This is a genomic window from Enterobacter sp. BIDMC 26, assembly GCF_000534435.1.
In the GTDB taxonomy this organism is placed as follows: domain Bacteria; phylum Pseudomonadota; class Gammaproteobacteria; order Enterobacterales; family Enterobacteriaceae; genus Enterobacter; species Enterobacter ludwigii.
Map to the genome: position 1 here is coordinate 4,144,910 of NZ_KI973182.1, position 57,530 is coordinate 4,202,439.

Consider the following 57,530-nt stretch of genomic DNA (forward strand, 5'->3'; position numbering starts at 1 on the left):
CCGTCCAGGAAAGCGTGCAGATAGATTTTTTCTGCGCCGCGCTCAGCCGCCAGTTCAACCATCGCCATGATGTGATCTTCGTGGCTGTGTACGCCACCGGCGGAGAGCAGACCCATGATATGAACTGCTTTACCGGCCGCCACGGCTCTGTCCACCGCGCCGCAAAGTACTGGATTGTTGAAGAAGGTACGTTCTTTGATTTCAACGTCCAGACGCGTCAGGTCCTGATACACGATACGACCTGCACCCAGGTTTACGTGGCCAACTTCGGAGTTGCCCATCTGACGATCTGGCAGACCCACTTCCAGCCCGGACGCATCAATCAGGGTGTGGGGACGTTTTGCCCACAGCGCGTCCATCACCGGCGTTTTGGCGTTGAAAATGGCGTTATCCTGTTGATCTTCACGGTAGCCATAGCCATCCAGAATCACCAGTACCATAGGTTTTTTAGAAACCGACATTGCGACAACCTCATGCTCAAGAGTCAAAATTTGCGTAATTTTACTACAGCTGAATCGATCAAATAGCCGCAGAAGATCAAAGAAAGCGCAGGGGCAAGGTGCTTAGCGGACGCTTTTGAGGCAATTTTTTAGGTGGCAGGCCTCAGAAAATGGATTAGGTTATGGTCGCTGGCTGTATTTGCCACAACGCACAGGTATACTCCTGTCCTGGTTTTTTTAATCACTAAGTCGGAGTAGTTACCCTCCATGCAAGAAATTATGCAATTCGTTAGCCGCCATCCGGTTCTGAGCATCGCGTGGATTGGCCTGCTGGCTGCTGTGCTGTTCACCACATTTAAAGGCCTGACGTCTAAGATTAAGGTTATCACCCGTGGTGAAGCGACGCGTCTGATTAACAAAGAAGATGCCGTCGTGGTCGATCTGCGTCAGCGTGACGATTTCCGTAAAGGTCACATTGCTGGTGCTATCAACCTGTTACCTGCTGAAATCAAAGCGAACAACGTTGGCGAGCTTGAGAAACATAAAGCCCAGCCGATTATCGTTGTTGACGCGACCGGTATGCAGGCGCAGGAATCTGCCAGCGCGCTGCATAAAGCAGGCTTCGAAAACGTAACGGTTCTGAAAGAAGGTATTTCCGGCTGGAGCGGGGAAAATCTTCCTTTGGTTCGCGGTAAATAAGGAGTTCAGTAATGGCCAATATCGAGATCTACACCAAAGCAACGTGCCCGTTCTGCCACCGTGCAAAAGCGCTTCTGAACAGCAAAGGCGTAGCGTTCAAAGAACTGCCGATTGACGGTGACGCGATTAAACGCGAAGAGATGATCCAACGTAGTGATCGTACGACGGTTCCGCAGATTTTTATTGATGCGCAGCACATTGGCGGCTGTGATGACTTGTATGCGCTCGATGCCCGTGGTGGACTCGATCCGCTGCTGAGCTAAGAGACTTTAGGACAATTAAAAAGGGTTTTTCCATGTCAGAACAAAACAACACCGAAATGACTTTCCAGATCCAGCGTATCTACACCAAGGATGTCTCTTTCGAAGCGCCAAATGCGCCACACGTTTTCCAGAAAGATTGGCAGCCAGAGGTTAAACTTGATCTTGATACCGCATCTACCCAACTGGCGGATGACGTGTATGAAGTCGTACTGCGTGTGACTGTTACTGCCTCTCTGGGCGAAGAGACTGCATTCCTGTGTGAAGTTCAGCAGGGCGGCATCTTCTCCATCGGCGGCATCGAAGGCAACCAGATGGCGCACTGCCTGGGTGCATACTGCCCGAACATTCTGTTCCCGTATGCTCGCGAATGCATCACCAGCCTGGTTTCTCGCGGTACATTCCCGCAACTGAACCTTGCGCCAGTTAACTTTGATGCGCTGTTCATGAACTATCTGCAGCAGCAAGCTGGCGAAGGTACTGAACAACATCAGGATGCCTGATGAGCACTCTTAATGCGTCAATGACTGTGATCGGTGCCGGCTCATACGGCACCGCTCTTGCCATCACGCTGGCAAGAAATGGTCACGAAGTGGTTCTCTGGGGCCACGACCCAAAACATATCGCGACGCTGCAACGCGACCGTTGCAACGTGGCGTTCCTCCCGGACGTTCCGTTCCCAGACTCCCTGCACCTTGAAAGTGACCTTGCGACCGCGCTGGCGGCCAGCCGCAACATTCTGATTGTGGTGCCGAGCCATGTGTTTGGCGAAGTGCTGCGTCAGATCAAGCCGCTGATGCGCCCTGATGCGCGCATTGTATGGGCCACCAAAGGGCTGGAAGCCGAAACCGGACGCCTGTTGCAGGATGTCGCCCGCGAAGCGCTGGGTGATGACATCCCGCTGGCGGTTATCTCGGGGCCGACGTTTGCTAAAGAGCTGGCCGCTGGCCTGCCGACGGCGATCTCGCTGGCATCAACCGATCAGGCCTTCTCCGACGATCTTCAGCATCTGCTGCACTGCGGTAAAAGCTTCCGCGTTTACAGCAACCCCGATTTTATCGGTGTACAGCTGGGCGGTGCGGTGAAAAACGTGATTGCGATCGGCGCCGGAATGTCCGACGGGATTGGCTTTGGTGCCAACGCACGTACCGCACTGATTACGCGCGGCTTAACCGAGATGTCCCGCCTTGGCGCAGCACTGGGTGCCGATCCGACCACCTTCATGGGCATGGCGGGCCTGGGCGATCTGGTGCTGACCTGTACCGACAACCAGTCCCGTAACCGCCGCTTTGGCATGATGCTCGGTGAGGGCATGGATGTGAAAGGCGCGCAGGAGAAGATTGGTCAGGTGGTTGAAGGCTATCGCAATACCAAAGAAGTTCGCGAATTGGCGCACCGTTTTGGTGTCGAAATGCCAATAACCGAGGAAATTTATCAGGTATTGTATTGCGGAAAAAATGCGCGCGAGGCAGCATTGACCTTATTAGGTCGTTCGCGCAAGGATGAGCGCAGCAGTAACTAGTCGCAGGGATTCTTGTTAGCACTATGACCCGGCCAGCACAGAACTGGCCGGTCATTAACATGTCGTCTGGAGTAAGCAATGCCGTGTGAAGAACTGGATATCGTCTGGAACAATATTAAAGCTGAAGCCCGGGCTTTGGCTGACTGCGAGCCAATGCTGGCCAGTTTCTATCATGCGACGCTACTCAAGCACGAAAACCTCGGCAGCGCCCTGAGCTATATGCTCGCCAATAAACTGGCTTCTTCGATTATGCCCGCCATCGCCATTCGTGAAGTGGTGGAAGAGGCCTATGCCGCTGACCCTGAAATGATCGCTTCTGCCGCCTGTGATATCCAGGCCGTGCGCACGCGTGACCCGGCGGTGGACAAATACTCTACGCCGTTGCTGTATCTGAAGGGTTTTCATGCCTTGCAGGCGTATCGCATCGGCCACTGGCTGTGGAATGAAGGCCGCCGCGCGCTGGCTATCTTCCTGCAAAACCAGGTTTCCGTGACCTTCCAGGTGGATATTCACCCGGCCGCGAAAATTGGCCGCGGGATCATGCTTGACCACGCCACCGGCATTGTCGTCGGTGAAACCGCGGTGATTGAAGATGACGTTTCGATTCTGCAGTCGGTCACGTTAGGCGGTACCGGTAAAACCAGCGGCGATCGCCATCCGAAAATCCGTGAAGGGGTGATGATTGGCGCGGGCGCCAAGATCCTCGGCAACATCGAAGTGGGTCGTGGTGCGAAGATTGGCGCCGGTTCGGTTGTTCTGCAGCCTGTTCCGCCGCACACGACCGCCGCTGGCGTACCGGCTCGTATTGTCGGTAAACCAGACAGCGACAAACCGTCGATGGATATGGATCAGCACTTCAACGGTATTCACCATACGTTTGAGTATGGTGACGGTATTTAACTTCTGAGAATGGCGCCCGGGTATCCCAGCTGGCGCCATGCTTCATATACCACCACCGACACCGCATTTGACAGGTTCATGCTGCGGCTGTCCGGCATCATCGGAATACGAATCTTCTGCTCAGCGGGCAGGGCATCAAGAATGGTGGCCGGCAGGCCGCGCGTTTCCGGGCCAAACATCAGATAATCACCGTCCTGATAGCGCACGGCGCTATGTGCCGGCGTACCTTTGGTGGTCAGGGCGAACATGCGCTGTGGGTTTTCGCTTTCCAGAAACGCGGCGTAATCATGATGGCGAACCACGGCCGTAAATTCATGATAATCCAGCCCCGCGCGGCGCAGACGTTTGTCGTCCCACGTAAAACCCATCGGCTCGATGATATGCAGACGAAAACCGGTGTTGGCGCACAGGCGGATAATATTGCCGGTATTCGGCGGAATTTCTGGTTCGAATAAAACGATGTTAAGCATGCTGCCCCCTTAATTGCGGGGGCAGAATAGCAGAAACCGGGCCGCTTATGCGACGCCGAGATCCTGCGAGCGGCAACGCAGCATTTTGTAGAAGGTTGCCGCGGCCGCCAGCAGAGCGGGCAGGCTAAGGATCATCAAAATACTGTCTGCCTGCCACTGCATGGAGAGAAGCTGCGCGCTGGTCATGGTGCCTGCCACGCCACCAAAGCGGCCAATGCCCTGCATCCAGGCAATGCCCGTTGCGCGACACTCGGTAGGATAAAAGGTGGCTGCCAGCGTCTGCATTCCCGATTGCGCGCCGTTCATCGCGATCCCCATCAGGAAAATCAAGCCGCCAAACAGGGCGATATGGTTATGTTCAATGCCGAGCGCCAGAATGAGCAGCATGGTCAGGACAAAGCCACCTGCGACCACTTTGTGTGCCTCCCAGCGATCCATCATCCAGCCCGCGAGAAGGATGCCTGCGGTACCGCCGAAGGTGAACAGCGAGGTGAGCCATGCGGATTCCGCGAGGGGATAGCCCATCCCCAGCATCAGTGTCGGCATCCAGCTAAGCAGGACGTAATAAATCACCAGCCCCATAAAATAGGTTACCCATAGCATCAGGGTACCAGGCAGCCAGGGCTGTGAAAACAGCTGTGCTACGCTCCCTTTTTTGGCGGCGACCCGATCCTCTGCGAGGAAGAAACCGGTGACGCCATCGAGGGTCGTGCGGGCGAAACGGCTGGTGATACGGCGGATCTGCATCATGTCTTTCCCGCGCTGCACCAGGTATTTCACCGATTCCGGTAAAAACAGCATCAGCAGCAGCGTTAATATCAGCGGTGCTATCGCGCCGGTCAGCAGTACGCTTCGCCAGCCATGATGCGGGATAAGCCAGGATGATATCGCCCCACCGCCGGCCGCGCCCAGCGGGAAGCCGCAGTACATGGTATTAATCGCCATGGCGCGACAGCGCTGAGGGGCAAACTCTGAGATGAGGGTGATGGCGTTCGGCATGGCGGCACCCAGCCCCAGGCCCGTCAGAAACCGCCATAGCGTCAGGGTGTTAAGGCTTTGTGCCCAGGCCGTCCCCAGGCTTGAAAGGCCGAAGAACAGACAAGAAAAGACCAGTACGCGCTTGCGGCCTATCCGGTCCGATACCGGGCCTGCGACCAGCGCTCCCAGCGACAGCCCGAGCAGTGCTGCGCTCAGTACCGGTCCCAGATCCTGTTTGTGTATGCCCCATTCTGCCGACAGCGTGGGCGCAATGTAGCCCATTGCTGCGGTATCGAAACCATCGATCGCCAGCACCAGAAAGCCCAGCACGATGAGCACCCAGTGAAACCCGGAAAAGGGACTGTCGTCGATCACCTGCTGAATATCCACCTGACCTGAATATCTCATTCGCTCCCCTCTGATGTGATGGTGTTTTTGTGTTCTTGTATTTGCTTGTCTATACAATTGCGTGCGGCACAGGTATGTCAAATTTTCTTATCTAATATGTTACCTGGATGTTATTTTTGACAAAAAAAAGCGCCCGAGGGGAGTTCGGACGCGAGGAGAGGGGAAGGGGAATCAGACGGGTGTCAGGCTGCGTCACCCTGGGCAAGCGGTGCCAGTGCTGCGGGTAATTTACCCAACTCCTGCACCAGGGAATCCTTGCTGATTTCGCGAATCGTTTTTGCGCCGGTCAACGTCATCGCCACTTTCATCTCTTTTTCGATCAGGTTGAGCAGATTCGCCACCCCTGCTTGACCAGCCGTAGCCAGTGCATAAAGATATGCGCGTCCGAGCAATACGCTGTCTGCGCCAAGGGCAATCATACGCACCACGTCAAGCCCGTTGCGGATACCGCTGTCGGCGAGGATAGCGATATCACCTTTCACCGCATCGGCAATCGCCGGCAGTGCGCGTGCGGAAGAGAGTACCCCGTCAAGCTGACGTCCGCCGTGGTTAGAGACCACAATACCGTCAGCGCCAAAGCGCACGGCATCGCGGGCATCTTCCGGGTCGAGGATCCCTTTGATCACCATCGGGCCGTCCCAGAATTCGCGGATCCACTCCAGGTCTTTCCACGAGATGGACGGATCGAAATTATTCGCCAGCCAGCCGATGTAATCTTCCAGCCCGGTGGGTTTACCGAGATAGGCCGAGATATTCCCCAGATCGTGCGGGCGACCATTCACACCGACATCCCAGGCCCATTGCGGGTGCGTTACTGCCTGCCAGTAGCGACGCAGGGCAGCATTTGGGCCGCTCATCCCGGAGTGGGTATCACGGTAACGGGCGCCAGGCGTCGGCATATCAACGGTAAAGACCAGCGTTGAACAGCCCGCGGCTTTGGCACGCTCCAGCGCATTGCGCATAAAGCCGCGATCGCGCAGGACGTACAGCTGGAACCACATCGGACGCTGGAGGGTCGGGGCCACTTCTTCAATCGGGCAGACGGAGACGGTGGAGAGGGTAAACGGAATACCTTTGGCATCCGCCGCCGCTGCCGCCTGGACTTCACCCCGGCGGGCGTACATGCCGCACAAACCGACTGGTGCAAGGGCCACCGGCATGGAAAGCGTTTCGTTAAACAGCGTTGTCTCAAGGCTCAGCTCAGACATATCTTTCAGCACGCGCTGGCGCAGCGCCACTTCCGACAGATCTTCCACGTTGCGGCGCAGGGTGTATTCGGCATATGCCCCACCGTCGATATAGTGGAACAGGAACGGCGGCAAAATGCGCTGCGCCGCGGCGCGATAGTCACTGGCTGCTGAAATAATCATGCTTTGTTCTCCCTGGAAATATCACTGTCGCCAGGCAGACGGGTAATACGCGCCTGTCGGGCCTGATCTTCATCGAATCGTTTAATGGTGGTGTGCACGAACCCCAGATGCGCCATCATCGCTTTGCGCGCGGCTTCAGCATCCCCGGCCAGAATGGCGTTGAGTACCGCCTCGTGCTGTTCGGTCAGTTGGGCAAATACCGGCGGGACCAGATACATACGCTGGCGGCTCTGCTTCACGGAGGATTGCAACAGGTCGAAGAAACCGCGCATGGTCTGGAGCAGAACGACGTTGTGCGATGCTTCGGCAATCGCCAGATGAAACCGCACGTCCGCCTGCGAGGCGATGTCCGGGTCGCTGCTTTGGGTGGCGTCAAAGCAGGCTTTGAGCTTCTCTTTGTCGGCTTCAGTGGCCCGCATGGCCGCATGCCAGGCGGTACTGGTTTCGATGGCGTGCCGCGCTTCAATGATGTCGAAGCTGTAGTCCGGGTCGTTTTCCATCAGCGTTTTAAGCGGCTGCACGATGTTTTGCTCGGACCAGTCATCGTGCTGCCAGCGGACAAAGGTGCCGCCGCCCCGACGGCTTACCAGTACCCCTTCGCTGACCAGCGTCGCCAGCGCCTCACGCAGGGAGTTACGAGATACACCCAGTTGGGCGGCGAGCTGGCGCTCGGCGGGCAATTTCATGCCCGCTTCCAGCTGTTGTTCTTCAATCAGCGCCCGTACGCGAGAGGCAATCTCGTCGGATAGGCGTCTGGGCATGACTATCATGGGATCATCCAGGTTAAGACATAGGCCTGCAGGGTCGTGATCACCCCGACCATACAGGTGAATATCAGGCTGTGTTTCACGGTAAAGCGGAACAGGTCCGACTCTTTACCGACCAGTCCCACCGCCGCACAGGCAATGGCGATGGATTGCGGTGAGATCATCTTGCCGGTCACGCCGCCGGTAGTATTGGCGGCCACCAGAAGGATGTCCGACACGCCAATCTGCTGGGCTGCCGTCGCCTGCAGGGCCGCAAACAGGGCGTTAGATGAGGTATCTGAACCGGTCAGGAACACCCCCAGCCAGCCGAGGAACGGCGAGAAGAACGTGAAGGCGTGGCCGGTATGCGCCAGCGCAAGCGCCAGTGTCGATGACAGGCCGGAATAGTTCGAGATAAACGCGAACGCCAGCACCATGCCGATGGAGTAGATCGGCAGCATCAGCTCCTTAATGGTAGCCGCAAAAGTCTGAACTGCAGCCGCTGGCTTCATGCGTAACCACACCACAGACAGGATAGCGGCAAACAGGATTGCGGTGCCGGTTGCCGAGAACCAGTCAAATTTATACACCGCGGCATACGGCGTGGCGGTGTGCACCACGGGCGGCATACGGGCGACCATCTTGTCGAGGAACGGCACGGAGATGTTAATGACCATCTCATACAGTGCGCCACCCGGTGCGAACAGGGCCTTAAACGGTGGAATACTCCAGAGCGTAACCGTGGCGGTCAGGAACAGGAACGGAGACCATGCGCGAATGATTTGTCCCGCGGTATAACCGGTACGTGCCAGGGTTTGATCGACGTGTGAGGCACCCATATCGGCGAAACGGAATATGCGTACCGGCTGCCAGCGTTTCAGGAACAGCGTCAGGCAGACCAGCGACACCAGTGAAGAGATAATGTCCGGCAATTCGGGGCCGAGGAAATTCGAGCTGAGATACTGGGCAATGGCAAACGAGCCGCCAGCGACGACCACCGCAGGCCATGTCTCTTTCACGCCGCGCCAGCCATCCATAATCGCCATGATCCAGAACAGCACGATGATGGTCAGGAACGGCAGCTGACGGCCAACCATCTGGCCAATTTCAAAGCTGTCCAGACCGGTGACCTGCCCGGCGACCAGAATCGGGATCCCCATCGCACCAAACGCCACCGGCGCGGTGTTAACGATCAGACAAAGACCTGCGGCGTAAAGCGGGTTGAACCCCAGCCCGACTAACAGCGCCGCGGTGATGGCAACCGGTGCGCCAAACCCGGCCGCCCCTTCCAGAAAAGCCCCGAAGGAGAAACCGACAATCAGCATCTGCAGACGCTGGTCCGGGGTAATGGAAAGTATCGATGAGCGGATAATGTCGAACTGCCCGGTTTTCACCGAGATTTTGTAGACAAAGACCGCCGCGATGATGATCCACGCAATCGGCCACAGGCCGTAGAAGAAACCATAAACGACGGAGGCCAGCGCGCGATCGACCGGCATTTTATAGAAGAACAGTGCCACCATCAGCGCAATGGCAACGGTGTACGTCGCGGCCAGGTATCCCTTCAGCTTGAGCTTAATCAGCGCAAAGAAGAAGAACAGGATCGGAAGCGATGCGATCAGGCTCGACAGCCAGATATTGCCAGCCGGATCGTAGTTTTGTTGCCAGAGGCTCATGCAGGTCTCCTGAGGACCAGACAGTCTGCGTAGCGGGTGAGTCTCCGCTCATCTCTGCGTCACAAACTGTGTAAAAGTGGTCCTGCCAATATTGTGTTGTAGGGTGAATGACAATAAATGGTTAACCAGTTGTTATGAGTCGGCAATGATTTTGTGAGGGGAATTAGTGGAATTGTGAACCAGGAAAGTGATTATCGGGAGATTGGTTGGGCCAATTTTAAGCGGTGAGGGGGGCGACGCGGTGTGGTTTTCGCCCTCTCGCCTGGGAGAGAGGGCGGGGGACGATCAAAACGCGGTCTTACAAAAACCCGTCATCTCTTTCAGACCCATTTCGCGACCAAGCTCGGTCATGGGATGAACCACCACCAGGCCACGGACGCTTTTCTTCAGCTTGCCCATGTCGGCCTGCTCTTTTTTAGTGATGGCACGACGGTGCGGCATGCTCAACAGCTTACGGGCTTCGTTGCTCAGCTTCTGGCCTTTGACTTCGCGCAGACGCTCGATTTCCGCTTCAAGCTTCTCACTCTCTTTCTCCAGCTCGGCATACTTCTCGGCGGATTCAACCAGCGAGAGACCAGCCATCTGGTGGCGGATCAGATCCAGGCGGTCGCTCAGGCGTTTAATTTCGTTCTTTTCGACTTCTTTCATGACAAATAACTCTGAAAACGGGGAATTTACAGGGAAGGATACACCAATGTGAGCAGGCTTACTTCTGAAACGCTTTTTTTAAGCTGATTCGGGAAATCAGCTCAGTCAGGGAAAGGACCATTGTGGAACGGACAACCTGTTGATAACGCAGCTTTTGCATCGCGTACAGCTCAGGGTCACTGTTATCAAAATGGGGAGCAGGGGGAAGCGCGGTGACGCAGTGTAGCTCGCCGAAGGGGCCAAGGATCTCATCATCGGTAAAGGTGTACTCATTACCGTCATGATTTAACTCTTCGCGCAGTGCCATCAGCAGCTCGGCATCTTCATACTCTTGTCGGTTCAACACGCCAAGACCATAAATCAGCTTCAGACGTACCGATAAATCGCCCAGCGGTCCGTCTCCGTCCAGTAACGGTTCTACAGCATATTTTACCGCGTAGTCGTCTTTGCGAAACACCTGAAGTACCAGAATATTCACCGCCTCGGTTAGCAACTCGACGGCGGCAATCAGGAAACTTCGTACGGTTTTGCCAGCATTCAGACGCTCAAGCACACGATTTTCAAAGGCCTGGGTTTGTTCCATTATTGCCTGCATATCTGACAATCTGTTATTTGGGCGCAGGCTATCCTGCGCCGCACTCTGCATCATTTGATTGCGTTGTAAGCGTTCACCGCCTCCACAACCACGTCGCTGTTGGCATCCAGACCCGAGATCTGCGCCAGCGCACCCTGCGGGCCTTTATCGTTAATCAGCTGAGCCAGCTCCTGCGCCTGTGGATCCTGTTCGCTGCGGTAATGCATCGCGGCGGCAATCCCTTTCACCAGGTTGGCGTGCGCAAGACCATACTCCAGCGTGCCCAGCAGCGGTTTAATCAGGCGATCGCCCGCGCTCAGTTTACGCAGTGGCTGACGGCCTACGCGCTCAACGTCATCTTTCAGATACGGGTTTTCAAAACGACCGAGGATTTTCTGGATGTATGCTGCATGTTTCTCAGCATCAAAACCGTAGCGTTTGATCAGCACCGCGCCGCTCTCTTCCATTGCCCCTTTAACCACTGCACGGATGCTCTCATCAAGGATCGCGTCACGAATGGTCTGATGACCGGCCAATTTTCCGAGGTACGCGGTTATAGCATGCCCGGTGTTCAGCGTGAAGAGTTTACGTTCGACAAAGGCCATCAGGTTATCGGTTAATTCCATCCCCGGAATGGTTGGCAGCGCGCCTTTAAACTGGGTTTTGTCGACGATCCACTCGCTGAAGGTTTCCACGGTCACTTCCAGCGGATCGTGGGTGGCGGATTCTGATGGCGGAACGATACGGTCAACGGCGGAATCCACAAAGCCGATGTGCGCTTCCACCCAGGCTTTATCTTCGTCCGCGACGGCGGCGAGCACATGGCCTTTCAGCTGCGTGGTGCCGCGCACCATGTTTTCACAGGCGATGATGTTCAGCGGTGTGTCGATGCCCTGCGCTTTACGTTTTGCCAGGCCTTTCGCCACCGCAGGGGCAATGCGCTCAAGCACCACCGGGCCAACGGCCGTGGTCACCAGATCGACACTGGCGATGAGGTCGATAACGTCTTCGCCAATGCTGCTTACCGCATTAACGCCAGACACCGTCTCAACCTGCTCGTTTTCGCCTACCACGTGTACCTGATAGCTATGACGGGCATTCAGGGCATCCAGGACTACCTGATTCACATCGGCGAATGTCAGCGTAATGCCTGCGTCTGCCAGCAGTTTACCGATAAAGCCACGACCGATATTACCTGCGCCAAAATGTAATGCTTTCATAGTATTAACCTTAATCAATGTTTTTACCCGAGAGGGCTGGGGTGAGGCTTTGCCCTCACCCTAACCCTCTCCCCACAGGGGGAGAGGGAAGAGGTTCCGTTACTTGTTCAACAGCGCCAGCACTTCTTCCACGCTGGTGGTGTTGGCCAGACGTTCAATGACAGAGTCGTCATCCAGCGCGTTGGTCAGGCTGGTAATCACCTGGATGTGCTCGTTATTGCGAGCGGCGATACCAATCACCAGGCGGGCGATGTCGTCTTCTTCTTCACCGAAGCGTACACCATCCGGATACTGGCAGAACACCACGCCGGTTTTCAGTACGCGGTCTTTCGCTTCAACCGTACCGTGTGGAACCGCAATGGATTCACCCAGATAGGTTGGGGTCAGCTTTTCACGCTCCAGCATCGCGTCAACGTATTCAGGCTGCACGTAGCCGCCTTTCACCAGCTGTTCACCGGCAAAGCGAATCGCCTCTTCCTTGTGGGACGCCGTGCGGCCCAGGAAGATGTTTTCTGCGCCCAGGCGGAACAGGTGGCTGTCGTTCGCGTCAAAGCTGTCTTTCAGGCTGTCGCGGACTTTGACTTCGTTATCTTCATGACGCTGTGCCGCCACCAGACGTTCGGTCAGGTTGGTGTACAGGCCGCTGTCCAGGAAGTTGGTCAGCGAAATGTGCTGTGCCTGAGGAACCTGACGCATCGCACGTTCGGTCAGATCGCGGTGCGTAATCACCAGGTCAACATCTGCAGGCAGGCTGTTGATGGCGCTGTTGGTGACGGAGATGTTGGTCAGACCCGCATCCTGCACTTTCTTACGCAGCACGCCGGCACCCATGGCGCTGGAACCCATACCCGCGTCACAGGCCACGATGATTTTACGTACGTGGCTCAGGTCGTTAGAGACATCGCCCGCCGCCAGCGGCGTGGCGCCTTTTGATTCGGCTTTCATGTCATGCATACGACGGGTTGCCGCTTCGATATCGTCATCTTCTTTCACTTTGCTGGTTTTCAGCAAGATAGAAGAGACCACGAAGGAGACGGCCATTGCCGCACAGATGGCTGCGATGTTAGCGAAATAGGCACCTTTCGGGGTCATCGCCAGGACCGCCAGGATGGAGCCTGGAGAGGCCGGAGAAACCAGACCACCGCCCAGCACGCTCAGGGTGAACACGCCCGTCATACCGCCGAGGATAACGGCCAGGATCAGACGTGGGTTCATCAGCACGTAAGGGAAGTAAATTTCGTGGATACCGCCCAGGAAGTGGATGATAGCCGCGCCGCCCGCAGACTGTTTCGCACTGCCGCGACCAAAGAACATGTACGCCAGCAGAACACCCATGCCCGGGCCCGGGTTGGCTTCAATCAGGAAGAAGATGGACTTGCCGAGGTCATGAGACTGCTGAATACCCAGCGGTGAGAAGATACCGTGGTTAATGGCGTTGTTGAGGAACAGGATTTTCGCCGGTTCAACAAAGATAGACGCCAGCGGCAGCATGTCGTGCGCAACCATGAAGTTAACGCCTGCCGCCAGAACTTTGGACAGCACTTCAACCGCAGGGCCAATACCGAGGAACGCCAGAATCGCGAGGATCATACCGATGATGCCCGCAGAGAAGTTGTTCACCAGCATTTCGAAGCCGGATTTGATCTTGCCATCAACCCAGACGTCGAATTTCTTAATTGCCCAGCCGCCCAGAGGGCCCGCAATCATTGCACCGAGGAACATCGGCATATCCGCACCGACGATAACCCCCATCGTCGTGATGGCACCCACAACGCCACCACGGTCTCCACCCACCAGACGCCCCCCGGTAAACCCGATAAGTAGCGGCAGCAGGTAGGTAATCATTGGGCCAACAAGTTTCGCCAGCGTTTCGTTAGGCAACCACCCTGTCGGAATGAACAACGCAGTGATGATACCCCACGCGATAAACGCGCCGATATTTGGCATCACCATATTGCTGAGGAAACGACCAAAGCTTTGAACTTTGATCTTGAAATCGGATGACATAAAACACCCCTTCTTCTGTTTACGCTTAGGCTTGCGGCCCGAGGTTTATTGTTAATGAGGCGGCAGAGGTAGCCGGGCCCTGTTCTGATGCTGTGAAATCTGGCACTGAATCGTTCAACTGTCCAGATGACGGAAATTTGTGTGATATGAATCACGTAAATGTAGGGGGTGCAGACATGAATGAAGTGATCTTCATCACAAAAATGGTGGATAAAAAAAATACGATGGCGATAAATAAAGCAAAAACCACCCACTTCTGTGATGTGAGTCACACTTGCTTGTCGTGAGTTTGTTTCTGGATTGTGACTAATTTCACAAAAAATTTTTATGCAGAATTCTCCGGATGTGATCGGCGACAAATTCTGCCTGGCGATTCAACGCCAGGATGGTATGAAGTCACACATAAAGCTAAAAAATGACTTTTCATGTGTGGTATGGCGAAAAGCAATAAGGTACGTTACGCTCATATTGTAAGGTTAAGTCTATTATTATTCAGGATATATTTTGACACGCTTATAAACTTGCATGGAGATATTATAAAAAACGATACTCCCCGGCTCTGAAATATAAGTACACCTCGTATTTATAAAAAATTAATTAGGTTGCGTACCGTTTTATTAATTTAATGAGTTGACGTTGTTTAAGTGAGGAGAATATGTTTCTCAACTATTTTGCGCTGGGCGTATTGATTTTTGTATTTCTGGTTCTTTTTTACGGAATCATCGCCATCCATGATATTCCTTATAATATGGCCAAAAAACGGAATCATCCCCATGCGGATGCCATTCATACGGCGGGATGGATTAGCCTGTTTACGCTCCATGCGATTTGGCCGTTCCTGTGGATTTGGGCCACGTTGTACCGTGAAGATCGCGGCTGGGGGATGCAGAACCACATCTCAAAACCTGATGAGGTCCCGGGTATGGATGCTCTGACTAAACGTGTGGCCGAATTAGAACAAAAACTGGCAGCGGTACCTCCCACGGCTGACAAGAACACGCTGGAGCACTAATCATGGATCTGCTGATTATTTTGACCTATGTGGCCTTTGCCTGGGCCATTTTTAAAATATTCCGTATTCCGGTAAACCAGTGGACCCTCGCGACCGCAACATTAGGCGGGGTGTTTATTGTCGCCGGGCTTATCCTGTTGATGAACTATAACCATCCCTATACCTTTACGGCGCAAAAAGCGGTTATTTCCATTCCGATTACGCCGCAGGTTACTGGGGTAGTGAGTGAAGTTACCGATAAAAATAACCAGCTAATTAAAAAAGGCGAAGTGTTATTTAAACTTGATCCGGGCCGCTATCAGGCGCGCGTTGACAGACTGCAGGCCGACCTGGTCACCGCCACGCACAATATCGACAATCTCAAAGCGCAGCTTGCGGAAGCGGTCGCCAATACCACGCGTGTGTCCGCTGAACGTGATCGCCTGTATAAAGATTACCAGCGCTACCTGAAAGGCAGCCGCGCAAAGGTTAACCCGTTCTCTGAAAGCGATATCGACAACGCACGGCAAAACTATCTGGCGCAGGATGCGCTGGTAAAAGGCTCGGTGGCTGAACAGACGCAAATACAAAGTCAGTTAGACAGTATGGTCAACGGTGAGCAATCCCAGGTTGCTTCCCTGCGTGCTCAGCTTGCTGAAGCGAAATACAACCTGGATCAGACCGTGGTGCGTGCGCCGAGCAATGGCTATATCACGCAGGTGCTGATTCGTCCGGGGACCTATGCTGCCGCGCTGCCGCTGCGCCCGGTCATGGTCTTTATTCCTGAACAGAAACGCCAGATTGTGGCCCAGTTCCGTCAGAACTCGCTGCTGCGTCTGAAGCCGGGCGACGAAGCGGAAGTGGTCTTCAACGCGCTGCCGGGCCAGGTCTTCTCCGGCAAGCTCACCAGTATTCTGCCGGTGGTGCCGGGGGGGTCATACCAGGCGCAGGGTGCGCTGCAGTCGCTGACCGTGATCCCTGGCACCGATGGCGTTTTAGGCACTATCGAGCTGGAGCCGAATGCTGATGTCGATGCGCTGCCCGACGGCATTTATGCTCAGGTGGCGGTCTATTCGGATCACTTTGCTCACGTCTCGGTAATGCGTAAGGTGCTGCTGCGTATGACCAGCTGGATGCACTACCTCTATCTCGATCACTAACCTCTTCAGGGCAGGAATGCGACACGCATACCTGCCCTTTTTTCATCGCTTGATCCATACTGACTTTTTTCGGCATCAAGGATCAGGCAATGAAACTTATCGGCAGCTACACCAGTCCCTTCGTGCGAAAAATCTCGATTCTCCTGCTGGAGAAAGGGATTGAATTCGAGTTCGTCAATGAACAGCCTTATCACGCTGAAAACGGTGTGGCGCAGTACAACCCGCTGGGAAAAGTGCCGGCGCTGGTAACAGACGAAGGCCAGTACTGGTTTGATTCCCCCATTATTGCGGAGTACATCGAGCTGCTCGGCGTGGCCCCGGCGATGTTACCGGCCGATCCAAACGCGGCGCTGGCAATGAAGCAAATTGAAGCGCTGGCCGACGGTATTATGGATGCGGCGTTAACGTCCGTACGCGAGCAGGCAAGACCCGCCGCCCAGCAGTCTGAAACGGAACTGTTACGCCAGCGTGAAAAAATCAGCCGCAGCCTGGACTGGTGCGAACAGCTTATCCGGGAGGGAAAAATTCAACCCGATAGCCTGAACCTGGCGACGATAGCCATTGCCTGCGCCATCGGTTATCTCAATTTCCGCCGCGTTTCCCCCGGCTGGTGCGTCGACCGTCCATTGCTGGTGAAGCTTGCAGAAACGCTCTTTCAGCGCGAGAGCTTTGCCCGTACCGAACCGCCAAAGGCTTGATGCGGGTTATAACACTTCGCAGCAGGAGGCGGTACAATCCCTTCTTATGTTGACTCCCTCTCCCGTCGGGAGGGGGGATGATATTTACTCGCCAGGCGCTTTCATGACAACTCATCACTCCCTGTACAGCCAGATCCCTGCAACCGACCGTCTTCTTCGCGAGCCGCGCGTGCATGCTGCCGTTGCGCGGTTCGGCCATACCGCGACGGTTGAAATATTACGTCTGCTTCAGGACGAAGCCCGCAGCCATATTCAGACAGAAAATGCATTGCCGGACTGGTGTGCGGCGTGGGGGCAGGAAGTGGAGCTGAGGCTCGAGGAGAAAGCACAAAGCGCGTTACGCCCGGTCATCAACCTGACGGGAACCGTGCTGCACACCAACCTTGGTCGCGCTCAACAGGCAGAAGAGGCCGTCGCTGCGGTCGTGCAGGCCATGCGTTCCCCCGTGACGCTTGAGTACGATCTGGACGGCGCAGGGCGCGGACATCGCGATCGGGCGCTGGCAGACCTGCTCTGCGAGCTGACCGGCGCGGAAGATGCCTGCATCGTGAATAACAACGCGGCGGCGGTACTGTTAATGCTGGCAGCGACCGCCAGCGGTAAAGAGGTGGTGGTTTCCCGTGGCGAGCTGGTCGAGATTGGCGGTGCGTTTCGCATTCCGGATGTTATGCGCCAGGCGGGCTGTACCCTGCATGAAGTGGGCACCACCAACCGCACGCATGCAAAAGATTATCGCGCGGCAGTGAATGAAAATACCGGGCTGCTGATGAAGGTCCACACCAGTAATTACCAGATAGCCGGATTCACCAAAACCGTTGAAGAGGCGGAGCTGGCGGAGTTGGGCCGTGAGCTGGGTGTGCCGGTGGTGGCCGACCTCGGTAGCGGTTCGCTGGTCGATCTGAGCCAGTACGGTCTGCCAAAAGAGCCCATGCCGCAGGAGATGATTGCGGCGGGCGTCAGTCTCGTGAGTTTCTCCGGCGACAAACTGCTTGGCGGCCCGCAGGCGGGGATTATCGTGGGTAAACGTGCGCTTATTGCGAAGCTGCAGCAGCACCCGCTCAAACGTGCACTGCGAGCCGATAAAATGACGCTTGCCGCGCTGGAAGCGACGCTGCGCCTTTATCTCCACCCGGAAAAACTGGCTGAACGTCTGCCCACGCTGCGCCTGCTGGCCCGTGATGCCGCCTCAATTCGCGCCCAGGGTGAGCTGCTCTTGCCACACATTGCGCCGCACTACCCCGATTTTGACGTGCGCCTTGAAGCTTGTCAGTCGCAGATCGGCAGCGGTTCACTGCCGGTGGACAGGCTGCCCAGCGCGGCGCTCACGTTTACACCCCGTGACGGGCGCGGCAGCCAGCTTGACGCTTTGTCGGCGCGCTGGCGTGCCTTGCCAGCACCGGTTATCGGGCGCATTTACGATGGCCGAATGTGGCTGGATCTACGCTGTCTTGAAGATGAAGCGCGATTTCTGGAGATGCTGTTGAAATGATTATTGCCACCGCCGGTCACGTCGACCACGGAAAAACCACCTTATTACAGGCCCTGACCGGGGTGAATGCCGATCGTCTGCCGGAAGAGAAAAAACGCGGCATGACCATCGATCTGGGCTATGCCTACTGGCCTCAGCCTGATGGCCGGGTGCTGGGTTTTATTGATGTACCGGGACACGAGAAGTTTCTTTCTAACATGCTGGCGGGCGTCGGTGGTATCGATCATGCCCTGCTGGTGGTGGCCTGTGATGACGGCGTGATGGCGCAAACGCGTGAACATCTGGCAATTTTACAGCTGACGGGCAACCCGCAGCTGACCGTTGCGCTGACCAAAGCTGACCGCGTCGATGAGGCGCGACTCAACGCGGTGCGTGAAACCGTGCAGGCGACCTTGCGGGAGTATGGATTTGCCGATGCGCCATTGTTCGTCACCGTGGCGACAGAAGGGCGCGGTATTGACGAACTTCGCCACCATTTGCAGCAGCTTCCCTCACGCGAGCATGCCAGCCATCATCGTTTCCGTCTGGCGATCGACCGGGCCTTTACCGTTAAAGGCGCGGGGCTGGTGGTCACCGGTACCGCGCTGAGCGGTGAAGTGAACGTGGGCGATACCTTATGGCTCACGGGCGCCAACGCCCCGATGCGTGTGCGCGGTTTGCATGCGCAGAACCAGCCCGTAGAGCATGCCCATGCCGGGCAGCGGATCGCGCTCAATATTGCGGGCGATGCGGAAAAAGAGAAGCTTAACCGTGGCGACTGGCTGCTGGCCGGTGCACCGCCAGAGCCTTCTGAGCGGGCGATCGTCGCCCTGCAGACGCATGTGCCGCTGACCCAATGGCAGCCGCTGCATATCCACCACGCGGCCAGCCATATCACCGGGCGCGTGTCACTGCTGGAAAACGACCTTGCCGAACTGGTTTTCGATTCGCCACTGTGGCTCGCGGATAATGACCGTCTGGTACTGCGTGACATTTCGGCCCGGGAGACGCTGGCCGGGGCGCGGGTAGTAGCGCTCAACCCGCCGCGTCGCGGCAAGCGCAAGCCGGAGTATCTGCAATGGCTGGGAGCGCTGGCGCAGGCCGCGGATGATAAAGCCGCGTTGCTTGTTCATCTTGAGCGCGGTGCCGTCAATCTGAGCGATTTCGCATGGGCTCGTCAGCTCAGCGCGGAAGGATTACGCCTGCTGACCCAGGAGCCCGGCTTTATTCAGGCGGGTAACAATTTACTGAATGCCCCGGTCGCAGCATGCTGGCAGCGCAAGGTACTGACCACGCTCGCCACTTACCATGAACAGCATCAGGATGAACCCGGCCCGGGACGTGAACGCCTGCGACGCATGGCGTTGCCGATGGAAAACGATGCGCTGGTGCTGCTGCTGATTGAAAACATGCGCGAAAGTGGGCTGATAAAAAGCCACCACGGCTGGCTGCATCTGCCGGATCACAAAGCCGGGTTCAACGCCGGGCAAGAGGCGATATGGCAGAAAGTGGCCCCGCTGTTTGGCGACGAGCCGTGGTGGGTTCGCGATCTCGCACGTGAAACGAATACCGACGAACAGGTGATGCGCCAGGTGTTGCGCCATGCGGCGCAGCAGGGATTAATCGTCGCGATCGTGAAAGATCGTTATTACCGTAACGATCGCATTGTGGCGTTTGCTAACCTGATCCGCGAGCTGGATCAGGCGCGAGGCACGACCTGCGCAGCAGATTTCCGCGATCGGCTGAACGTCGGGCGCAAGCTGGCGATCCAGATCCTGGAATATTTCAACCGCATCGGCTTTACCCGTCGTCGTGGCAACGATCATTTATTGCGGGATTCGTTATTATTTCCTGAAACTCCGTGACCCCCGTCGTAAACACCGTTACCGGCTGGCGAGAAAATCGCCAGCCGGAACTACCCTTGTTGTACACCAACAGCAAGGAGACGGTCATGACAAACAATCCTCCCTCATCGCGTATCCAGCCTGGCGAGTATGGTTTTCCCCTCAAGCTGAAGCCCCGTTATGAAAACTTTATCGGCGGCGACTGGGTTGCACCCGTCGGCGGCGAATACTATTCCAATCTGACGCCCGTTACCGGCCAGCCGCTGTGTGAGATAGCCAGCTCCGGCAGGGGGGATATCGACCTGGCGCTGGACGCCGCGCACAAAGCCAAAGACAAATGGGGGCATACCTCTGTTCAGGACAGAGCGGCGATATTGTTCAAAATCGCTGACCGGATGGAACAGAATCTGGAGCTGCTGGCAACGGCGGAAACCTGGGATAACGGTAAGCCAATCCGTGAAACGATGGCGGCAGACGTGCCGCTGGCCATTGACCACTTCCGCTATTTTGCCTCCTGTATTCGCGCTCAGGAGGGCGGAATTAGCGAGGTAGACAGCGACACCGTGGCGTACCACTTCCACGAACCGCTGGGCGTGGTGGGGCAGATCATTCCGTGGAACTTCCCGTTGCTGATGGCGAGCTGGAAAATGGCGCCCGCGCTGGCGGCGGGTAACTGCATTGTGCTCAAACCGGCCCGTCTGACCCCGCTGTCAGTCCTGCTGCTGATGGAAGTCATTGGCGACCTTCTCCCGCCAGGCGTGATTAACGTGGTGAACGGTGCGGGGGGTGAGATAGGGGAATATCTGGCGACCTCAAAACGGATCGCCAAAGTCGCGTTTACCGGGTCGACGGAAGTGGGTCAGCAGATCATGCAGTACGCGACCCAGAACATCATTCCAGTGACCCTGGAGCTGGGCGGTAAATCGCCGAACATTTTCTTCGCCGACGTCATGGAGGAAGAGGATGCCTTCTTCGATAAAGCCCTGGAAGGCTTTGCGCTGTTTGCCTTTAACCAGGGTGAAGTCTGTACCTGCCCAAGCCGCGCGCTGGTGCAGGAGTCTATCTATGAGCGCTTTATGGAGCGAGCCATTCGCCGCGTCGAGTCTATCCGCAGCGGTAACCCGCTTGATAACGTGACCCAGATGGGCGCGCAGGTCTCTCACGGGCAGATGGACACTATCCTCAACTACATTGATATTGGCAAGAAAGAAGGGGCGGATGTCCTGACCGGCGGTCGGCGTAAAATGCTGGGCGGCGATCTGCAGGACGGGTATTACCTGGAGCCGACGATCCTGTTCGGCAAAAACAACATGCGCGTCTTCCAGGAGGAAATTTTCGGACCGGTGCTGGCCGTCACCACCTTCAAAACGATGGAGGAGGCGCTGGAGATTGCTAACGATACGCCGTATGGCCTCGGGGCTGGCGTCTGGAGCCGCAACGGTAATCTGGCTTACAAAATGGGGCGGGGCATTCAGGCCGGGCGCGTGTGGACCAACTGCTACCACGCTTATCCGGCGCACGCGGCTTTTGGGGGCTATAAGCAGTCGGGCATCGGGCGTGAAACCCACAAGATGATGCTGGAGCATTACCAGCAGACGAAATGCCTGCTGGTGAGTTATTCCGATAAACCACTGGGGCTGTTCTAACCCTCCAGCTCAGGTTGCCCCTGGGCAGCCTGAGCAATTTGCTGACGCAGGCAGTTTAGTACGCCGTCCAGAATGTACTGCACGCGCCAGGGCTGATATTCACGTTTGCGGAATATCGCCGTCAGGTCGAGCCACCACTCTTCCTGATGGGGGAAGCAGGGAACCAGAGAACCACTCTTAAGTTCTTTTTTCAGGCTTTCTTTCGGCGCAAAAACAATACCGAGATTATTTCGGGCCAGTTCCAGCGCCGTCTGCGTATTGTCGCAAATATAATTTCCGGTCACTCTGTAATCATATACGGTCTCACTGCCGTGGACGCGAAAACGCCAGATGTTCGCCTCATCCACCAGCATCGAGTCTATTAAAATACAGGAGTGATTAATTAAATCTTCAGGTCCAGTTAAGGGGTGGTTTTTCAAATATTCTTCAGTGGCAAATGCCGTGACGGAATATTTCGTTAATACACTGGCGACCAGACTTTCATCTTTCGGCTGAGCATAGGTAATGAGAATATCGCAATCATCGGGGAACGAGACCCCTTCGGAATATTCATTACGATCCAGGTTGTACGTTTTTAACGAGATACGGATATCACCGATGTCCTCAATCTGATGGATCACGTGTCGCGCCAGATACATCACGATACCCGTTGGGGCGTAAATGGTCACTTTTCCGCGCTTCTCATGCTTATAATCAGCAATGAAATTAATGAGCTGGCTATTTTTATCCAGCGTGGCGTCAATGTAGGGGAGTAACGCTTCGCCAAACTGGGTTAGCGCCAGTTGACGGGTCGTGCGCTCAAATACCTTAAGACCGACACGCGTTTCAAAATCAGAAAGGTATTTACTGACGTTAGCCTGTGCCATGCCCAGCAGGGCTGCGGCATCGCCAATACTGTGGGTGGCTGCGATGACGGAAATAATTTTTAACTCGCGTGGTTTTAGCTGGAACTTATTCATCATGCGCACCCATCTATATGTTTTTATATATAATATTATATAAACTGCAGCGTTGCATTGGCAAATTTGTAACCATTATTATTCGCCTCGCTTGTTTGGCGTCTAAATGGATTACATGTAATGACTATTAAATACAATTTACTCATCGCAGCCACGTTATTTGCAACATCATCTGCAATGGCTGGTGACTTTTCACTTGGGGCGGGGGCTGTATTTAATGAGTCGCCTTATAAAGGATATAACGAAAATACCACGGCGGTACCGTTAATTAGCTATGAAGGCGACCGGTTTTATATTCGCCAGACCACCGGCGGATGGATCCTGTGGAAAGACGAAAAAAATGAATTCAGCATGACCGCATCGTGGATGCCACTGCGATTTGATCCTGAAGATAACGACGACGCTCAGATGAAACACCTCGATGAGCGTAAAGCATCAGCGTTTCTCGGCGGGGCGTACTACCGCCATGAACACTGGGGCTCGCTGAAAGTGGCGGTCTCGGGTGATGCGATGGATGAGAGCGGCGGCGTGATCGGTGAAATCTCATACTTCCGTCCGGTTCGGATGGAACGTCTGACGCTGACGCCATCGGTAGGTATTTTCTACAGCGACGAAAGCTATAACGATTACTACTACGGCGTATCCGGCAATGAGTCTCGCCGCTCAGGCCTCAATGAATACACCGCAGGTGATAGCTGGACGCCGTATGTGGGTCTCGCGGCTAAATATCAGTTAACCCAGAATCTGTTTATCAACGCCAGCGCGGTCTATACCGTGTTACCTGACGACGTGAAGAACAGTCCGATGATCGACCGCGAAGACAGTTTCGCGCTGATGACCGGCATGTCCTGGCGTTTCTGATCTAAAGCCGGGTGGCGATTGCCTTACCCGGCCTCGGTTTTTATCTCCCGCGCCTGTGGGAGAGGGTTGGGGTGAGGCTGACAGGACAGATGCCTTCAGGCCTCATCCACCCAAATCCGCATTTCCCCTTCTCCCCGGTTTGCCCAGCTGAACCACGGAATAAAGGTCAACGTCCGGGGCTGGCGCTGCACCGGGGCGCGATCGTACTGCCACAGTGCCTGCGTGCCTTCCTCATCAGCGTGACGCGCGATGCCCTCCGCCTGAATCAGTATCTTGTGCGCAAAGATCCCTTTTCCTTCAAAGACCCGAAATTCGCTCTGCTCAGGCAGGGAGAGGTTATGCAGGTTCGCGCCATTGTCGGCCTCTTCCAGGCAGTAGACCAGCGGGCCACGCTGCAGCGCGACTTTGCCGGCCTGCTGGCGTACCAGCGGGTTACCGTACACGCGGCGGACCGGCATGGGTAAGGTCAGCGAAAGGGTATCTCCCTCCTGCCAGCGGCGGGTGAGGTACAGATACCCCCGGGAGACATCACCCGTGACCCTTTCGCCGTTCAGTGACACGGCCGGGCTTGTGCACCAGTCCGGTAAACGTAGTGCCAGCGTGTGGAGGTGAGGTGACCTCGATGTTGACCTCTTCCTGCCACGGATAATTACCGCTAATCCGTAGCTGTAAGGTGCCCTCATCTACCGGTATGGCGACGTCGTTCCCCACATAGAGGTTGATAAAGAGCGCGTTCTGACGAACGGTATAGAGATAGTGGCCCAGCGAAGTGAGCACGCGGGCGATATTGGGCGGGCAACAGGCGCAGCCGAACCAGCGCTGGCGAACCGGCTTAACGTGGTCGTAGACATGATTAAATGCCAGCGTTTTAGGGTGTACCTCCAGCGGGTTCACATAGAAGAAATGTTTACCGTCCAGCGCCATGCCGCCCAGTACCGTGTTGTATAAGGCACGCTCCATCACGTCGGCGTACTGGCTGTCCGCTTCCATCTCCAGCATCCGGCGAGCAAACATCATCAGGCCAATAGAGGCGCAGCTTTCGGCATATACCGTATCGTTAGGCAAATCGTAATCGCTGCTGAAGGCTTCGCCACTGCTTTGCGAGCCGATCCCGCCGGTAATATAGAGCTGTCGCTGGGCCATGTTATTCCACAGCCGCAGGCAGTCCTGGCGTTTACCCTCGTCATGACTCAGGCGAGCAAGATGCGCCATGCCCGCCATCAGATAGACAAATCGAACCGCGTGGCCGATGGCGGTGTGTTGTTCGGCAAGCGGTTGATGCGCCTGGCTATAGGCTTTGTCCTTGACCATCCACGCCGGGCCGTACGTGTTCCAGTACGATGTCCGGCCCCGTTTCTCATATTCGATATCGTAGAAATGAGGCTGTGTGCCGCGCGTGTCGATAAAATATTTCACAAGGGCCAGGTAACGCGGTTCCTGAGTGACGTCGTAAAGCCGCATCAGCGCCAGCTCAATTTCCGGATGGCCCGGATAACCGTGAAGCTGTTCCTCGCCGGGGCCAAAGACCCGGTCGATATGGTCCGCCAGTTTGCATACCACCTCCAGCAGACGGCGTTTTCCGGTCCCCTGAAAATAGGCCACGCCGGCTTCAATCATATGTCCGGCGCAGTACAGTTCGTGGCATTCGGCAAGGTTCGTCCAGCGCTCACCGGGTGCTTTCACCGTGAAGTAGGTGTTGAGATAGCCATCGTCGCACTGCGCCGCCGCAATCAGCTCAATCACCTCATCGGCGATTTTTTCACGTTCCGGGTCGGGCTTCTGGCACAACGACCACGCGACGGCTTCCAGCCATTTCGCCACGTCGCTGTCCTGAAACACCATCCCATAGAACTCCCCCTGTTCCAGCCCTGCCGCAATGCGGAAGTTGGTGATGGCGTGACTCGGTTCGGCTTCGGTAACGCGATCGTTTAGTGCATCCCACTGGTAGGGGATCACCACATCACGCACCAGCCGCTGATACTGGCCGAGAAACGGGTCGTTGATGTTCAGTGTGTGCAGGTCGGCTTCCATTATGGACATGTCATTCTCCTCAGGACGATACGTGACGCTGGCGCAGATCGGTGGCAATGCGCGACATCATGGGATTGTTGAGTCTGCACCAGCGGATTGAGACCGCCAGCAGCAGGTGGAAGAGGGCGGGGAGCAGTGTCTCCATCGCAGTAATTCCCTGCAACGAGGCTGGCGTCTGGTTGCCCGCGCCCGGCTGGTAGGCGACGGCGATAAACACCAGGCTGATGATCCCGGCGCTGGACGCCCAGGCGAGCTTGATGAAAAACAGATTAAAAGCGAAGTTCATGCCAGATGAACGTACCCCGTTTTTCCACTCACCATAGTCATCTGCAAATGCCATCAGCGAGAAGTGCAGGGGCAGGGTAAAACCGAGAATGACGCCGTTACTCAGAATAACGATCAGCCAGAGCGTCTGATGAGCCGGACCGCCTGGCAGAAACCACATTCCCGCCGCGAGCGCGGCCAGCACGAGGTTGGTGTAGTAATAGAGTTTGACGGTATCATTCCGGCGAGAAAGGGGATTCACGATCACCGCGCCGAGAATGGCCGCAAAGGTCACCATCGTGAAGAACAGCGAGGTATAAGCGGTACTGCCCTGGAGCACGTAGGTGATGAAGTACATGTAGCCGCCGCCACGAATGTTGAAGACGTTGATCAGCAGGAATGACATCACCAGCATCAGCAGGAGCTGATCGTTGTTGCGCAGGCCGGCCAGGTGCTCGCGTAAGGTGAATTTGCCCATCAGCGCCAGTGGGACGCGCTCACGCACCCAGAAGAAGCAGCAGAGGAACATCACCACGGCGATGGCGCACAACACCCCAACGCCGAGTTGATAGCCTCGGGCAGCGTTGCCCTCGCCCAGCGCTGCGACCAGCCACGGCAGGCCAACAGAGACCAAAAAGCCCGCCACACCGCACAGCACAAAGCGCCATGACTGGCAGGAGATGACCTCGCTGTGGCGGGTGGTCATGGTGTTGATCAGCGCGCAGTAGGGCACGTTGATGGCGGTATAGCCCACTGACAACAGCAGATAGGTACCAAACGCCCAGGCGATTTTCACCCCCATGCTGGCGTCAGGCACGGTGAAGGTCAGTACACCGATAACCCCGACAGGAAGCGCCACCCACAGCTGCCACGGGCGAAAACGCCCCCAACGGCTTTGTGTTCGGTCGGCAATCACCCCCATCACCGGATCGGAAATGGCATCAAACACGCGCAGGGCAATAAACAGCGTGCCAACGAGCGCAGGCGTCAGACCAAAAACGTCGGTGTAGAAGAAGGTAAGAAAATTCATGATCAGGCAGGTAATGACCGTGCCACCCGCGTCACCCAGGCCGTAGCCTATTTTTTCGCGGACTGACAGGCGGTCATCCATAGCCCCTTGTACGACCTGTGATTCTGTAATCGGTGTGGAAGTCATGAGGTAACTCCTCGGTAATCGATTTTTATCGTATTTATGCAAGGTACCCCATTCATTCTGCACCGAACGCTCAGGCCAACAAGGGAAGGGAAAAGTATAAAAAGGTGACGATTCCGACCTGATGATAAATTTGTGATTTCGATCGGGAAGGCAGGAAGATATTCATTAATAATCAAAGCATAAGATGAATATTAATGGCAATCAGAGCGGAATGGTGAATATCCATGCTTGAATTATCCATAGCGCTTCCGATTAAAGTGCAAAATGGTGGGCTCTTTATTTCCCGGGGCGTGGGCCGGCATCCGGCGCGCAAATTAACTTCGTGGGAGATTATCTTCGTTGAAAAAGGGACATTAACGATCCAGGAAGAAAACACGCTCTTTGAGGTGAAAGCGGGAGAGAGCTTACTGCTCTGGCCGGCGCGTCGACACGTGGGGACAGATGATTTCCCGGCGGACCTGCGGTTCTACTGGCTGCATTTTGAGGTCGAAGGGCAATCGTCGCCTTTGCCACATGCTTTTCCGGTGGCCATTGAACAACATTGCTGCGTGCGCGATGCTCAATATGTGATTGCGCTATTCCGGCAATTCCTGAGTGAGCAGGAAAAATTACAGCGAAGCGTGGCGCTGGAAATGATTTTGCTGCTGATTTTACAGCAAGTGTCGATCTCCTCAGGTTATGAAGACAGAGCCGATGAAGCCGGCGCGGCCATGGCATGGAAGGCAAAACAGCTTATTCGCACGCAGTTTCATCTGCCGCTTTCCACATCGCAACTGGCAAAAGCCTTGCACTGCAATGCCGATTATCTGGGACGCGTATTTCGCCGGACCTTTCACTTAACCCTGACGGAAGCGATCCATCGCCAGCGCGTCAGGGCGGCAGAAAAGCTGTTGCTGAACGACTCTGCGTCCCTGACCGAAGTGGCAACCCGCTGCGGTTTTAATGATGTCGGGTATTTCCGGCAGATATTTTCAAAGCATACCGGCTTAACGCCCGCCGTCTGGAAACGGCGGTACTGTAAGGAGCATATTAATTCCGGGTGATCACTGCCCGTAGTAGGCTTTTGCTCCATGCTTGCGCAGATAATGTTTATCGAGCAATTCCTGCTGCATCGTCGGTAGCTGTGGCGCAAGCTGGTGTGAAAACAGCCCCATAAAGGCGCACTCTTCCAGCACCACAGCGTTATGTACCGCATCGGCCGCATTTTTTCCCCAGGTGAACGGGCCGTGAGAATGCACCAGCACCGCCGGGATTTGCATCGGGTTTACGTCGCGCTCCTCAAAGGTTTTGATGATCACTTCACCGGTCTGGTATTCGTATTCACCCGCAATTTCAGCCGGGGTCATCAACCGCGTGCAGGGGATAGCACCATAAAAATAGTCAGCGTGCGTGGTACCCCATGCCGGTAAATCCTGCCCTGCCTGCGCCCAGACAGTGGCGTGGCGGGAATGGGTATGCACAATGCCGCCAATTTCAGGGTAACGGCGATACAGCGCCAGGTGGGTTGGCGTGTCGGAAGAGGGTTTTTTAACCCCCTCGACCACCTGGCCCGTGGCAATGTCCACCACCACCATATCCTCTGCGGACATCACGTCATACTCCACGCCGGAGGGTTTAATCACCATCAGGCCGCGTTCACGATCCACCGCACTGACGTTGCCCCAGGTGAAAGTCACCAGCTGGTGGGCGGGCAGCGCCAGGTTTGCCGCCAGGACCTCGGCTTTGAGTTGTTCTAACATGTCATCCCTCCTTCCTGCATCCGGGCTTCAATCCAGCGGCGTGCCTGGATGATTTCCAGTACCGGCTCTTTGGCTTTTTCAGTCCACATTTCAATCAGAAATGCGCCGCGATAATTGAGCTGATTCAGCGTGTTAAATATGCCCACGAAATCGACGCACCCTTCACCGAACGGTACGTCACGAAACTGTCCGGGGCTTTGTTCAGTCACGGGCTGGGTATCTTTCAGGTGGATGGCGGCGATGCGATCGATGCCCAGCATCAGCTCGGCGGCCACATCGTTACCCCACGCGCTCAGGTTGCCGACGTCCGGATAAACGCTGAACCATGGCGAAGCGAGCATTTCGTCCCACTTTTTCCATTTGCTGATGGAGTTCATAAACGCGGTATCCATGATCTCCACTGCCAGCATGACCTGCGCGGCGGCGGCCTGCTCCACGGCCCATGCCAGCCCTTCGGCAAAGCGTTGCCGGGTACCTTCGTCATGTTCTTCGTAATAGACGTCATACCCGGCAAGCTGGATGGTGCGAATACCGAGATCGCGCGCCAGACGGATGGCTTTGGTCATGATGGCGCGTGCGCGCTCGCGGACGGTCTCGTCCCGGCTACCAAACGGGAAACGGCGGTGGGCAGACAGACACATCGACGGGATCGCGACCCCGGTTTCCAGCATCGCCTCAACCAGAGAGGCGCGCTGCGCGGTGTTCCACTCAAGGCGGGACAGACGCTCATCGGTTTCATCGATCGACATCTCGACAAAATCAAATCCGCAGCTTTTTGCCAGCACCAGGCGCTCTGGCCAGGTGAGCGCTTTCGGCAGCGCTTTTTCGTAGATACCTAACGGATGCTGACGCATGGTTACTCCCCCCAGATGTCGCGGATGTGTGAATGGAATGCATGGGCCACCTGCGGTGGGTTGGCAGCGCCAGTCAGTGCCCGTCCGGCAATAAACGCTTTCACATTGATTTGCTTAAACAGCGGCAGGTCGGCGGGGGTAATGCCGCCGGTGATCGAGAGCTGCAGGCCGATATCCGAGAGGGCTTTCATGCTGGCGAGATCCGCCTCGCCCCACTGCTGGCCGCTGGCCTGTGCGTCGCGCCCACGGTGATAAATGGCCTGTGTGACCCCGATACGGTGCCATTCTCGCGCATCATCCAGCGTCCAGTAACCAAACAGCTCCATCTGAATTTCCCCGCCGCAGCGCAGAGCCACCTCGTGACCCTTCTCGACGGTTGCCAGCGGCGCGGCGCAGATGATGGTCATCCAGTTCGCGCCTGCGCCAAACGCCTGTTCAGCCAGCGTTTCTCCGGCATCGGCCACTTTCCAGTCAGCCACGATCGTTTTTTTCGGACACTGCTGGCGCAGTGCGCGCACGGCATTAAGCCCTTCGGTGAGACACAAAATGGTGCCTGCTTCGATAATATCGACGTGATCCGCAAGCCGCTCGACGTCGCGCTGTGCGGCCTGAAGTGAGGTATGGTCGAGCGCCAGCTGCAGTAATGGTCGGCTCATAGGTCGTGCTCCTTAACATGGGCGTGATAGCCCTGTAGTGCTGAAATCAGTAGCTGGTAGCGCTGATACTTGCGCTGGTAGGCCGCATGGGCATGCTTGTCGGGTGTGATGACGCGAATGTGATGTCTGACAGCCTGCTGCGCGGTGCGGAAATCGGGATAAACGCCGGTACCCACCAGCGCGGCCAGCGCCGCGCCGGAACAGCCGGTCTCTTCGACCTGCGGCAGTTCTATTGCCAGACCGCTGACGTCCGCGAGCATTTGCATCCACACATCTGAATGGGCAGGGCCGCCGGTTACGCGCAATGCCTGCACGTGCGTGAAGCGCGCTAGCATGCGGTTAAGATGGGTCATGTGGCTGAAGACCACACCTTCATAGACCGCCTGCAACAGATGCGCGCGGGTATGCAGGGCCTGCATGCCGTAAAACCCGCAGGTCATCTCCAGCCCGGCGTTGCTGCCATAGAGGAACGGCAGGAAGAGCAGATCGCTTCCGGCTTTCGGCAGGCTGGCCACGGCCTGGTTGATCGCATCGAATGACATGTCGCCCCACTGTGTGGTCAGCCATTCGAGGTTACCGGACGAGGTGGGGCTGGCTTCGTGAACGATGTAGTGCTGCGGATGAACGTAGCGCCCATACACATAGGGATACGGCTCGTTATGGCCTATACCGTTGGCGATCCCGCTGGTGACAGCCCAGGTGCCCATCACGGCGTTGAGCGTGCTGTCGTCATGTAACCCGGCGCAGATCGCGGTGGAAACCACATCAAACAGCCCCCCCACAACGGGTGTACCCGCTGCGAGACCGGTCAGGGCGGCGGCCTGAGCGGTGATTTCCCCGCAAATTTCTGCTGAACCGACGATCGGCGGCAGTGCGCCGTCAATTTCATCGATGCCGAGCCAGCGTGTGAGCTGCGGGTCGTACTGCCCGGTGTTCATGTTGTAGAGATTGGATTCAGAGATGTTGCTCTCTTCACACCCTTTAACGCCGGTGAGGCACCAGCGCAGGTAGTCGTGCGCCATCATCACACAGCTAATCTGCTGATAACGGTGCGGTTCATTCTCTTTCACCCAGCGCAGGAGGGAGGCGGGATGCCCCGTCCATAACGTCTGGCGCGTATGCGGATAAAGCTTTTCAGGAATACCGTCCTGCTGCCAGCGCTGTACAATCTCCAGCGCCCGGCGGTCAGAGGAGAGCATGGCGTTGCCGAGCGGCTGGTCATACTTGTCCAGTAAAAACAGTCCTTTACCCTGAGCTGATATCCCGACGCCTTTGATTTGTGCGCCGCCGATGCCGGCCTTTTTAAGCAGCAGGGCGACGGTGGCGTGGCACTGCTGCCAGAGTTGGTGCATATCCCGCTCAGCGTGGCCTGCGTGTGGGCTGAGTGTGGCAACCGAGCGGCGCTCAATACAGACTTCCTGGCCCTGGTTGGTGTAGAGACCGGCTTTCAGATACGTTCCGCCACAATCGATACCCAGCCAGAAGGGCTCTTTTTCACTCATCGTTGACTCTCTTGTCTTACGCCCTCTCTTCAGGAGAGGGCGGGGGGATCAGGCTGCGTGCTTATGCGGGTTCACGCCGGGGTTGGGTTCCGCTCCGGCATCGCATTTCGCCGGTAGCATCAGGGCGAGCAGCGAGGCCAGCGCCAGTGAAACCGCGAGGCAGTACACCCCGGCATCTTTGCTGTAGAGGGTAATCAGCACGCCCACCGCGTAAGGGCCGCAGAACCCACCGAGGTTACCCAGGGCGTTAATCACGCCGCGAGCGCCACCGGCCATCTCTGCGCTGAACAGGCGCGCCGGAATCGTCCAGAACACACCCGCAGCGGACTGCAGGAAGAAGCCACAGCCCACCAGCGCGGCATAGGCCAGCCAGATGTTCTCTTTCAACGCCACGGAGAGGAACATGCAGAGCGCGAAGCCAATCAGCGGCAGGGAGACGAACAGCTTGCGCTTGCCGGTACGGTCAGACAGTGAGGAGAACAGGAACATGCCCGCAATGGCACCGACATAAGGCAGGATGGCGAGCATTCCCACCTGGCCGATGCTGGTATGCGTCAGCTCTTTGAGAATGGTCGGCAGCCAGAGGGTGTAACCGTAAATCCCGGTCTGGTAGAAGAAGTTCAGGGCAATCAGCTGCCACATGGTTTTGTCGGACAGAACCGCACTCAGCGAGGCATTTTTCACCGCTTTTCCGGCAATAGCCTGCTGTTCTGCGGCCAGCGTTTGTATCAGATAATTTTTCTCGGCCTCGGAGATCCAGCGAGCTTCCTGCGGGCGGTCGTAGACGGTGAACACCCAGAGCACCAGCACCACAATGGACATCAGCCCTTCAATGATGAACAGCCAGCGCCAGTCGAGTGCGGTGATAATCCAGCCCGACAGGGGTGCGGTGATGATCCCCGCAATGGGAACAAACATGATGACAATCGCATTGGCGCGGCCGCGTTCGGCGTCCGGGAACCAGTTACTGATCATCGTGAGCACCACAGGCAGCATCCCGCCTTCTGCCACACCGAGTAAGAAGCGCAGTGCCAGCAGTTGATACTGGTTGGTCACAACGCCGGTCAGGACCGAAATCACCGCCCAGGCAACCAGCGACCAGCCAATAAACTTCTTACCGCTGCCATGCACGGCAATCTTGCCGCCGGGCACCTGCAGGAACAGATAACCGATAAAGAAGATCCCACCCGCCAGGCCTGCCATGGTGGCAGAGATACCTAACTCTTCATCCATACCGCCTGGCATCGCAAATGCGATATTCACGCGGTCCATATATGAAATAATACAGGCGATAAGAATAGGCGGAATGATTCTTAACCAGCGCTGGCGCGGTATATCCGCTTGTAGAGCATGAGTAGAAATATTCATATTTAATATCTCAGTGAATGTAACCGGAATAAGATTTTTATTGTTATTGCGTTGCTTTTTTCATTTCACTAATGCCGTCACGCAAAATAGCGATGCGATGGCTGACGTTAGCATTAGCATTTATTTCCAGTAATTTAATACCGGAGAATTTCAATGTTGCGGCACTCGCCGCAGTAAAAAGTGCTTTTACCTGGTCGGTGGTCATTAAACTGTCGGCGCAGAACGGGGAAAATGGCGCGTGCAGATCCTGCCATTCGCCGTACGCTCCGCGGACGGAGGTCCCGGAGAACATCAGTGCGCCCAGCTTCCCGGCCTCAAGTGCGGCTTTAACATGTTCAGGCGGCAGCGTGGTATTGCGTCCTTCGATAGCCGACCGCGCCCAGTTAATGCATACGCTGATATCCGTTTCTTTCACCACCTCAAGCACCTGCGCTAAGGGCAAAAACCCCTTGCGTGGCGCGGGGCCGGTCATGGCATCGCAGTGTTCAAGCATCAGGTCGCATGACCAGTCCCATGAGGTGATTTCGCGTACAGAACGGGAAAACGCAGCGGTAGCTTGTTCAACAGACGGGTTTCCCGCCTGCGGCGCGGCCTGCATCTCCAGGGCGATAATTTTGCCTGGAAAGCGAGTATTGATGGCATCAATCTTTCGCAGCAGATGGCGGTAATAGTCAACGCAGGCTTTGCGCTGTTCTTCATCGGCAGAGGCCAGGCCAAACGCGCCATTTGTGCTGCGGCGGCGCATGGTTTCCATCACCGCGGTAACCACCATTTGCCAGTCCCCCGGCGTATGGCGGAACAGCCATTCGTCACCCAACGGATGGAGATCCTCAAGACACGGTTGCTCCAGCCCGCGAATGTCTGGCGTGTCGGAAAGCTCTCGCCAGAAGTCCTGCTCTTCTTGTTCCCCTTGCTGATGAAACGAGGGTGCGCAGGGGTACGCACCAATTATAAAACCGGTGTTAGTCATTTCGCATTCCCAATAGAGTTCAGAAAATTAATCTATTTCACTGATTGCTACTTTCACCACAATTTTACGAATTGCCGATGCCTTATTTTTAATGCAGGCAGGACGGTGAACATCCTGCGGAAAAAATATGGCGTACGTGCCGGGCGTCATTTCTATAAAGGATTCATTTTCGCTGCCGTGATAAAAAATAATATCCCGCTGTTCCAGCAGTGATTCGCTTATTTCGTTATTGCCGGTATCAATGGCGACACCGATTTTCTCTTCACCCCATGCCAGAAACTGAATGTCCAGATAGCGACGGTGCACTTCGGGACGGTTCTCATCCCACGTCCGGGTGGTGAGGTCGAGCACCTGAGCAAAGATGTTACGTCCGTCAATGTCCACCACGCCAGGTGCCAGCGCCGTGAAATCCGTGGTGCGCAGAAAATCGAGCGCTTTCTCTATCGCCCGCGGCAGGCGACACGGATTTGGCTGCGATATATGTCCTAAAATCATGGCCCACTCCTTACAGAGACTGGATTTTCGCCCACACGCTGTCGTCAATGGTGATGCCGTTGCGGCGGTTCTCTTCGAGCAGACGTGTGAATTCATGACCCGGCAGTCGAACCGCGACGTTGTCATCAGCCCGCTCGGCGTTGATGATAAAGTCCATGATGCGCTGCAGTTTGGCATCGCGGGTGGGTCCGTCGATCAAACGATCGACCTCGATGGCGATAAAGATTTGTGACACGCCATATTCGTCGCTGTTGTCCTGGGTCACTTCCGCAACGGAGGATCCGTTGGAGAGCAGGGTTGCGATCATGTCGAGGACGATGGATAAGCCCGATCCTTTCCAGTAGCCCATCGGCAGAATGCGGCGGTTTTTCTCGATCACACCAGGTTCTCTGGTGAGGTGCCCTTCATCATCAAAGCCCCCATCCACCGGCAACGTGCGTCCGGCCAGGCGATTCACTTCCAGCATGCCGTAGGAGAACATTGACATCGACATATCGACCATTGTGATCGGCGTAGACGGAATCGCCACGATCAGAGGGTTAGTGCCGATGCAGCACGCTTTCGAGCCCCAGGCTGGCATGACGGCAATGGAGTTAGTCCAGCAGATCCCGATGTACCCCTTCTCTGCGGCCTGCCAGCCGTAGCTGCCGCCGCGCATCCAGTGGTTGGCGTTTCGCAGTGCCACCAGGCCGATACCGTGGTCGGCGGCCAGTTCGGTGGCGCGATCCATCATCTTTTTCGCCGTCAGGTTGCCAATCGAACGTCGGGCATCCCACTGTTCGATGGCACCTAGCGAGGTCACCCGTGTTGGCTGGGCATCAGGAATGATGTCGCCGGCATCAAGCTGCTGAATGAAACGAGGGAAGCGGTTAACCCCGTGTGAATAGACGCCCGATTCCGTGGTGCGGGCAAACATCTCCGCGCAGGCGTCGGCGGTGTCCGCTTTTACGCCGCGATCGACCAGGACCCGCCTGAACGCCGCTTTTAACTCTTCAAAGGTCACTTTCATCCCTGTTCTCCTGTTTTTGTCGGGGCAAGTGCGAGTGCTTTTTTATCGCTAAATTTCACTATGCGAAATCTGATTTCAAATATAGCGATCAAATTTTGCCAGATCAACGACATTCATGATTTTCAAAATCGATTAAAATCAACTGGTTGTGTTTTTTCTGTTGAGATCGTGAACTGAACCACACTTTGCGCTACCATCAGGACGCGATAAAAAGGAGCCATTGGATGAGCACGAAAGAGAGCGAAATGACGCAAGAGAAAGAGAGGCCAGCAGGTAGCCAGAGCTTGTTTCGCGGCCTGATGCTGATTGAGATCCTCAGCAACTACCCGAACGGGTGTCCGTTGGCCCATTTATCGGAACTGGCAGGGCTGAATAAAAGCACCGTGCACCGCTTACTGCAGGGGTTACAGTCGTGCGGGTACGTTACCCCGGCGCCTGCGGCGGGCAGCTACCGCCTGACCACCAAATTTATCGCCGTCGGGCAAAAGGCGCTGTCGTCGCTGAATATCATTCACGTGGCGGCCCCGCACCTTGAGACGCTGAATATCGCCACCGGTGAGACGGTGAACTTCTCAAGCCGCGAGGACGATCACGCCATTCTGATTTATAAGCTGGAGCCCACAACCGGTATGCTGCGCACGCGCGCTTACATCGGTCAGCATATGCCGCTCTATTGTTCGGCGATGGGCAAAATCTACATGGCGTTTGGTCATCAGGACTATGTGGCGAGCTACTGGCAGAGCCATCAGGAGCAGATCCAGCCGCTCACCCGCAACACGATTACCGAGCTGAGCGCGATGTATGACGAGCTGGCGGAAATCCGCGAGCATAGCATGGCGATGGATAAAGAAGAGAACGAGCTGGGCGTCTCCTGTCTTGCCGTACCGGTGTTTGATATTCATGGCCGCGTGCCGTACGCGATCTCCATTTCGCTCTCGACGTCCCGCATGAAGCAAATTGGTGAAAAAAACCTGCTGAAACCGCTGCGGGAAACGGCAGAGGCTATCTCAAAAGAGCTGGGTTTTAACGTGCGCGGAGCGTGACAGATGAACCGATTTATCCTGGCTGATACGGAAAGATGCATTGGCTGCCGTACCTGCGAAGTGGCCTGCGTGGTGTCGCATCAGGGAATGCTTTCTGCAGGCGCGTTTACGCCCCGCATTCGGGTGGTCAAAGGCGGTGCATTCACTACGGCTGTGGGCTGTCATCAGTGTGAAGATGCCCCTTGTGCCGCTGTTTGTCCGACACAGGCGATTCGCCACACCGCGGGTGCCTGGCGGGTGGAGCCGGCGCGCTGTATTGGCTGTAAAAGTTGTGTGGTAGCGTGCCCGTTTGGGGCAATGCAGGTTCAGCGAGTGGGGAACCGCGTTCAGGCGGTGAAATGTGATTTGTGCGCAGATCGCGAGGCTGGACCTGCCTGTGTGGAGGCGTGCCCAACCCACGCGCTGCGCTGCGTTGACCCCGCCAGATTACGCACCGAACGGCTGCATAATCTGGCGTAACGCGTTACTGGCTATCTTCGCGCCAGGCGTACTCAATCTCTTCGGCGAGAATTTTCACGCCCGCTTCGATTTTTTCCGGATCGGGCACGTAGTTCATGCGCATGCACTGATGCGTATGCGGCCACGGCTTATCCAGACCCGGGAAGAAGTAATCACCCGGCACCATCAACACGCCGCGCTTTTTCAGGCGCTGGTAGAGAAGCTCGGTGGTGATCGGCAGATCCTTAAACCACAGCCACAGGAAAATTGCCCCTTCAGGTTTGTGGATCAGGCAGCGTTCTTCCGGTAAGTAGCGGCGAAGAATGGCGATCGTTTCCTGTACCCGCTGGTAATAGAACGGCTTGATAACCTCGTTCGACAGGCGCAGCAGGTCATTACGTTTGATCATTTCACACATCATCGCCGGGCCGATTCCCCCCGGGGAAAGGCTGATAATGCCGTTCATGTTGGTAATGGCGGTGATGATTTTTTCATTGGCGATGATGATCCCGCAACGGCTGCCCGGCAGACCCAGCTTGGAAAGGCTCATACACAGGACGATGTTAGGGTTCCACAGCGGACGTGCTTCGCTGAAGATGATCCCCGGGAACGGCACGCCATAAGCGTTATCAATCACCAGCGGGATGTCGTGCTGATTCGCCAGCGCATCCAGCTTCATCAGTTCGTCGTCGGTGATGACGTTGCCCGTAGGGTTGGTTGGACGTGATACGCAGATCATGCCCGTCTCTTCACCAATATGCAGATGTTCAAAGTCGACGTGATATTTGAACTGGCCTTCTGGCAGCAGCTCAATGTTCGGGCGCGCCGAGACGAACAGATCCTCTTCGAGGCCGGAATCGGCATAGCCGATGTACTCTGGCGCCAGCGGGAACAGCACTTTTTTGGTGGTGCCGTCGGCGCGACGGCCTGCGAACAGATTAAACAAGTAGAAAAATGCGCTCTGACTGCCGTTTGTCAGTGCAATATTCTGTGGTTCGATATCCCAACCCAGCTCTTTGCGCAGCATTTCAGCAAGCAGTGTCAGCAGTTCGGTTTTACCCTGCGGGCCGTCGTAGTTGCAAAGCGCATCGGTTGCTTTCCCGCTTTCCAGCATCTGAGCCAGCAGCGTCTGAAAATAGGTGTTCATCTCCGGGATTTGAGCCGGGTTTCCGCCGCCGAGCATGATGGCGCCTGGTGTGCGCAGCCCGTCGTTGAGGTCCTCCATCAGGCGAGTAATGCCTGAATGGCGGGTGAATTTGTCGCCGAAAAGTGAAAACGTCATAGCAGGTGATCTGTCGAGCTTATTTTGAAAGTGGGTAACCATAACGCTAGCACCGTGCTGGTGCAAATCGAGAGATGCGGTCAGGATTGTTGTTTTATGTGGCGGGAAGGTATTTAGGTAGTGGATTGTTCTGGTGAAATATCCCTCTCCCGGAGGGGGAGAGGGAACCGGTTTGCGTCGTTATTGATTACCCGCCCACACCACCATGACCTTATCGCCATTGTGCTCGCGAACGAAGCCGTAGCCTTCTTTCAGCGACAGCGTGGTTTGTTTGCCTTCACCTATTGCGGGATGCCGGGCGCGGAACTGGCCCAGAACCTGCCAGTGGGCGACGGTTAAGGCCTGCTTGCCCGTCACGTCCTGCCAGTTCATATCCGAGCGGGTGCCCTGTAATGGATCGGACCCTGTCGGTCCGAATGGCCGCTCGGATTCATCGCCGTAGTAAATTTGTACGCTGCCCGGTGCGAGCAGGAGCAGCTCTGCGGCACGCTGGCCGCCTTCACGGAAAAGGCGTGTGTCATGCGACGAGAGATAGCTCAGGACATTGAAGCTTTGCAGTTTTTCCGCCATCTGCTGCCAGGTCAGGTCGATGTCCGCCAGACAACCGACCGCTTTTGCTGCCTGCTCCTGATAATCAAAGTTGATCATCGCGTCAAACCCGTGGCGGTAATAATCGCTTTGCATCACGCCGTGGCCCCATGACTCGCCGGTCATCCAGAACGGGGTATTGTCGAGTTTTTTGTCGGGGTTCGCGCCTTTCCAGGCTGCCAGCGCCTGGCTTGCCTGATCTTTCAACTGCTGCCAGGCCTCGAGTTCCACGTGTTTTGCCGTATCCACACGGAAACCGTCAATGCCATAGTCACGTACCCACTGGCTGAGCCAGTGGGTCAGGTAATCACGCGGGGTGTAGCCCGAAATGGCCTTCGCGTGGGTATCGGGTTTATGTTGGTAGAAGTTGGGTAAACCGGAAGGGGTCGTCGACTCCGTTTTCAGGTCCGGCAGGAATGCCAGCGACAGGGTTAAATCGTCGAAGCCGGGATTGTCATAATCACCAATGTCGGTGCGGATCCACTTTTTACCCCACCATTTTTCCCAGGCGGCTTTGTCGCTGAAGTTGATGTAATCGTTGAAGCTGTGCCAGCTTTGGCCTGCTCCCGGCTTCCAGTCCGTCCAGTGCTCGCCCAGCGTTTTTTTCAGTTCATCACCCTGCAGATAAAGGGCCCCAAACTGGAACGCCTGCATGTCTGCGAGCGTCGCGTAACCCGTGTGGTTCATGACGATATCAAACAGGATGCGGATCCCGCGTTTATGCGCTTCATCGACAAGGTGGCGTAAATCATCTTCGGTGCCCATGTTGGCATCAAGCGTGGTCCAGTCCTGGGTGTAGTAGCCATGATAGGCGTAGTGGGGGAAGTCACCTTTGGTGCCACCGCCAACCCAGCCGTGGATCTGCTCCAGCGGGGAGCTTATCCAGAGCGCATTCACGCCCAACTGCTGTAAATAATCGAGCCGGGTTGTAAGCCCCTTGAGATCGCCACCGTGGAAGGTGCCGATCTCCTGCATGCCATCTTTGTGGCGTCCATAGCTGTTATCGTTAGAGGGATCGCCGTTGACAAAGCGGTCAGTCAGCACGAAATAGACGGTGGCGTTTTGCCAGCTAAACGGCGCAGGTTTGTCGGTTTCGGCGCGTTCAAGCAGCAGCAGGCCGTTGCTGTTGGCGGCGGGTTGCAAGGTGATTTTTCCATTCTGCACTGTTGCAGTTTGTTTGCTGTAAAAATCACGGACCACCGATCCTTCCGGGAAATCGTTGCCAACTTCAAGCGTCAGGGGCTTACCGTCCCACTTCGGACACTGGCGGGTAACGTTTGCAACCGACGGTTCCGCTGCGCTTTGAATAGCCAGCATCAGTGTGGGCGTACCGGAGCGGGTATCGACACGCATCTGATACTCGCCGTCGCGGAACAGTCGCCACTGCGGCGGCGTGCCGTCACATTTTTTAAGCGACAGCATCTCATTGAGTTTTATTGCATCCGTTGGCTGCCAGCACGTGTTGTCAAAACTCAGCGTAAGAGGGCGAGTACCCTTCGCAAGCTTTGCCTGGCTGGTGAATATCCCGGTACCTTCGGCGCTAAAGGCGTTGAAACCCGGTGATGACCAGTCAGCATGAGCCAGTGCGGGTAACATCAGAAAAACTAATGCGGTGCGTTTCATTCCATTTTCCTGTCGCGGCATTTTTGACCAGTGTGCCATCAGGTGTTGGGTAAAAACTCATCCCCCGGGGCTTTCTGCAAGGATGACGCGTGAGGATGAGTGATCCCGCGCAAAATTAGGAAGTTATCTGCGAGTTCGCGCACAATTTTTCAGAATTGATGCTTATGTGAGCAGGTTTCAGGTGACATAGTTTCGGAATTGGACTATTTCTATACGTGCTCTTGCAGTCTATTTTTGTTATGATTTGAGATTCCGCTCTCAAATTTGTGAAAAAAATAAGGTGTTGGAATGTTTATATCCGACCAGGAGACCTAATGATATCGACTCCCATTCGACGATATGGGGCCGCGATACTCATGTTACTCACCATGGCATTTTCGGGTGAGGTGCTTGCGAAGACGCACACGGATACAACGAGTAAGAAAGCCCACGTAATAAAGACGACAAGTAGTAAGGTTAGCAGTAAACAAGAGTATTCTCGCAATAGTGCAAAGAGTAGTTCACTTCCTGATTTGCGAAAATACCCTTCCGGAACACCAAGGAAAAAAGCGTTTCTCCGGACGGTAATGCCTTACATCACAAGTCAAAACGCCGCGATTACTGCGGATCGTAACTGGTTGATTGCCAAACAGTACGATAGCCGTTGGTCGCCATCAGAACGCGCGCGCCTGAAAGATATCACCAAACGCTACAAGGTGAGCTGGAACGGTAACACGCGCCGTGTGCCATGGAACTCTCTCTTAGAGCGTGTCGACATTATCCCGGGGAGCATGGTTGCGACCATGGCTGCAGCCGAAAGTGGCTGGGGTACCTCGAAACTGGCGCGTAATAACAACAACCTGTTTGGTATGAAATGTATCAAGGGGCGTTGTAACAATGCACCAGGTAAGGTGAAAGGCTATTCTCAGTTTGAATCGGTGAAAGATTCCGTGAATGCCTACGTGGTGAATCTGAACACGCATCCGGCCTACTCATCGTTCCGTAAATCGCGCGCTCAGCTGCGTAAAGCGGATCAGGAAGTGACGGCCAGCACGATGATCCACAAGCTGAAAGGTTATTCGACCAAGGGACAGAGCTATAACAACTATCTGTTCGCGATGTACCAGGATAACCAGCGCTTAATCGCCGCACATATGTAATTCAAAAAAACGCCTTCCATCGGAAGGCGTTTTTTTTTTCTCTTTTTTCTACATCATCACTTCGCTGTGACGCTCCCGGTACTCTTTTGGCGTACTTTCATACTCCTTTCGGAACACCGAATAAAAATATTGCAGCGACGGGTAACCGCACATCTGTGAGATTTCGTTGATCGACAATGAGGTGGAGATCAGCAGGCTGCGTGCTTTCTCCAGTTTCTCGGCGTGGATGACGGCATGAATGGTTTCGCCCACTTCCTCTTTAAACCGCTTCTCCAGATTCGAACGGGAAATGCCCACCGAGTCCAGCACCTGATCGACCTTAATCCCTTTGCAGGCGTTGTTGCGAATGTAGTGCATGGCCTGAATAACTGCCGGGTCGCTTAAGGAGCGGTAATCCGTTGAACGGCGTTCGACTACGCGGACTGGGGGAACCAGTAAGCGCTGAAGCGGCAACGCTTCTTTATCCAGCAGACGATGCAGTAACTTCGCCGCCTGATAGCCCATCTGCCGCGTACCCTGTGCAACGGACGAGAGCGCCACGCGAGAGAGGTAACGCGTCAGCTCCTCGTTATCGATGCCAATGACGCACAGTTTTTCCGGCACCGGAATGTGTAAATGTTCGCAGACCTGCAAGACGTGGCGGGCACGAGCATCCGTAACGGCAATGATGCCGGTTTGCGGCGGCAGGGTTTGCAGCCAGTCCGCCAGTCGGTTTTGCGCGTGCTGCCAGTTTTCCGGCGCGGTCTCCAGCCCCTGATAAACCACGCCGCGGTACTTCTCCTGCGCGACAAGCTGGCAGAAAGCATGTTCGCGCTCAACTGCCCAGCGCTTGCCGCTGGTTGACGGTAAACCATAAAACGCGAAGCGATGGACGCCTTTCTCTTTCAAATGCAGGAAGGCGGTCTCAACCAGCGCATGGTTATCGGTGGCGATATAGTGGACCGGCGGATAGTGCTCGGGCGCATGGTAAGAGCCGCCGACGCCGACAATCGGAACGTCGACGTCAGTCAGCAATTGCTCAATGACGGGGTCGTCGTAGTCAGCGATGACCCCATCGCCCAGCCACTCTTTGATGTTTTCGAGACGGGTTCGGAAATCTTCTTCGATAAAAATATCCCACTCGGATTGCGACGCCTGCAAATATTCACCAACGCCCTCCACCACCTGACGGTCGTAGGCTTTGTTGGCATTGAATAACAACGTGATGCGGTGACGCTTTTCAAACATGGCTAACTTCCCAAATAAGTCACAATATTGTTATCAGGCTCGTCGCTTGGTTGCAGAGTCCATCCAGACTGCCAGCAAAAGAATGGCCCCCTTGACGATATACTGCCAAAACGTCGGGACGTCCATCATACTCATCCCGTTATCCAACGAAGCCATGATAAATGCCCCCATCACCGCGCCTGCCACGCTGCCGACACCGCCTGCGAGGCTGGTGCCGCCAATGACACAGGCGGCGATAGCATCCAGCTCGGCGATGTTCCCGGCCGAGGGAGAACCCGCCCCCAGACGCGAACTGAGGATCAACCCGGCGATAGCAACCATCAGGCCGTTAATGGCGAAGACGGCGAGTTTGGTGCGCTCGACGTTGATCCCTGAAAGGCGAGCAGCCTCAAGGTTGCCGCCGATGGCATAAATACGGCGACCAAACGCGGTACGCGTGGCCATAAACATCCCGGCCAGCAGCAACAGTGCCAGCAGCAATACCGGCGTCGGGACACCGCGATAGTCGTTCAGAAGCCAGATTGCGCCCAGTACAATGACCGCAGTGAGTGCCTGACGACCAACTGTGGACGTTGACGCTGGCGATGCCAGACCCAACGCCTGACGGCGCATTCGTCCACGCCACTGCCAGGCCACAAACGCCAGCAACCCAATCACACCGAACGTAAAGCCGACGCTATCGGCGAGGTAGCTCTGACCAATTTGTGACATGGCTGCGCTGGTAGGGGAGACGGTGGTGCCGTTGGTGATGCCAATTAAGATCCCGCGGAAGGCCAGCATCCCCGCCAGCGTGACAATGAACGACGGGACTTTACGGTAGGCAACCCACCAGCCGTTCCAGGCACCCAGCAGCAGACCCAGCACCAGCGTAACCGCAATGGTCAGCGGCAGTGGCCAGCCAAGCCAGACGTCAAAAATGGCCGCCACGCCACCGAGCAGACCCATCATCGACCCCACCGACAGGTCGATTTCCGCCGAGATAATCACGAATACCATGCCCACCGCGAGGATGCCGGTAATGGCAGTCTGACGCAGCAGGTTAGAGACGTTACGCGCGCTTAAGTACGAGCCATCGGTCATCCAGGTAAAGAACAACATGATGGCAATAATCGCCGCGATCATCACGAAAACCTGCAGGTTCAGCGCTTTTAGCCCGGCAAACGCGCCGGGCGTCGGAACAGCGACTTTAATATCAGACGGATTGCTTTTCGACATGACGTTCGCTCCTTAAAGCGGCTTCCATCACCTGCTCCTGCGTCAGGTTCTGGTTAATCAGATTGGCTTTCAGTTTTCCCTCGTGCATGACCAGCACGCGATCGCTCAGGCCGAGCACTTCGGGTAACTCAGACGAGATGACAATGACGGCAATCCCTTGCTGTACAAGCTGATTAATCAGTTTGTAGATTTCGTACTTGGCGCCGATATCGATCCCACGCGTCGGCTCGTCCAGGATCAATATGCGTGGGTTGAGGAGCAGGCAGCGCGCCAGGATTGCCTTCTGCTGGTTGCCCCCGCTCAGACGTCCAATGGCCAGTTCCGGGGAGGATGTTTTGACCTTGAGTCTGGCGAGCGACTGGAGAATGCACTGCTGCTCAGCAGCATCATCGAGGCTGCTCAGCGCACCGGAGAACCTATCGAGCGCGGCAAGCGTGATGTTTTTACCCACTGCCATGACCGGGACGATGCCATCTTTCTTGCGATCCTCCGGCACCATGGCGATACCGTGGGCAATCGCCTGCTGGCAGTTTTCGATTTTTACCGGCTGTCCGTCGATATAAATACGGCCTTCCCAGCGGCCCGGCCACACGCCAAACAGGCACTGGACGGCTTCAGTGCGCCCGGCCCCGACTAACCCCGCAATACCGAGGATTTCGCCGCTGTGAAGGGAAAACGAGACGTCATTAACGCGCTTGATGTGGCGGTTAACGGGATGCCACGCGGTGAGGTTTTCCACCCGTAACACTTCGTCACCCGTGGTGTGCGGTTCGTTTGGATAGAGCGCCGTGAGCTCGCGCCCCACCATCATGGTGATAATGTCATCTTCACTCATGCCGGCAGCTTCACGTGTGCCGATGTGCTGACCGTCGCGGATCACACAGATGGTGTCCGAAATGGCTTTTACCTCATTGAGCTTGTGCGAAATGTAGATGCACGCAATGCCGTGGTTTTGCAGATCGCGAATGATATTGAGCAGGACGGCCGTTTCCTGCTCGGTGAGGGAGGCCGTTGGCTCATCGAGGATCAGCAGCCTTACCTGTTTGTTCAGCGCCTTGGCGATTTCAACCAGCTGTTGTTGCCCGAGGCCAAGATCACCGACGCGCGTATCCGGGGAAATCGCGAGACTTACCTGGGCCAGCAGTTTTTCACAGCGTAGCGTCATGGTGTCGTAATCCAGTACGCCATGACGTGAAATTTCGGCCCCCAGAAAAATGTTCTCCAGCACGGTGAGGTGCTTCACCAGCGCCAGCTCCTGGTGGATGATGGCGATGCCTTTGCGTTCGGTATCGCGAATGTGTGTCGCCTGAATCACTTCACCGGCAAAGACAATTTCGCCTTCGTAACTGCCGTGCGGGTAGATCCCACACAACACTTTCATCAACGTCGATTTGCCCGATCCGTTTTCGCCACACAGCGAGACCACTTCGCCGGGATTGAGCCGCAGACTGACGTTGTCGACCGCTTTCACCGCGCCAAAGCGCTTGGTGATGCTTTTCATTTCAAGTAAATAAGGCATAACTGCTCCACATGACCCGAGGGAAGAACAGTACAACTCGATGCGCCCCCGCAGAGCAGGGGCGCGCTGGATTACAGTTCACTCTTCTTGTGGAAACCGTCTTTAATGACGGTGGCGTCAATGTTCTCTTTATTGACTTCAATGGGGGTGAGCAGACGAGCCGGAACATCTTTAAGCCCGTTATTCAGCGTCGCGTCTGCCTTAGGTTGCTTACCATTTCCCAGCTCCACGGCAATTTCCGCCGCTGTATTCGCAAGCTGGGTAATCGGTTTGTAGACGGTCATGGTTTGTGTGCCAGCCATGATGCGTTTGACGCCCGCGAGGTCGGCATCCTGACCCGAAATCGCCACTTTACCTGCCAGCCCCTGGGCGCTGAGTGCCTGGATTGCGCCCCCTGCGGTGGCATCGTTGGATGCGACGACAGCATCGATTTTGTTGTTGTTGGCGGTTAAGGCGTTTTCCATGATTTTCAGCGCGTTTTCTGGCAGCCAGCCATCCGCCCACTGATCGCCGACCACTTTAATCTTACCGCTGTCGATATACGGCTTCAGGACTTTCATTTGCCCTTCGCGGAACAGCTTAGCGTTGTTATCAACCGGCGAGCCGCCCATCAGGAAATAATTGCCCTGAGGTACTTTGTCGATCAGGCTTTTAGCCTGTAATTCACCCACTTTTTCATTGTCGAACGAAATATAATAATCGATATCCGCATTATTAATCATGCGGTCATAGGCTAAGACTTTTATGCCTTCTTGTTTGGCTTCTTTAACGACGTTACTTAATACCTGGCCGTTATAAGGGATAATGACCAGCACATCAACGCCGCGGTTGATCATATTCTCAATTTGCGACATTTGCGTTTCTTCGTTGCCGTTCGCGGATTGCACAAACACATTCGCGCCAAGTGATTCCGCTTTTTTCACAAAAATATCGCGATCTTTCTGCCAGCGTTCAAGGCGCAGATCGTCAATCGCCATGCCAATTTTGACTTCCTTGGCATGTCCGGCAAAGCTTGCAAGGAGGAGCGTAGTGCAGAGAGTAAGGGACAGGTTCTTTATCTTCATAATTATAGGGCCTTTTTGTAGGGGTATGTGTTGCTGAGATAAAAGAAACATTCACTGCTGGGACGCAGCAAATTTTTAACGGGGAAAGGCGGGCTGGCAATTACAGATTTTTATCTTCGCATTATGATATTTGGTTTATTTCTGAATTTATGACCGCGATCGAATTTTAAAATACGTAACGTCTTAATTACATTTGATTATGGAAGAGGGACCGAAAAATAGTTTGCCTGCACATTATTTTGCGAGCCAGCGCACAGTTGTGCATTCTCTCAATAGCAGTGTGAAATAACGTAATTGAGCAAGCCAAAATGTCTATTCACTATTACTCCTGTATCAACGACTCGCCGCATACCCTGATTATGGAGCTCAATATGCAAGCTTATTTCGACCAACTCGATCGTGTTCGTTACGAAGGCCCGAAAACAACCAATCCTTTAGCATTTCGTCACTACAACCCGGATGAGCTGGTGCTGGGTAAGCGCATGGAAGATCATTTGCGCTTTGCCGCCTGTTACTGGCATACCTTCTGCTGGAACGGAGCCGATATGTTCGGCGTGGGTTCCTTTGACCGTCCATGGCAGCAGCCGGGTGAGGCCATCGAGCTGGCGAAGCGTAAAGCCGATGTCGCCTTTGAATTCTTCCACAAACTGAACGTGCCCTACTACTGCTTCCATGACGTGGATGTGTCGCCGGAAGGCGCCTCACTGAAAGAGTATCTGAACAATTTCGCGCAGATGGTGGATGTGCTGGCGGCTAAACAGCAGCAAAGCGGCGTGAAGCTGCTGTGGGGCACGGCAAACTGCTTTACCAACCCACGCTATGGCGCGGGTGCGGCAACCAATCCGGATCCGGAAGTGTTTAGCTGGGCGGCAACGCAGGTGGTTACCGCAATGAACGCCACGCATCAGCTGGGCGGTGAGAACTATGTGCTGTGGGGCGGTCGTGAAGGCTATGAAACCCTGCTCAACACCGACCTGCGTCAGGAGCGCGAGCAGATTGGCCGCTTTATGCAGATGGTGGTCGACCATAAACACAAAATCGGTTTCCACGGTACTCTGCTGATCGAACCGAAGCCTCAGGAACCTACGAAGCACCAGTACGACTACGACGTTGCTACCGTGTACGGCTTCCTGAAACAGTTCGGCCTGGAAAAAGAGATCAAAGTTAACATTGAAGCCAACCATGCCACGCTGGCCGGCCACTCTTTCCATCACGAGATCGCGTCTGCTATCGCGCTGGGTATCTTCGGTTCTGTTGATGCTAACCGCGGCGATGCGCAACTGGGTTGGGATACCGACCAGTTCCCGAACAGCGTGGAAGAGAATGCGCTGGTGATGTATGAAATTATCAAAGCGGGTGGTTTCACCACCGGCGGGCTGAACTTCGATGCCAAAGTGCGCCGTCAGAGCACCGACAAATACGACCTGTTCTACGGCCATATTGGCGCAATGGATACCATGGCGCTGGCGCTGAAAGTCGCCGCCCGTATGATTGAAGACGGTGAACTGGATAAACGTGTCGCGAAGCGTTATAGCGGCTGGAACAGTGAGCTGGGTCAGCAAATTTTGAAAGGCCAGTTATCGCTTGCGGACGTCGCGAAGTACGCTGAACAACATCAACTGGCACCGCAGCATCAGAGCGGGCATCAGGAACTGCTGGAAAACCTGGTTAATCACTACCTGTTCGATAAATAACAGTGAGTAGATAATAACGTAAGCCCGGTAAGCGTCGCGCCACCGGGCATTTCTGTTAAAGGAGTCACCGAATGTATATCGGGATTGATCTTGGCACATCGGGTGTGAAAGCCATCCTGTTAAGCGAGCAGGGCGACGTGTTAGCAACGCAGACAGAAAAGCTGCAGGTCTCACGTCCGCATCCGCTATGGTCGGAGCAGGATCCGGAGCAGTGGTGGCTGGCAACGGATCGTGCAATCAAAGCGCTAGGTGAACAGCACAGTCTGCGTGACGTCAAAGCCCTCGGCATTGCCGGGCAAATGCACGGCGCGACGTTACTGGACAGTCAGCATCACGTTCTGCGGCCGGCCATTCTCTGGAACGATGGTCGCTGTGCGGAAGAGTGCGCACTCCTTGAAGAGCGAGTACCCACCTCCCGCAGTATTACCGGCAACCTGATGATGCCCGGTTTTACCGCACCAAAGTTACTGTGGGTACACCGCCATGAGCCGGAAATTTTCCGTCAGGTGGCGAAAGTTTTACTGCCAAAAGATTACCTGCGTTTTCGCATGACGGGTGATTTCGCCAGCGACATGTCCGACGCTGCCGGCACGATGTGGCTCGACGTGGCCAAGCGTGACTGGAGCGAGGCCATGCTCGATGCCTGCCACCTGACTCGCGAACATATGCCAGCGCTCTATGAGGGCAGTGAGATAACGGGTGCCTTACAGCCTGCCGTCGCAGAACGCTGGAATATGCCCGCTGTCCCGGTGGTGGCCGGTGGCGGTGACAACGCGGCGGGTGCCGTGGGGGTCGGGATGGTGGAAGCCGGGCAGGCGATGCTTTCGCTGGGAACGTCTGGCGTCTATTTTGCGGTCAGCGAGGGTTATCGCAGTAATCCTGAAAGTGCCGTTCACAGTTTCTGCCATGCGCTGCCGGGAAAATGGCATCTGATGTCGGTTATGTTGAGCGCCGCCTCTTGCCTTGACTGGGCCGCGAAACTGACCGGGATGGCTGATGTTCCGGCACTGATTGCTGCTGCACAGCAGGCGGATGAAAGTGCGGGTACCGTCTGGTTTTTACCCTATCTTTCCGGCGAGCGCACGCCGCATAACAACCCGGAAGCGAAAGGGGTATTCTTTGGGTTAACCCATCAGCATGGTCCGGCGGAACTGGCTCGTGCCGTTCTGGAAGGCGTGGGATATGCCCTGGCGGACGGAATGGACGTGGTGCATGACTGCGGTGTGACGCCGGCGAGTATCACCCTGATTGGCGGCGGTGCGCGTAGCAGCTACTGGCGCCAGATGCTGTCTGATATCAGCGGACTGCAGCTCGATTTTCGTACCGGTGGTGATGTGGGGCCTGCGCTCGGTGCAGCGCGACTGGCACAGATTGCCATGAACCCGGAAACGCCGCTTTCTCAGCTGTTACCGCAGCTTCAACTGGAACAGGCGCATCTGCCTGATGCGGCACGTCATGCGCGTTATGCGCAAAGACGCGAGGTCTTTCGCAAAATCTACCAACAGCTGCTGCCGCTGATGTCGTAAATACGGTTGTCTGTCAGAGGCACGAGGTTGTCCTTTTTTGGTCTGTGCGGGCCTTTATTTCCTTGCCAGTATGGTGTCATACCCACTGGCGAGGAGATTCAACATGTCACGTACTGCATTAATCAACATCGATACTCAGCAGTCTTTTCATCATCGTCATTACTGGCAGGAGGACGAGATTCCTGCCTTTCAGCAGGCGATGCTGGGGCTGATTGAGGGCTGCCAGGCGCGTGGCATTCCTGTCGTTGATATTTTCCATGTAGATGAAGACGGTCCGTTCACACTGCAAAGCGGCTATGTCAAACCGATGGCCTTTTTACGTCATCAGCCGGACGTGGTCTTCCAGAAACACGTCCATAACGCGTTCACGGATACCGGGCTTGACCGCTGGCTGCGTGAGCGAGACATTAATCAGCTCATCGTGTGCGGCATTCGCACGGAACAATGCTGTGAAACCACTGCGCGGGTGGCATCCGATCTGGGCTATGCTGTGACCTTTGTTAGCGAGGCAACGCTCACGTTTCCAATGACGCACAAGGGGATAACCCTGAGCGCAGAGGAACTGCGCCATCGTACCGAGACGGTACTGGCCGGGCGGTTTGCCGACATTAAAACGGTTGCGGAGACGCTGGAGTCACTGTAATGAGCATCGACGTCTGGTTTGTGATGTTGCCCGGGGTGCTGTCATTAGACATGACAGGCCCGGCAGAGACCTTTGTGCTGGCAGGGGACGCGTTTCGCCTGCATTACATTGGTCCGCAGGCAGAGGTTCCGACGTCGATTGGTCTGATGATGGGCGGTATTCAGCCGCTGCCGGAAAGCCTGCCTGAGGGCAGTTTGCTGGTGCTGCCGGGGGTAAGCGACTCCCGCTTTCAGTTTTCAACGCCGCAGGCGCAGCTGATTCAGCACTGGTTAATGCGCCTGCAGCCGCACATTCATCGTCAGGATATCACCGTCATGTGTGTCTGTTCAGGGGCGTTGCTGGCGGCAAAATCGGGCTTGCTGAACCACCGGCAGTGCACAACGCATCATGACGTTATAAGCCGTTTGCGTACGGCGGCTCCGACGGCAATCATCAAAGAAAACCGGATCTTCGTGCAGGATGAGAATATCTGGACCAGCGCCGGCATCACCTCGGGCATCGACCTGGCGCTGCATATGATTAACCGTCTGTGTGGCGCAGAAAAAGCGCTGGCCGTGGCGCGCGAAATGGTGGTCTGGTTTCGTCGCTCCGGGGACGATCCCCAGCTGTCGCCATGGTTACGCTACCGCAATCATCTTCACCCGGCCATTCATCGTGCGCAGGATGCGCTTACCACCGAGCCGCACAAAGCCTGGGCTTTACCCGAGATTGCCGCTCTGGCGCATGTCAGCCCGCGCCATTTAACGCGGCTTTTTCAGACGCATTTAGGGATAAGCGTTCGCGACTATCTGGAGCAGTTGCGTCTGGCGGTGGCTGAACAGTGGCTGTTGCAAGGGCGTGGCGTGGAACAGGCCTCACTGGCCGCGGGGTTTTCCTCCCCGCGCCAGTATCATCGTGCCCGACAGCGCAGCGTTAACTGACGAAGCGGCGGGTGTCGACCTTCTGCAGCAGCATTGACAGCAGCAGGCTCGCCATCAGCGTGACGGTGAAAATCCACAGGATATCCAGCACAGGCCAGCTTTTAAACTCGACCCCTCTCGTTCTCAGGGCGTGGATCACCAGCGCGTGAAAACCGTATATACCGAGCGAGTGCCGGGAGATAACGCTCAGCACCGGAAGAGGGCGTGCGTTCAGGGTGTTTTTGACGAGCGTAAGCAGGGATACGGCACAGATGAAGACCATCGGGCCGCAATACAGGTACCAGGTATCGGCAAAATTGCCGCGCCATTGCAGTTCATGCAGCGTTCCACGCGAAATCACGATCACGCCGATGATAAACAACGCTGCACATAGCCCGTTCATGCCGCGTTTTTGGGTGTCCATCATCCCGATAGCTCGCCCCAGCATGCCGTAGAGCACGTAGTAAAAGGTATCGCCGTTGATATAGAGATTGACCGGTAACCATTCAAAACCATCAATTTTCTGCGAGACCGTATTCGGGTTAGCTATGATGCCAATGACCACCATCAGCGCCAGCAGCATTTTCCCGCTCACGGTTTTCACCTGAATCAGTGGGGAAACCAGATAGATAACGATAATGGCGAAGAAAAACCACAGATGGTAGAAGACGGGTTTTTGCAGAAGGTATTTGAGAGATAGCCCGGCGTTAATCGAGGTGAACAGGGTGATATAGAGCAAGGCCACGGCGCTGTAGAAGCCCAGGCAGGCGGCGATGCGGATAAAATGACGCGGTTGCGCGCTACGCTCGCCAAAAAAGAGAAAGCCGGAAATCATAAAGAACAACGGCACACTGACCCGCGACGCGGAGTTAAGAATATTGGCTATATCCCAGTTAACAGGGCTGATACTGTGCGCATTGGTGACATACCAGGTCGTCGTGTGGATCATGACCACCATCAGACACGCTATTCCTCGCAGATTATCAATCCAGCTAATTTTTGACGACATCAGTTCCTCATCATCCCTTGTAAATTCAGTGTGACTGCGATTGTATTGAAGCCTCTCTCTGGAAAATTCTGAGTTTTATTGAGCAGCCTTGTTTGAAAGCCGCGAGGTTCGCAGAATGCCAGGGCATAATCTATAAAAGCTTTGCTACTAAAAATAACAGCCACTGAACAGGGCGGTAATAAAAATGATGATGAAGCGTGCGGCGTCACTCTTTCTGCTGTTTATCCTGGCAGGATGCAGTACGCCACCCTCTGCACCCGTGCAAAAAGCACAGCAGGGAAAAATCAGCCCGGAACGCTCCCTGAATATGGAGCAGTTCTGTAAGGATCAGGCTGCGCGCCGCTATAACTCGGATGCGCAGAACATTGATGTCACCGGATTTGAGCGATTCCAGGGGAGTTATGAGCTGAAAGGCCATACGTCCCGTAAAGAGGGCTTTGTCTGTTCGTTTGACGCAGACGGTCAGTTTTTACATCTCTCCATGCGCTAAGCCGCTCGCATAATCAACAGCCAGACGCCGGCGGCTGCCTGGCGTGGTGGCTTATTTCCCCAATTTTCCCTAAACAAACCCGTTTCGTACTGTATATCTTGCAGGCAGCGGGTATACTGGTCCCTTCCATTTAAAACCACACGTATCCAGCACGACATACTATGCAAAAGTTTGATACCAAGACCTTCCAGGGCCTGATCCTGACCTTACAGGATTACTGGGCTCGTCAGGGCTGTACCATTGTTCAACCTTTGGACATGGAAGTAGGCGCAGGCACTTCACACCCAATGACCAGCTTACGCGCGTTGGGGCCGGAGCCAATGGCGACTGCTTATGTGCAACCTTCACGTCGTCCGACCGATGGCCGTTACGGCGAAAACCCGAACCGTCTGCAGCATTACTATCAGTTCCAGGTGGTGATTAAGCCATCGCCAGACAACATTCAGGAACTGTACCTCGGGTCACTGAAAGAGCTGGGTATGGATCCAACCATTCACGACATCCGTTTCGTGGAAGATAACTGGGAGAACCCAACGCTGGGTGCCTGGGGTCTGGGTTGGGAAGTGTGGCTGAACGGTATGGAAGTGACGCAGTTCACTTACTTCCAGCAGGTTGGCGGTCTGGAATGTAAACCGATTACCGGCGAAATCACCTACGGTCTGGAACGTCTGGCCATGTATATTCAGGGCGTAGACAGCGTTTACGACTTGGTCTGGAGCGACGGCCCGCTGGGTAAAACCACCTACGGCGACGTGTTCCATCAGAACGAAGTGGAGCAATCCACTTATAACTTCGAATACGCGGATGTGGACTTCCTGTTCACCTGCTTCGAGCAGTACGAGAAAGAAGCGCAGCAGTTGCTGGCGCTGGAGTCTCCGCTGCCGCTGCCTGCTTACGAGCGTATTCTGAAGGCCGCCCACAGCTTCAACCTGCTGGACGCCCGCAAAGCCATCTCCGTGACTGAACGTCAGCGCTACATTCTGCGTATTCGTACCCTGACCAAAGCCGTTGCAGAAGCGTACTATGCGTCCCGTGAAGCCCTTGGCTTCCCGATGTGCAACCGAAACAAATAAGAGGCGGCCATGTCTGAGAAAACTTTCCTGGTGGAAATTGGCACCGAAGAGCTGCCACCAAAAGCCCTGCGCAGCCTGGCTGAATCTTTTGCTGCGAACGTGACTGCTGAGCTGGATAACGCTGGCCTGGCACACGGTAAAATTGAATGGTTTGCGGCTCCGCGTCGTCTGGCGCTGAAAGTGGCGAACCTGGCGGCGTCTCAGCCGGATCGTGAAGTTGAAAAACGTGGTCCGGCGATTGCACAGGCGTTTGATGCTGAAGGCAAGCCAAGCAAAGCGGCTGAAGGCTGGGCGCGTGGTTGTGGTATCACCGTCGATCAGGCTGAGCGTCTGACCACCGATAAAGGCGAGTGGCTGCTGTACCGTGCACATGTGAAAGGTGAAAGTGCGCAAGCGCTGCTGCCTGACATGATCGCCACGTCACTGGCCAGGCTGCCGATTCCAAAACTGATGCGCTGGGGCGCAAGCGACGTGCACTTCGTACGTCCTGTGCACACCGTGACGCTGCTACTGGGCGATACCGTTATTCCGGCTACCATCCTGGGTGTGGCGTCCGATCGGGTGATCCGTGGGCACCGCTTCATGGGCGAGCCTGAGTTCACCATCGACAATGCTGACCAGTATCCGCAGATCCTGCTGGAGCGCGGTAAAGTTATTGCTGACTACGAACAGCGTAAAGCCAAAATCAAGGCGGATGCGGAAGACGCGGCGCGTAAGATTGGCGGTAAAGCGGATCTGAGCGACAGCCTGCTGGAAGAAGTGACCTCTCTGGTTGAATGGCCAGTGGTACTGACCGCGAAATTCGAAGAGAAATTCCTGGCCGTGCCGGCTGAAGCGCTGGTGTACACCATGAAGGGTGACCAGAAGTACTTCCCGGTTTACGCCAACGACGGCAAGCTGCTGCCAAACTTCATCTTCGTGGCGAACATTGAATCAAAAGATCCGATCCAGATTATCTCCGGTAACGAGAAAGTGGTGCGTCCACGTCTGGCGGATGCCGAGTTCTTCTTCAACACCGACCGTAAAAAGCGTCTGGAAGATCACCTGCCACGTCTGCAGACCGTGCTGTTCCAGCAACAGCTGGGTACGCTGCGCGACAAGACTGACCGTATTGCGGAGCTGTCTGGCTGGATCGCACGTGAAATCGGTGCGGATGTGAACCACGCAACGCGCGCGGGTTTACTGTCCAAGTGTGACCTGATGACCAACATGGTGTTCGAATTTACCGACACCCAGGGTGTGATGGGGATGCACTACGCGCGTCACGACGGTGAAGCGGAAGATGTGGCCGTGGCCCTGAACGAGCAGTATCAGCCGCGCTTCGCGGGTGACGCGCTGCCGTCTAATCCGGTGGCCTGTGCGGTCGCGATTGCCGATAAGATGGACACCCTTGCAGGTATCTTTGGCATCGGTCAGCATCCAAAAGGCGACAAAGACCCGTTTGCGCTGCGTCGTGCTGCCCTGGGCGTGCTGCGTATCATCGTTGAAAAGAACCTGAACCTGGATCTGCAGACCCTGACTGAAGAAGCGGTACGTCTGTACGGTGATAAGCTGACCAACGCCAACGTGGTCGATGATGTGATCGACTTTATGCTTGGTCGCTTCCGTGCGTGGTATCAGGACGAAGGTTACACCGTCGATACCATTCAGGCGGTACTGGCACGTCGTCCAACCCGTCCGGCAGATTTCGATGCGCGTATGAAGGCGGTTTCCCACTTCCGTACGCTGGAAGCGGCATCTGCACTGGCCGCGGCTAACAAGCGTGTCTCTAACATTCTGGCGAAATCAGACGAAACGCTGAACGAGCGTGTGAACGCTGCGACGCTGAAAGAGCCAGAAGAGATCGCCCTGGCGATGCAGGTTGTGGTACTGCGTGACAAGCTGGAGCCGTATTTCGCCGAAGGCCGCTACCAGGAAGCCCTGGTGGAGCTGGCGGAACTGCGTGATGTCATCGATGCCTTCTTCGAGAAAGTGATGGTGAACGTGGAAGATAAAGAGCTGCGTATCAACCGTCTCTCTATGCTCGAAAAACTGCGTGAGCTGTTCCTGCGCGTGGCGGATATTTCGCTGCTGCAGTAACGTGCATGTGCCCGGTGACGGGCCAGCAGATGAGAAAAACCCGCTTCGGCGGGTTTTTTTATGTCTCGTTTTTTCGTGGGCCGGATAAGTGCAGTGCAATCGCCTAAAAATTCACCTTGAAATGGTCAGCAAATTACCGTTATCCTGTTTCTCGTTATATTTCTCCCTCAGGAGCGCATCCCGAAAATGAACAAACACGACTGATGAATTTCGATCCTTGCTAAACGCGACCGCGTCGGCAGGGGATGTTTTGATTTCATTCAGGAGTGCTTATGGCTCATTTTGCGCAATCCCCTTCTTTTATTTTGCATCAGGTGACCTGTCAGTTTGCGACGGGCGATACCCTTTTTGGTCCGCTGAATCTTTCTCTGGCGCCGTCACTGTGCGCGCTGGTTGGCCGCAACGGCAGCGGTAAAACACGTCTGCTACGTTTGCTGGCAGGGTGTGATGAACCTGCCAGCGGTCATATCGAACGTTTTGCAACGCACGCTTATGTGGCACAACAGCCCGATATCTCCCCGCGAACCACGCTTGCTGAGCTGCTGGGGTATGAGGCGATTTTTGCGGCGCGTAAGCGCATCGACAGCGGTGACTACCAGCCCGATGATTTGGCGTTACTCGACGGACACTGGGATGTAGCAGAACGTCTGAGCGAGGCGTTTTTCCACGCAAAACTTCCACCATTTGACCCGGATAAATCAGCCATGGAACTCAGTGGCGGCGAGCGCATTCGCGCGTTGCTCTGTGGCGCGTTTACGGCTGATGCGGATTATCTGCTGCTGGACGAACCCACCAACCATCTCGACCGGCAGGGACGTGAGTGGTTCTACGACCAGCTCGCCCGTTATCAGGGGGGCGTGCTGGTGGCCTCCCACGACCGTGAACTGCTGGCGAAGGTACCGCGTATTCTTGAACTGAGCGCCTCGGGTCTTCGCCACTACGGTGGCAGTTACGACGACTATACGCATCAGCGGGACGCCGAACAGCAGGCAGCCCGTGCGGCACTGGAACATGCGGCAACAGAACGCAAACGCACCCGCGCGCGGATGCAAAAAGAGCATGACGAAAGCCAGCGGCGTTCGGCGAAGACGTTACGTACGGTCGATAACCTTAATATCGCCTCGTTCGAGCGGGTCAAATACAAAATGGCCGCCAAAGAGCGCATTGGCGCCTGGAAAAAACAGCATGGCGATCAACATGAAGCGCTGAATGCTGCGGTGAACAAGGCCCGGGAGCGAGTTGAAGAGGAGAATCCGGTGATGTTCACGTTGCCTGGAAGCCAGATTGCTGAGGGGAAACAGGTGCTGGTGATGGAGGGGCTGGTGCTGCCACACGTCACTCTCCCGCCGACCAACTGGCGGATGGACGGACCGATGCGCGTGGCGCTAAA

Annotated in this window: 51 protein-coding genes and 1 pseudogene (2 of these 52 running past the window's edge); 24 read left to right on the forward strand and 28 right to left on the reverse strand. The window is 55.5% G+C overall.

Annotated elements, in window-relative coordinates; genetic code table 11:
- Positions 1-461 carry the beginning of a 2,3-bisphosphoglycerate-independent phosphoglycerate mutase gene (gene gpmM / locus L462_RS03975; RefSeq protein WP_032679331.1) on the reverse strand. It extends 1,084 nt beyond the left edge of the window, so 461 of the gene's 1,545 nt are visible here — the first part of the coding sequence; it begins with the start codon at positions 459-461; the stop codon falls past the left edge of the window.
- Between the two features lie 246 nt (positions 462-707).
- Between gpmM and L462_RS03970 the strand changes: the two genes are divergently transcribed.
- The 5 genes from L462_RS03970 to cysE all read left to right on the forward strand — a co-directional run bounded on the left by L462_RS03970 (position 708) and on the right by cysE (position 3,821).
- Complete coding sequence (locus L462_RS03970; protein WP_014168077.1) at positions 708-1,139, forward strand: rhodanese-like domain-containing protein; 432 nt, start codon at positions 708-710, stop codon at positions 1,137-1,139.
- A gap of 11 nt (positions 1,140-1,150) precedes the next feature.
- The gene (gene grxC, locus L462_RS03965; protein ID WP_032679332.1) at positions 1,151-1,402 is read left to right on the forward strand and encodes a glutaredoxin 3; all 252 of its coding nucleotides are present in this window, start codon (positions 1,151-1,153) and stop codon (positions 1,400-1,402) included.
- 32 nt (positions 1,403-1,434) lie between these two features.
- Positions 1,435-1,902 carry a protein-export chaperone SecB gene (gene secB, locus L462_RS03960; protein WP_014168079.1) on the forward strand — a complete coding sequence of 156 codons (468 nt, stop codon included), beginning with the start codon at positions 1,435-1,437 and terminating at the stop codon, positions 1,900-1,902.
- Complete coding sequence (gpsA, locus tag L462_RS03955) at positions 1,902-2,921, forward strand: NAD(P)H-dependent glycerol-3-phosphate dehydrogenase (protein ID WP_014168080.1); 1,020 nt, start codon at positions 1,902-1,904, stop codon at positions 2,919-2,921. Before secB ends, gpsA begins: the two co-directional genes overlap by 1 nt.
- A 78-nt stretch (positions 2,922-2,999) precedes the next feature.
- On the forward strand, positions 3,000-3,821 hold the full coding sequence (gene cysE, locus L462_RS03950; protein WP_008502718.1) for a serine O-acetyltransferase: 822 nt from the start codon (positions 3,000-3,002) through the stop codon (positions 3,819-3,821).
- Here the strand turns inward: cysE and trmL are convergent.
- From trmL to L462_RS03905, 9 genes are all read right to left on the reverse strand, one after another.
- A complete protein-coding gene (trmL, locus tag L462_RS03945) occupies positions 3,818-4,291 on the reverse strand; it encodes a tRNA (uridine(34)/cytosine(34)/5-carboxymethylaminomethyluridine(34)-2'-O)-methyltransferase TrmL (protein ID WP_014168081.1) in 474 nt (157 codons plus the stop codon). The two genes, cysE and trmL, sit on opposite strands and share 4 nt — an antisense overlap.
- A gap of 45 nt (positions 4,292-4,336) precedes the next feature.
- A complete protein-coding gene (locus L462_RS03940; RefSeq protein WP_032679333.1) occupies positions 4,337-5,677 on the reverse strand; it encodes an MFS transporter in 1,341 nt (446 codons plus the stop codon).
- A gap of 182 nt (positions 5,678-5,859) precedes the next feature.
- The gene (gene lldD / locus L462_RS03935; RefSeq protein WP_032679334.1) at positions 5,860-7,047 is read right to left on the reverse strand and encodes an FMN-dependent L-lactate dehydrogenase LldD; all 1,188 of its coding nucleotides are present in this window, start codon (positions 7,045-7,047) and stop codon (positions 5,860-5,862) included.
- Positions 7,044-7,817 (reverse strand): transcriptional regulator LldR, encoded by a 774-nt coding sequence (gene lldR / locus L462_RS03930; protein WP_014168084.1) that lies wholly within the window; start codon positions 7,815-7,817, stop codon positions 7,044-7,046. The genes lldD and lldR overlap by 4 nt, the downstream gene beginning before the upstream one ends.
- Positions 7,814-9,469, reverse strand: a complete 1,656-nt coding sequence (lldP, locus tag L462_RS03925) for an L-lactate permease (protein WP_020882668.1) — start codon at positions 9,467-9,469, stop codon at positions 7,814-7,816. Before lldP ends, lldR begins: the two co-directional genes overlap by 4 nt.
- A gap of 285 nt (positions 9,470-9,754) precedes the next feature.
- Positions 9,755-10,117 (reverse strand): YibL family ribosome-associated protein, encoded by a 363-nt coding sequence (locus tag L462_RS03920; RefSeq protein WP_032679335.1) that lies wholly within the window; start codon positions 10,115-10,117, stop codon positions 9,755-9,757.
- Positions 10,118-10,175: 58 nt separating this feature from the next.
- Entirely contained in the window at positions 10,176-10,763 is a 588-nt protein-coding gene (gene mtlR, locus L462_RS03915) for a mannitol operon repressor MtlR (protein ID WP_025206446.1), read from the reverse strand.
- The gene (gene mtlD, locus L462_RS03910; protein WP_025206445.1) at positions 10,763-11,911 is read right to left on the reverse strand and encodes a mannitol-1-phosphate 5-dehydrogenase; all 1,149 of its coding nucleotides are present in this window, start codon (positions 11,909-11,911) and stop codon (positions 10,763-10,765) included. The genes mtlR and mtlD overlap by 1 nt, the downstream gene beginning before the upstream one ends.
- Positions 11,912-12,010: 99 nt before the next feature.
- Positions 12,011-13,918, reverse strand: a complete 1,908-nt coding sequence (locus L462_RS03905; protein WP_014168089.1) for a PTS mannitol transporter subunit IICBA — start codon at positions 13,916-13,918, stop codon at positions 12,011-12,013.
- Between the two features lie 655 nt (positions 13,919-14,573).
- Between L462_RS03905 and L462_RS03900 the strand changes: the two genes are divergently transcribed.
- The 6 genes from L462_RS03900 (at position 14,574) to L462_RS03875 (ending at position 21,725) form a co-directional block, all read left to right on the forward strand.
- Entirely contained in the window at positions 14,574-14,930 is a 357-nt protein-coding gene (locus L462_RS03900; RefSeq protein ID WP_014168090.1) for a DUF3302 domain-containing protein, read from the forward strand.
- A 2-nt stretch (positions 14,931-14,932) separates the two neighbouring features.
- Positions 14,933-16,069: an HlyD family secretion protein gene (locus tag L462_RS03895; RefSeq protein ID WP_014168091.1), complete on the forward strand. Its 1,137-nt coding sequence runs from the start codon at positions 14,933-14,935 to the stop codon at positions 16,067-16,069.
- A gap of 89 nt (positions 16,070-16,158) precedes the next feature.
- Entirely contained in the window at positions 16,159-16,767 is a 609-nt protein-coding gene (locus L462_RS03890) for a glutathione S-transferase (RefSeq protein ID WP_032679336.1), read from the forward strand.
- A 103-nt stretch (positions 16,768-16,870) separates the two neighbouring features.
- Positions 16,871-18,256 carry an L-seryl-tRNA(Sec) selenium transferase gene (selA, locus tag L462_RS03885; protein ID WP_032679337.1) on the forward strand — a complete coding sequence of 462 codons (1,386 nt, stop codon included), beginning with the start codon at positions 16,871-16,873 and terminating at the stop codon, positions 18,254-18,256.
- Positions 18,253-20,100 (forward strand): selenocysteine-specific translation elongation factor, encoded by a 1,848-nt coding sequence (gene selB, locus L462_RS03880; protein ID WP_032679338.1) that lies wholly within the window; start codon positions 18,253-18,255, stop codon positions 20,098-20,100. The genes selA and selB overlap by 4 nt, the downstream gene beginning before the upstream one ends.
- 86 nt (positions 20,101-20,186) lie before the next feature.
- Positions 20,187-21,725 carry an acetaldehyde dehydrogenase ExaC gene (locus L462_RS03875; protein WP_032679339.1) on the forward strand — a complete coding sequence of 513 codons (1,539 nt, stop codon included), beginning with the start codon at positions 20,187-20,189 and terminating at the stop codon, positions 21,723-21,725.
- On the opposite strand, the gene L462_RS03870 is transcribed toward L462_RS03875, so the two are convergent.
- Positions 21,722-22,687, reverse strand: a complete 966-nt coding sequence (locus tag L462_RS03870; RefSeq protein WP_062777982.1) for a LysR family transcriptional regulator — start codon at positions 22,685-22,687, stop codon at positions 21,722-21,724. The two genes, L462_RS03875 and L462_RS03870, sit on opposite strands and share 4 nt — an antisense overlap.
- A gap of 117 nt (positions 22,688-22,804) precedes the next feature.
- On the opposite strand from L462_RS03870, the gene L462_RS03865 reads away from it, so the two are divergent.
- On the forward strand, positions 22,805-23,545 hold the full coding sequence (locus tag L462_RS03865) for a MipA/OmpV family protein (RefSeq protein WP_014168097.1): 741 nt from the start codon (positions 22,805-22,807) through the stop codon (positions 23,543-23,545).
- Positions 23,546-23,640: 95 nt separating this feature from the next.
- On the opposite strand, the pseudogene L462_RS0123805 reads toward L462_RS03865, so the two are convergent.
- Both L462_RS0123805 and L462_RS03860 read right to left on the reverse strand, forming a co-directional pair.
- Positions 23,641-25,585: pseudogene (locus L462_RS0123805) on the reverse strand (glycoside hydrolase family 127 protein).
- Between the two features lie 10 nt (positions 25,586-25,595).
- Positions 25,596-26,996, reverse strand: coding sequence for an MFS transporter (locus L462_RS03860; protein ID WP_032679341.1), 1,401 nt, complete (start codon positions 26,994-26,996; stop codon positions 25,596-25,598).
- A gap of 224 nt (positions 26,997-27,220) precedes the next feature.
- Here L462_RS03860 and L462_RS03855 point away from each other — a divergent pair, with 224 nt between their 5' ends.
- Entirely contained in the window at positions 27,221-28,039 is an 819-nt protein-coding gene (locus L462_RS03855; RefSeq protein ID WP_032679342.1) for a helix-turn-helix domain-containing protein, read from the forward strand.
- On the opposite strand, the gene araD is transcribed toward L462_RS03855, so the two are convergent.
- From araD to yiaK, 8 genes are read right to left on the reverse strand one after another with little or no spacing between them, the layout of a single operon-like run.
- Positions 28,040-28,735, reverse strand: a complete 696-nt coding sequence (gene araD / locus L462_RS03850; RefSeq protein ID WP_032679343.1) for an L-ribulose-5-phosphate 4-epimerase — start codon at positions 28,733-28,735, stop codon at positions 28,040-28,042.
- Positions 28,729-29,589, reverse strand: coding sequence for an L-ribulose-5-phosphate 3-epimerase (locus tag L462_RS03845; RefSeq protein ID WP_032679344.1), 861 nt, complete (start codon positions 29,587-29,589; stop codon positions 28,729-28,731). The genes araD and L462_RS03845 overlap by 7 nt, the downstream gene beginning before the upstream one ends.
- Positions 29,590-29,591: 2 nt before the next feature.
- Positions 29,592-30,245 (reverse strand): 3-keto-L-gulonate-6-phosphate decarboxylase UlaD, encoded by a 654-nt coding sequence (ulaD, locus tag L462_RS03840; protein ID WP_032679345.1) that lies wholly within the window; start codon positions 30,243-30,245, stop codon positions 29,592-29,594.
- The gene (locus L462_RS03835) at positions 30,242-31,747 is read right to left on the reverse strand and encodes an FGGY-family carbohydrate kinase (RefSeq protein ID WP_032679346.1); all 1,506 of its coding nucleotides are present in this window, start codon (positions 31,745-31,747) and stop codon (positions 30,242-30,244) included. The genes ulaD and L462_RS03835 overlap by 4 nt, the downstream gene beginning before the upstream one ends.
- A 48-nt stretch (positions 31,748-31,795) precedes the next feature.
- Positions 31,796-33,115 (reverse strand): MFS transporter, encoded by a 1,320-nt coding sequence (locus L462_RS03830; protein ID WP_014168105.1) that lies wholly within the window; start codon positions 33,113-33,115, stop codon positions 31,796-31,798.
- A gap of 43 nt (positions 33,116-33,158) precedes the next feature.
- Positions 33,159-34,085: a DUF4862 family protein gene (locus L462_RS03825; RefSeq protein WP_032679347.1), complete on the reverse strand. Its 927-nt coding sequence runs from the start codon at positions 34,083-34,085 to the stop codon at positions 33,159-33,161.
- A 27-nt stretch (positions 34,086-34,112) separates the two neighbouring features.
- Entirely contained in the window at positions 34,113-34,580 is a 468-nt protein-coding gene (locus tag L462_RS03820; protein WP_025206436.1) for a YhcH/YjgK/YiaL family protein, read from the reverse strand.
- Between the two features lie 10 nt (positions 34,581-34,590).
- Positions 34,591-35,589, reverse strand: a complete 999-nt coding sequence (yiaK, locus tag L462_RS03815; RefSeq protein ID WP_014168108.1) for a 3-dehydro-L-gulonate 2-dehydrogenase — start codon at positions 35,587-35,589, stop codon at positions 34,591-34,593.
- Positions 35,590-35,813: 224 nt separating this feature from the next.
- Between yiaK and yiaJ the strand changes: the two genes are divergently transcribed.
- Positions 35,814-36,632 (forward strand): IclR family transcriptional regulator YiaJ, encoded by an 819-nt coding sequence (yiaJ, locus tag L462_RS03810; protein ID WP_020882654.1) that lies wholly within the window; start codon positions 35,814-35,816, stop codon positions 36,630-36,632.
- Between the two features lie 3 nt (positions 36,633-36,635).
- A complete protein-coding gene (locus L462_RS03805; RefSeq protein ID WP_032679348.1) occupies positions 36,636-37,091 on the forward strand; it encodes a 4Fe-4S binding protein in 456 nt (151 codons plus the stop codon).
- A gap of 4 nt (positions 37,092-37,095) precedes the next feature.
- Here L462_RS03805 and avtA read toward each other — a convergent pair whose 3' ends face one another.
- The gene (avtA, locus tag L462_RS03800; RefSeq protein ID WP_020882652.1) at positions 37,096-38,352 is read right to left on the reverse strand and encodes a valine--pyruvate transaminase; all 1,257 of its coding nucleotides are present in this window, start codon (positions 38,350-38,352) and stop codon (positions 37,096-37,098) included.
- A gap of 180 nt (positions 38,353-38,532) precedes the next feature.
- On the reverse strand, positions 38,533-40,563 hold the full coding sequence (locus L462_RS03795; RefSeq protein WP_032679349.1) for an alpha-amylase: 2,031 nt from the start codon (positions 40,561-40,563) through the stop codon (positions 38,533-38,535).
- 314 nt (positions 40,564-40,877) lie between these two features.
- Between L462_RS03795 and L462_RS03790 the strand changes: the two genes are divergently transcribed.
- Complete coding sequence (locus L462_RS03790) at positions 40,878-41,702, forward strand: protein bax (protein WP_020882650.1); 825 nt, start codon at positions 40,878-40,880, stop codon at positions 41,700-41,702.
- Between the two features lie 48 nt (positions 41,703-41,750).
- Here L462_RS03790 and xylR read toward each other — a convergent pair whose 3' ends face one another.
- The 4 genes from xylR to xylF all read right to left on the reverse strand — a co-directional run bounded on the left by xylR (position 41,751) and on the right by xylF (position 46,727).
- Complete coding sequence (gene xylR, locus L462_RS03785) at positions 41,751-42,929, reverse strand: D-xylose utilization transcriptional activator XylR (protein WP_020882649.1); 1,179 nt, start codon at positions 42,927-42,929, stop codon at positions 41,751-41,753.
- Between the two features lie 33 nt (positions 42,930-42,962).
- Positions 42,963-44,144 (reverse strand): xylose ABC transporter permease XylH, encoded by a 1,182-nt coding sequence (gene xylH / locus L462_RS03780; RefSeq protein ID WP_014168116.1) that lies wholly within the window; start codon positions 44,142-44,144, stop codon positions 42,963-42,965.
- Positions 44,122-45,663, reverse strand: coding sequence for a xylose ABC transporter ATP-binding protein (locus tag L462_RS03775; protein ID WP_032679350.1), 1,542 nt, complete (start codon positions 45,661-45,663; stop codon positions 44,122-44,124). The genes xylH and L462_RS03775 overlap by 23 nt, the downstream gene beginning before the upstream one ends.
- A gap of 71 nt (positions 45,664-45,734) precedes the next feature.
- On the reverse strand, positions 45,735-46,727 hold the full coding sequence (gene xylF, locus L462_RS03770; protein ID WP_020882647.1) for a D-xylose ABC transporter substrate-binding protein: 993 nt from the start codon (positions 46,725-46,727) through the stop codon (positions 45,735-45,737).
- Between the two features lie 371 nt (positions 46,728-47,098).
- Here xylF and xylA point away from each other — a divergent pair, with 371 nt between their 5' ends.
- The 4 genes from xylA (at position 47,099) to L462_RS03750 (ending at position 51,510) form a co-directional block, all read left to right on the forward strand.
- Positions 47,099-48,421 (forward strand): xylose isomerase, encoded by a 1,323-nt coding sequence (xylA, locus tag L462_RS03765; RefSeq protein ID WP_106504352.1) that lies wholly within the window; start codon positions 47,099-47,101, stop codon positions 48,419-48,421.
- Between the two features lie 71 nt (positions 48,422-48,492).
- Entirely contained in the window at positions 48,493-49,947 is a 1,455-nt protein-coding gene (gene xylB / locus L462_RS03760; RefSeq protein WP_032679351.1) for a xylulokinase, read from the forward strand.
- 103 nt (positions 49,948-50,050) lie between these two features.
- Positions 50,051-50,590, forward strand: a complete 540-nt coding sequence (locus L462_RS03755; RefSeq protein ID WP_020882645.1) for an isochorismatase family protein — start codon at positions 50,051-50,053, stop codon at positions 50,588-50,590.
- Positions 50,590-51,510 carry a GlxA family transcriptional regulator gene (locus tag L462_RS03750; protein WP_014168122.1) on the forward strand — a complete coding sequence of 307 codons (921 nt, stop codon included), beginning with the start codon at positions 50,590-50,592 and terminating at the stop codon, positions 51,508-51,510. Before L462_RS03755 ends, L462_RS03750 begins: the two co-directional genes overlap by 1 nt.
- Here L462_RS03750 and L462_RS03745 read toward each other — a convergent pair.
- On the reverse strand, positions 51,503-52,498 hold the full coding sequence (locus L462_RS03745) for an acyltransferase (RefSeq protein ID WP_020882643.1): 996 nt from the start codon (positions 52,496-52,498) through the stop codon (positions 51,503-51,505). The two genes, L462_RS03750 and L462_RS03745, sit on opposite strands and share 8 nt — an antisense overlap.
- 184 nt (positions 52,499-52,682) lie before the next feature.
- Between L462_RS03745 and L462_RS03740 the strand changes: the two genes are divergently transcribed.
- From L462_RS03740 to L462_RS03725, 4 genes are all read left to right on the forward strand, one after another.
- Positions 52,683-52,988, forward strand: a complete 306-nt coding sequence (locus L462_RS03740) for a YsaB family lipoprotein (RefSeq protein ID WP_014168124.1) — start codon at positions 52,683-52,685, stop codon at positions 52,986-52,988.
- Between the two features lie 161 nt (positions 52,989-53,149).
- Complete coding sequence (gene glyQ / locus L462_RS03735; protein ID WP_014168125.1) at positions 53,150-54,061, forward strand: glycine--tRNA ligase subunit alpha; 912 nt, start codon at positions 53,150-53,152, stop codon at positions 54,059-54,061.
- Positions 54,062-54,070: 9 nt separating this feature from the next.
- Positions 54,071-56,140, forward strand: coding sequence for a glycine--tRNA ligase subunit beta (gene glyS / locus L462_RS03730; RefSeq protein ID WP_014168126.1), 2,070 nt, complete (start codon positions 54,071-54,073; stop codon positions 56,138-56,140).
- Positions 56,141-56,412: 272 nt separating this feature from the next.
- On the forward strand, positions 56,413-57,530 hold the 5' portion of the coding sequence (locus L462_RS03725; protein ID WP_032679352.1) for an ABC-F family ATP-binding cassette domain-containing protein. 502 nt of this gene lie beyond the right edge of the window; the window shows 1,118 of its 1,620 coding nt (coding positions 1-1,118); it begins with the start codon at positions 56,413-56,415; its stop codon lies beyond the right edge, outside the window.

What these genes read in the sequence shown, in the direction of transcription:
- L462_RS03970 (WP_014168077.1), top strand. Translation starts at nt 708, where the DNA reads ATGCAAGAAATTATGCAATTCGTTAGCCGCCATCCGGTTCTGAGCATC.
- grxC (WP_032679332.1), top strand. Translation starts at nt 1,151, where the DNA reads ATGGCCAATATCGAGATCTACACCAAAGCAACGTGCCCGTTCTGCCAC.
- secB (WP_014168079.1), top strand. Translation starts at nt 1,435, where the DNA reads ATGTCAGAACAAAACAACACCGAAATGACTTTCCAGATCCAGCGTATC.
- gpsA (WP_014168080.1), top strand. Translation starts at nt 1,902, where the DNA reads ATGAGCACTCTTAATGCGTCAATGACTGTGATCGGTGCCGGCTCATAC.
- cysE (WP_008502718.1), top strand. Translation starts at nt 3,000, where the DNA reads ATGCCGTGTGAAGAACTGGATATCGTCTGGAACAATATTAAAGCTGAA.
- trmL (WP_014168081.1), bottom strand. Translation starts at nt 4,291, where the DNA reads ATGCTTAACATCGTTTTATTCGAACCAGAAATTCCGCCGAATACCGGC.
- L462_RS03940 (WP_032679333.1), bottom strand. Translation starts at nt 5,677, where the DNA reads ATGAGATATTCAGGTCAGGTGGATATTCAGCAGGTGATCGACGACAGT.
- lldD (WP_032679334.1), bottom strand. Translation starts at nt 7,047, where the DNA reads ATGATTATTTCAGCAGCCAGTGACTATCGCGCCGCGGCGCAGCGCATT.
- lldR (WP_014168084.1), bottom strand. Translation starts at nt 7,817, where the DNA reads ATGATAGTCATGCCCAGACGCCTATCCGACGAGATTGCCTCTCGCGTA.
- lldP (WP_020882668.1), bottom strand. Translation starts at nt 9,469, where the DNA reads ATGAGCCTCTGGCAACAAAACTACGATCCGGCTGGCAATATCTGGCTG.
- L462_RS03920 (WP_032679335.1), bottom strand. Translation starts at nt 10,117, where the DNA reads ATGAAAGAAGTCGAAAAGAACGAAATTAAACGCCTGAGCGACCGCCTG.
- mtlR (WP_025206446.1), bottom strand. Translation starts at nt 10,763, where the DNA reads ATGCAGAGTGCGGCGCAGGATAGCCTGCGCCCAAATAACAGATTGTCA.
- mtlD (WP_025206445.1), bottom strand. Translation starts at nt 11,911, where the DNA reads ATGAAAGCATTACATTTTGGCGCAGGTAATATCGGTCGTGGCTTTATC.
- L462_RS03905 (WP_014168089.1), bottom strand. Translation starts at nt 13,918, where the DNA reads ATGTCATCCGATTTCAAGATCAAAGTTCAAAGCTTTGGTCGTTTCCTC.
- L462_RS03900 (WP_014168090.1), top strand. Translation starts at nt 14,574, where the DNA reads ATGTTTCTCAACTATTTTGCGCTGGGCGTATTGATTTTTGTATTTCTG.
- L462_RS03895 (WP_014168091.1), top strand. Translation starts at nt 14,933, where the DNA reads ATGGATCTGCTGATTATTTTGACCTATGTGGCCTTTGCCTGGGCCATT.
- L462_RS03890 (WP_032679336.1), top strand. Translation starts at nt 16,159, where the DNA reads ATGAAACTTATCGGCAGCTACACCAGTCCCTTCGTGCGAAAAATCTCG.
- selA (WP_032679337.1), top strand. Translation starts at nt 16,871, where the DNA reads ATGACAACTCATCACTCCCTGTACAGCCAGATCCCTGCAACCGACCGT.
- selB (WP_032679338.1), top strand. Translation starts at nt 18,253, where the DNA reads ATGATTATTGCCACCGCCGGTCACGTCGACCACGGAAAAACCACCTTA.
- L462_RS03875 (WP_032679339.1), top strand. Translation starts at nt 20,187, where the DNA reads ATGACAAACAATCCTCCCTCATCGCGTATCCAGCCTGGCGAGTATGGT.
- L462_RS03870 (WP_062777982.1), bottom strand. Translation starts at nt 22,687, where the DNA reads ATGATGAATAAGTTCCAGCTAAAACCACGCGAGTTAAAAATTATTTCC.
- L462_RS03865 (WP_014168097.1), top strand. Translation starts at nt 22,805, where the DNA reads ATGACTATTAAATACAATTTACTCATCGCAGCCACGTTATTTGCAACA.
- L462_RS03860 (WP_032679341.1), bottom strand. Translation starts at nt 26,996, where the DNA reads ATGACTTCCACACCGATTACAGAATCACAGGTCGTACAAGGGGCTATG.
- L462_RS03855 (WP_032679342.1), top strand. Translation starts at nt 27,221, where the DNA reads ATGCTTGAATTATCCATAGCGCTTCCGATTAAAGTGCAAAATGGTGGG.
- araD (WP_032679343.1), bottom strand. Translation starts at nt 28,735, where the DNA reads ATGTTAGAACAACTCAAAGCCGAGGTCCTGGCGGCAAACCTGGCGCTG.
- L462_RS03845 (WP_032679344.1), bottom strand. Translation starts at nt 29,589, where the DNA reads ATGCGTCAGCATCCGTTAGGTATCTACGAAAAAGCGCTGCCGAAAGCG.
- ulaD (WP_032679345.1), bottom strand. Translation starts at nt 30,245, where the DNA reads ATGAGCCGACCATTACTGCAGCTGGCGCTCGACCATACCTCACTTCAG.
- L462_RS03835 (WP_032679346.1), bottom strand. Translation starts at nt 31,747, where the DNA reads ATGAGTGAAAAAGAGCCCTTCTGGCTGGGTATCGATTGTGGCGGAACG.
- L462_RS03830 (WP_014168105.1), bottom strand. Translation starts at nt 33,115, where the DNA reads ATGAATATTTCTACTCATGCTCTACAAGCGGATATACCGCGCCAGCGC.
- L462_RS03825 (WP_032679347.1), bottom strand. Translation starts at nt 34,085, where the DNA reads ATGACTAACACCGGTTTTATAATTGGTGCGTACCCCTGCGCACCCTCG.
- L462_RS03820 (WP_025206436.1), bottom strand. Translation starts at nt 34,580, where the DNA reads ATGATTTTAGGACATATATCGCAGCCAAATCCGTGTCGCCTGCCGCGG.
- yiaK (WP_014168108.1), bottom strand. Translation starts at nt 35,589, where the DNA reads ATGAAAGTGACCTTTGAAGAGTTAAAAGCGGCGTTCAGGCGGGTCCTG.
- yiaJ (WP_020882654.1), top strand. Translation starts at nt 35,814, where the DNA reads ATGAGCACGAAAGAGAGCGAAATGACGCAAGAGAAAGAGAGGCCAGCA.
- L462_RS03805 (WP_032679348.1), top strand. Translation starts at nt 36,636, where the DNA reads ATGAACCGATTTATCCTGGCTGATACGGAAAGATGCATTGGCTGCCGT.
- avtA (WP_020882652.1), bottom strand. Translation starts at nt 38,352, where the DNA reads ATGACGTTTTCACTTTTCGGCGACAAATTCACCCGCCATTCAGGCATT.
- L462_RS03795 (WP_032679349.1), bottom strand. Translation starts at nt 40,563, where the DNA reads ATGAAACGCACCGCATTAGTTTTTCTGATGTTACCCGCACTGGCTCAT.
- L462_RS03790 (WP_020882650.1), top strand. Translation starts at nt 40,878, where the DNA reads ATGATATCGACTCCCATTCGACGATATGGGGCCGCGATACTCATGTTA.
- xylR (WP_020882649.1), bottom strand. Translation starts at nt 42,929, where the DNA reads ATGTTTGAAAAGCGTCACCGCATCACGTTGTTATTCAATGCCAACAAA.
- xylH (WP_014168116.1), bottom strand. Translation starts at nt 44,144, where the DNA reads ATGTCGAAAAGCAATCCGTCTGATATTAAAGTCGCTGTTCCGACGCCC.
- L462_RS03775 (WP_032679350.1), bottom strand. Translation starts at nt 45,663, where the DNA reads ATGCCTTATTTACTTGAAATGAAAAGCATCACCAAGCGCTTTGGCGCG.
- xylF (WP_020882647.1), bottom strand. Translation starts at nt 46,727, where the DNA reads ATGAAGATAAAGAACCTGTCCCTTACTCTCTGCACTACGCTCCTCCTT.
- xylA (WP_106504352.1), top strand. Translation starts at nt 47,099, where the DNA reads ATGCAAGCTTATTTCGACCAACTCGATCGTGTTCGTTACGAAGGCCCG.
- xylB (WP_032679351.1), top strand. Translation starts at nt 48,493, where the DNA reads ATGTATATCGGGATTGATCTTGGCACATCGGGTGTGAAAGCCATCCTG.
- L462_RS03755 (WP_020882645.1), top strand. Translation starts at nt 50,051, where the DNA reads ATGTCACGTACTGCATTAATCAACATCGATACTCAGCAGTCTTTTCAT.
- L462_RS03750 (WP_014168122.1), top strand. Translation starts at nt 50,590, where the DNA reads ATGAGCATCGACGTCTGGTTTGTGATGTTGCCCGGGGTGCTGTCATTA.
- L462_RS03745 (WP_020882643.1), bottom strand. Translation starts at nt 52,498, where the DNA reads ATGTCGTCAAAAATTAGCTGGATTGATAATCTGCGAGGAATAGCGTGT.
- L462_RS03740 (WP_014168124.1), top strand. Translation starts at nt 52,683, where the DNA reads ATGATGATGAAGCGTGCGGCGTCACTCTTTCTGCTGTTTATCCTGGCA.
- glyQ (WP_014168125.1), top strand. Translation starts at nt 53,150, where the DNA reads ATGCAAAAGTTTGATACCAAGACCTTCCAGGGCCTGATCCTGACCTTA.
- glyS (WP_014168126.1), top strand. Translation starts at nt 54,071, where the DNA reads ATGTCTGAGAAAACTTTCCTGGTGGAAATTGGCACCGAAGAGCTGCCA.